The sequence below is a fragment of the Rhodococcus sp. NPDC003382 genome, from assembly GCF_053589135.1.
Genome location: NZ_JBSFRH010000018.1, coordinates 57,052 through 110,893 on the forward strand (window position 1 = coordinate 57,052; position 53,842 = coordinate 110,893).

At 68.8% G+C, this 53,842-nt stretch carries 56 protein-coding genes, 2 tRNA genes and 1 other RNA gene (1 of these 59 cut by a window edge); 28 read left to right on the forward strand and 31 right to left on the reverse strand.

Annotated features, from left to right (window positions below; translation table 11 throughout):
* The 3 genes from ACWDUD_RS14375 to ffs all read right to left on the reverse strand — a co-directional run.
* On the reverse strand, positions 1 to 3 hold the beginning of the coding sequence (locus ACWDUD_RS14375) for a hypothetical protein (protein ID WP_450109727.1). 543 nt of this gene lie to the left of the window's left edge; only the first 3 of its 546 coding nucleotides appear in the window; the start codon lies at positions 1 to 3; its stop codon lies beyond the left edge, outside the window.
* Positions 4 to 277: 274 nt separating this feature from the next.
* Positions 278 to 1,567 (reverse strand): aminotransferase class I/II-fold pyridoxal phosphate-dependent enzyme, encoded by a 1,290-nt coding sequence (locus ACWDUD_RS14380; RefSeq protein ID WP_450109728.1) that lies wholly within the window; start codon positions 1,565 to 1,567, stop codon positions 278 to 280.
* Positions 1,568 to 1,614: 47 nt separating this feature from the next.
* Positions 1,615 to 1,709: signal recognition particle sRNA small type (gene ffs / locus ACWDUD_RS14385), an RNA gene on the reverse strand.
* 117 nt (positions 1,710 to 1,826) lie between these two features.
* Here ffs and ACWDUD_RS14390 point away from each other — a divergent pair.
* A tRNA-Ser gene (locus tag ACWDUD_RS14390) sits at positions 1,827 to 1,914 on the forward strand.
* A gap of 67 nt (positions 1,915 to 1,981) precedes the next feature.
* On the opposite strand, the gene ACWDUD_RS14395 is transcribed toward ACWDUD_RS14390, so the two are convergent.
* The gene (locus ACWDUD_RS14395) at positions 1,982 to 2,377 is read right to left on the reverse strand and encodes a hypothetical protein (protein ID WP_450109729.1); all 396 of its coding nucleotides are present in this window, start codon (positions 2,375 to 2,377) and stop codon (positions 1,982 to 1,984) included.
* 76 nt (positions 2,378 to 2,453) lie between these two features.
* On the opposite strand from ACWDUD_RS14395, the gene ACWDUD_RS14400 reads away from it, so the two are divergent.
* Complete coding sequence (locus ACWDUD_RS14400) at positions 2,454 to 2,990, forward strand: signal peptidase II (RefSeq protein ID WP_450109730.1); 537 nt, start codon at positions 2,454 to 2,456, stop codon at positions 2,988 to 2,990.
* A 34-nt stretch (positions 2,991 to 3,024) separates the two neighbouring features.
* Here ACWDUD_RS14400 and ACWDUD_RS14405 read toward each other — a convergent pair whose 3' ends face one another.
* Positions 3,025 to 3,969, reverse strand: coding sequence for a GmrSD restriction endonuclease domain-containing protein (locus ACWDUD_RS14405; RefSeq protein ID WP_450109731.1), 945 nt, complete (start codon positions 3,967 to 3,969; stop codon positions 3,025 to 3,027).
* A gap of 125 nt (positions 3,970 to 4,094) precedes the next feature.
* Here ACWDUD_RS14405 and ACWDUD_RS14410 point away from each other — a divergent pair, with 125 nt between their 5' ends.
* Positions 4,095 to 4,760, forward strand: coding sequence for a YoaK family protein (locus tag ACWDUD_RS14410; protein ID WP_450109732.1), 666 nt, complete (start codon positions 4,095 to 4,097; stop codon positions 4,758 to 4,760).
* A 9-nt stretch (positions 4,761 to 4,769) separates the two neighbouring features.
* On the opposite strand, the gene ACWDUD_RS14415 is transcribed toward ACWDUD_RS14410, so the two are convergent.
* The 4 genes from ACWDUD_RS14415 to ACWDUD_RS14430 form a co-directional block, all read right to left on the reverse strand.
* Positions 4,770 to 5,324, reverse strand: a complete 555-nt coding sequence (locus tag ACWDUD_RS14415) for a hypothetical protein (protein ID WP_450109733.1) — start codon at positions 5,322 to 5,324, stop codon at positions 4,770 to 4,772.
* Positions 5,321 to 5,905, reverse strand: coding sequence for a hypothetical protein (locus tag ACWDUD_RS14420; protein WP_450109734.1), 585 nt, complete (start codon positions 5,903 to 5,905; stop codon positions 5,321 to 5,323). Before ACWDUD_RS14420 ends, ACWDUD_RS14415 begins: the two co-directional genes overlap by 4 nt.
* A 226-nt stretch (positions 5,906 to 6,131) precedes the next feature.
* Positions 6,132 to 6,665 (reverse strand): COG4315 family predicted lipoprotein, encoded by a 534-nt coding sequence (locus tag ACWDUD_RS14425; RefSeq protein WP_450109735.1) that lies wholly within the window; start codon positions 6,663 to 6,665, stop codon positions 6,132 to 6,134.
* A gap of 248 nt (positions 6,666 to 6,913) precedes the next feature.
* Complete coding sequence (locus ACWDUD_RS14430) at positions 6,914 to 7,489, reverse strand: TetR/AcrR family transcriptional regulator (protein ID WP_420750912.1); 576 nt, start codon at positions 7,487 to 7,489, stop codon at positions 6,914 to 6,916.
* A 100-nt stretch (positions 7,490 to 7,589) separates the two neighbouring features.
* Between ACWDUD_RS14430 and ACWDUD_RS14435 the strand changes: the two genes are divergently transcribed.
* The 10 genes from ACWDUD_RS14435 to ACWDUD_RS14480 all read left to right on the forward strand — a co-directional run bounded on the left by ACWDUD_RS14435 (position 7,590) and on the right by ACWDUD_RS14480 (position 16,846).
* Positions 7,590 to 8,729: an acyl-CoA dehydrogenase family protein gene (locus tag ACWDUD_RS14435; RefSeq protein WP_197253269.1), complete on the forward strand. Its 1,140-nt coding sequence runs from the start codon at positions 7,590 to 7,592 to the stop codon at positions 8,727 to 8,729.
* A gap of 58 nt (positions 8,730 to 8,787) precedes the next feature.
* Entirely contained in the window at positions 8,788 to 9,972 is a 1,185-nt protein-coding gene (locus ACWDUD_RS14440) for an acetyl-CoA C-acetyltransferase (RefSeq protein ID WP_450109736.1), read from the forward strand.
* 66 nt (positions 9,973 to 10,038) lie between these two features.
* Positions 10,039 to 10,800: an SDR family NAD(P)-dependent oxidoreductase gene (locus tag ACWDUD_RS14445; RefSeq protein WP_450109737.1), complete on the forward strand. Its 762-nt coding sequence runs from the start codon at positions 10,039 to 10,041 to the stop codon at positions 10,798 to 10,800.
* Between the two features lie 135 nt (positions 10,801 to 10,935).
* Positions 10,936 to 11,493, forward strand: coding sequence for a TIGR03086 family metal-binding protein (locus ACWDUD_RS14450; protein ID WP_197253263.1), 558 nt, complete (start codon positions 10,936 to 10,938; stop codon positions 11,491 to 11,493).
* A 103-nt stretch (positions 11,494 to 11,596) separates the two neighbouring features.
* Positions 11,597 to 12,172 carry a TetR/AcrR family transcriptional regulator gene (locus ACWDUD_RS14455; protein WP_197253261.1) on the forward strand — a complete coding sequence of 192 codons (576 nt, stop codon included), beginning with the start codon at positions 11,597 to 11,599 and terminating at the stop codon, positions 12,170 to 12,172.
* Positions 12,173 to 12,232: 60 nt separating this feature from the next.
* Complete coding sequence (locus ACWDUD_RS14460; RefSeq protein ID WP_450109738.1) at positions 12,233 to 12,889, forward strand: hypothetical protein; 657 nt, start codon at positions 12,233 to 12,235, stop codon at positions 12,887 to 12,889.
* Between the two features lie 103 nt (positions 12,890 to 12,992).
* Positions 12,993 to 13,952, forward strand: a complete 960-nt coding sequence (gluQRS, locus tag ACWDUD_RS14465) for a tRNA glutamyl-Q(34) synthetase GluQRS (protein ID WP_450109739.1) — start codon at positions 12,993 to 12,995, stop codon at positions 13,950 to 13,952.
* A gap of 76 nt (positions 13,953 to 14,028) precedes the next feature.
* Positions 14,029 to 14,982 carry a hypothetical protein gene (locus tag ACWDUD_RS14470; protein ID WP_450109740.1) on the forward strand — a complete coding sequence of 318 codons (954 nt, stop codon included), beginning with the start codon at positions 14,029 to 14,031 and terminating at the stop codon, positions 14,980 to 14,982.
* 93 nt (positions 14,983 to 15,075) lie between these two features.
* Positions 15,076 to 15,990, forward strand: coding sequence for an RDD family protein (locus tag ACWDUD_RS14475; RefSeq protein WP_450109741.1), 915 nt, complete (start codon positions 15,076 to 15,078; stop codon positions 15,988 to 15,990).
* Positions 15,991 to 16,090: 100 nt separating this feature from the next.
* A complete protein-coding gene (locus tag ACWDUD_RS14480) occupies positions 16,091 to 16,846 on the forward strand; it encodes a queuosine precursor transporter (protein ID WP_197252135.1) in 756 nt (251 codons plus the stop codon).
* Here ACWDUD_RS14480 and tgt read toward each other — a convergent pair whose 3' ends face one another.
* Complete coding sequence (gene tgt, locus ACWDUD_RS14485) at positions 16,847 to 18,088, reverse strand: tRNA guanosine(34) transglycosylase Tgt (protein WP_450109742.1); 1,242 nt, start codon at positions 18,086 to 18,088, stop codon at positions 16,847 to 16,849. It lies immediately after the preceding gene.
* A 102-nt stretch (positions 18,089 to 18,190) separates the two neighbouring features.
* Positions 18,191 to 20,914 carry a cation-translocating P-type ATPase gene (locus ACWDUD_RS14490; RefSeq protein WP_450109743.1) on the reverse strand — a complete coding sequence of 908 codons (2,724 nt, stop codon included), beginning with the start codon at positions 20,912 to 20,914 and terminating at the stop codon, positions 18,191 to 18,193.
* A 112-nt stretch (positions 20,915 to 21,026) separates the two neighbouring features.
* Between ACWDUD_RS14490 and ACWDUD_RS14495 the strand changes: the two genes are divergently transcribed.
* A complete protein-coding gene (locus ACWDUD_RS14495) occupies positions 21,027 to 21,443 on the forward strand; it encodes a pyridoxamine 5'-phosphate oxidase family protein (protein ID WP_450109744.1) in 417 nt (138 codons plus the stop codon).
* A gap of 33 nt (positions 21,444 to 21,476) precedes the next feature.
* A complete protein-coding gene (locus ACWDUD_RS14500; protein ID WP_450109767.1) occupies positions 21,477 to 22,340 on the forward strand; it encodes a cation diffusion facilitator family transporter in 864 nt (287 codons plus the stop codon).
* A 9-nt stretch (positions 22,341 to 22,349) separates the two neighbouring features.
* Here the strand turns inward: ACWDUD_RS14500 and ACWDUD_RS14505 are convergent, their stop codons facing one another.
* The gene (locus ACWDUD_RS14505) at positions 22,350 to 22,952 is read right to left on the reverse strand and encodes a LysE/ArgO family amino acid transporter (RefSeq protein WP_450109768.1); all 603 of its coding nucleotides are present in this window, start codon (positions 22,950 to 22,952) and stop codon (positions 22,350 to 22,352) included.
* Positions 22,953 to 23,024: 72 nt separating this feature from the next.
* On the opposite strand from ACWDUD_RS14505, the gene ACWDUD_RS14510 reads away from it, so the two are divergent.
* Positions 23,025 to 23,954: a LysR family transcriptional regulator ArgP gene (locus tag ACWDUD_RS14510; RefSeq protein ID WP_450109745.1), complete on the forward strand. Its 930-nt coding sequence runs from the start codon at positions 23,025 to 23,027 to the stop codon at positions 23,952 to 23,954.
* Here the strand turns inward: ACWDUD_RS14510 and ACWDUD_RS14515 are convergent.
* Positions 23,943 to 24,416 carry a MarR family winged helix-turn-helix transcriptional regulator gene (locus ACWDUD_RS14515; protein WP_450109746.1) on the reverse strand — a complete coding sequence of 158 codons (474 nt, stop codon included), beginning with the start codon at positions 24,414 to 24,416 and terminating at the stop codon, positions 23,943 to 23,945. The genes ACWDUD_RS14510 and ACWDUD_RS14515 overlap by 12 nt on opposite strands.
* Before the next feature lie 74 nt (positions 24,417 to 24,490).
* On the opposite strand from ACWDUD_RS14515, the gene ACWDUD_RS14520 reads away from it, so the two are divergent.
* Entirely contained in the window at positions 24,491 to 25,765 is a 1,275-nt protein-coding gene (locus tag ACWDUD_RS14520; RefSeq protein ID WP_450109747.1) for a multidrug effflux MFS transporter, read from the forward strand.
* Positions 25,766 to 25,831: 66 nt separating this feature from the next.
* Here the strand turns inward: ACWDUD_RS14520 and ACWDUD_RS14525 are convergent, their stop codons facing one another.
* A complete protein-coding gene (locus tag ACWDUD_RS14525) occupies positions 25,832 to 26,671 on the reverse strand; it encodes a mycofactocin-coupled SDR family oxidoreductase (protein ID WP_197252127.1) in 840 nt (279 codons plus the stop codon).
* 309 nt (positions 26,672 to 26,980) lie between these two features.
* Here ACWDUD_RS14525 and ACWDUD_RS14530 point away from each other — a divergent pair, with 309 nt between their 5' ends.
* Together ACWDUD_RS14530 and ACWDUD_RS14535 are read left to right on the forward strand one after the other, a co-directional pair.
* Positions 26,981 to 27,658 carry a TetR/AcrR family transcriptional regulator gene (locus tag ACWDUD_RS14530; RefSeq protein WP_197252126.1) on the forward strand — a complete coding sequence of 226 codons (678 nt, stop codon included), beginning with the start codon at positions 26,981 to 26,983 and terminating at the stop codon, positions 27,656 to 27,658.
* An 85-nt stretch (positions 27,659 to 27,743) separates the two neighbouring features.
* Positions 27,744 to 28,367: a class I SAM-dependent methyltransferase gene (locus tag ACWDUD_RS14535; protein WP_197252125.1), complete on the forward strand. Its 624-nt coding sequence runs from the start codon at positions 27,744 to 27,746 to the stop codon at positions 28,365 to 28,367.
* A 7-nt stretch (positions 28,368 to 28,374) separates the two neighbouring features.
* Here ACWDUD_RS14535 and ACWDUD_RS14540 read toward each other — a convergent pair whose 3' ends face one another.
* From ACWDUD_RS14540 to ACWDUD_RS14565, 6 genes are all read right to left on the reverse strand, one after another.
* Positions 28,375 to 29,679, reverse strand: coding sequence for an ROK family transcriptional regulator (locus ACWDUD_RS14540; protein ID WP_450109748.1), 1,305 nt, complete (start codon positions 29,677 to 29,679; stop codon positions 28,375 to 28,377).
* A 64-nt stretch (positions 29,680 to 29,743) separates the two neighbouring features.
* Positions 29,744 to 31,642, reverse strand: a complete 1,899-nt coding sequence (locus ACWDUD_RS14545) for an ABC transporter ATP-binding protein (protein ID WP_450109749.1) — start codon at positions 31,640 to 31,642, stop codon at positions 29,744 to 29,746.
* The gene (locus ACWDUD_RS14550) at positions 31,639 to 33,366 is read right to left on the reverse strand and encodes an ABC transporter ATP-binding protein (protein ID WP_248675266.1); all 1,728 of its coding nucleotides are present in this window, start codon (positions 33,364 to 33,366) and stop codon (positions 31,639 to 31,641) included. The genes ACWDUD_RS14545 and ACWDUD_RS14550 overlap by 4 nt, the downstream gene beginning before the upstream one ends.
* 42 nt (positions 33,367 to 33,408) lie before the next feature.
* Positions 33,409 to 35,748 carry an MMPL family transporter gene (locus ACWDUD_RS14555; protein WP_450109750.1) on the reverse strand — a complete coding sequence of 780 codons (2,340 nt, stop codon included), beginning with the start codon at positions 35,746 to 35,748 and terminating at the stop codon, positions 33,409 to 33,411.
* Positions 35,749 to 35,789: 41 nt separating this feature from the next.
* On the reverse strand, positions 35,790 to 36,389 hold the full coding sequence (locus tag ACWDUD_RS14560) for a TetR/AcrR family transcriptional regulator (protein WP_197252103.1): 600 nt from the start codon (positions 36,387 to 36,389) through the stop codon (positions 35,790 to 35,792).
* Between the two features lie 87 nt (positions 36,390 to 36,476).
* Complete coding sequence (locus ACWDUD_RS14565) at positions 36,477 to 36,938, reverse strand: RrF2 family transcriptional regulator (protein WP_450109751.1); 462 nt, start codon at positions 36,936 to 36,938, stop codon at positions 36,477 to 36,479.
* 171 nt (positions 36,939 to 37,109) lie between these two features.
* On the opposite strand from ACWDUD_RS14565, the gene ACWDUD_RS14570 reads away from it, so the two are divergent.
* The gene (locus ACWDUD_RS14570) at positions 37,110 to 38,045 is read left to right on the forward strand and encodes a sterol desaturase family protein (protein WP_450109769.1); all 936 of its coding nucleotides are present in this window, start codon (positions 37,110 to 37,112) and stop codon (positions 38,043 to 38,045) included.
* On the opposite strand, the gene ACWDUD_RS14575 is transcribed toward ACWDUD_RS14570, so the two are convergent.
* Positions 38,026 to 38,712 (reverse strand): YceI family protein, encoded by a 687-nt coding sequence (locus ACWDUD_RS14575; RefSeq protein WP_450109752.1) that lies wholly within the window; start codon positions 38,710 to 38,712, stop codon positions 38,026 to 38,028. The genes ACWDUD_RS14570 and ACWDUD_RS14575 overlap by 20 nt on opposite strands.
* Before the next feature lie 145 nt (positions 38,713 to 38,857).
* Between ACWDUD_RS14575 and ACWDUD_RS14580 the strand changes: the two genes are divergently transcribed.
* On the forward strand, positions 38,858 to 39,328 hold the full coding sequence (locus ACWDUD_RS14580; protein WP_450109753.1) for a VOC family protein: 471 nt from the start codon (positions 38,858 to 38,860) through the stop codon (positions 39,326 to 39,328).
* A gap of 32 nt (positions 39,329 to 39,360) precedes the next feature.
* Here the strand turns inward: ACWDUD_RS14580 and ACWDUD_RS14585 are convergent, their stop codons facing one another.
* From ACWDUD_RS14585 to ACWDUD_RS14600, 4 genes are all read right to left on the reverse strand, one after another.
* A complete protein-coding gene (locus ACWDUD_RS14585) occupies positions 39,361 to 39,576 on the reverse strand; it encodes a hypothetical protein (protein ID WP_450109754.1) in 216 nt (71 codons plus the stop codon).
* A 28-nt stretch (positions 39,577 to 39,604) separates the two neighbouring features.
* A complete protein-coding gene (locus ACWDUD_RS14590) occupies positions 39,605 to 39,919 on the reverse strand; it encodes a hypothetical protein (RefSeq protein ID WP_197252098.1) in 315 nt (104 codons plus the stop codon).
* Between the two features lie 61 nt (positions 39,920 to 39,980).
* A complete protein-coding gene (locus ACWDUD_RS14595) occupies positions 39,981 to 41,480 on the reverse strand; it encodes an amino acid permease (protein ID WP_197252097.1) in 1,500 nt (499 codons plus the stop codon).
* A gap of 56 nt (positions 41,481 to 41,536) precedes the next feature.
* Positions 41,537 to 42,439 carry a universal stress protein gene (locus ACWDUD_RS14600; RefSeq protein ID WP_450109755.1) on the reverse strand — a complete coding sequence of 301 codons (903 nt, stop codon included), beginning with the start codon at positions 42,437 to 42,439 and terminating at the stop codon, positions 41,537 to 41,539.
* Positions 42,440 to 42,674: 235 nt separating this feature from the next.
* On the opposite strand from ACWDUD_RS14600, the gene ACWDUD_RS14605 reads away from it, so the two are divergent.
* From ACWDUD_RS14605 to ACWDUD_RS14615, 3 genes are all read left to right on the forward strand, one after another.
* Positions 42,675 to 44,186, forward strand: a complete 1,512-nt coding sequence (locus ACWDUD_RS14605; RefSeq protein WP_450109756.1) for a DUF222 domain-containing protein — start codon at positions 42,675 to 42,677, stop codon at positions 44,184 to 44,186.
* Positions 44,187 to 44,297: 111 nt separating this feature from the next.
* The gene (locus tag ACWDUD_RS14610) at positions 44,298 to 44,774 is read left to right on the forward strand and encodes a DUF2243 domain-containing protein (RefSeq protein WP_450109757.1); all 477 of its coding nucleotides are present in this window, start codon (positions 44,298 to 44,300) and stop codon (positions 44,772 to 44,774) included.
* 3 nt (positions 44,775 to 44,777) lie between these two features.
* Positions 44,778 to 45,599, forward strand: coding sequence for a cytochrome c oxidase assembly protein (locus ACWDUD_RS14615; protein WP_450109758.1), 822 nt, complete (start codon positions 44,778 to 44,780; stop codon positions 45,597 to 45,599).
* Positions 45,600 to 45,645: 46 nt separating this feature from the next.
* Here ACWDUD_RS14615 and ACWDUD_RS14620 read toward each other — a convergent pair.
* The 3 genes from ACWDUD_RS14620 to ACWDUD_RS14630 all read right to left on the reverse strand — a co-directional run bounded on the left by ACWDUD_RS14620 (position 45,646) and on the right by ACWDUD_RS14630 (position 46,819).
* A tRNA-Ser gene (locus ACWDUD_RS14620) sits at positions 45,646 to 45,736 on the reverse strand.
* A gap of 54 nt (positions 45,737 to 45,790) precedes the next feature.
* Positions 45,791 to 46,258, reverse strand: a complete 468-nt coding sequence (locus ACWDUD_RS14625) for a nucleoside deaminase (protein ID WP_248675246.1) — start codon at positions 46,256 to 46,258, stop codon at positions 45,791 to 45,793.
* Positions 46,259 to 46,819 (reverse strand): tRNA adenosine deaminase-associated protein, encoded by a 561-nt coding sequence (locus ACWDUD_RS14630; RefSeq protein WP_197256317.1) that lies wholly within the window; start codon positions 46,817 to 46,819, stop codon positions 46,259 to 46,261.
* 48 nt (positions 46,820 to 46,867) lie between these two features.
* Between ACWDUD_RS14630 and ACWDUD_RS14635 the strand changes: the two genes are divergently transcribed.
* Both ACWDUD_RS14635 and ACWDUD_RS14640 read left to right on the forward strand, forming a co-directional pair.
* Positions 46,868 to 47,830: a prephenate dehydrogenase gene (locus ACWDUD_RS14635; protein WP_450109759.1), complete on the forward strand. Its 963-nt coding sequence runs from the start codon at positions 46,868 to 46,870 to the stop codon at positions 47,828 to 47,830.
* Positions 47,818 to 49,188, forward strand: a complete 1,371-nt coding sequence (locus tag ACWDUD_RS14640) for an amidase (RefSeq protein WP_450109760.1) — start codon at positions 47,818 to 47,820, stop codon at positions 49,186 to 49,188. Before ACWDUD_RS14635 ends, ACWDUD_RS14640 begins: the two co-directional genes overlap by 13 nt.
* On the opposite strand, the gene ACWDUD_RS14645 is transcribed toward ACWDUD_RS14640, so the two are convergent.
* Positions 49,164 to 49,769 carry a putative glycolipid-binding domain-containing protein gene (locus ACWDUD_RS14645; protein ID WP_197256319.1) on the reverse strand — a complete coding sequence of 202 codons (606 nt, stop codon included), beginning with the start codon at positions 49,767 to 49,769 and terminating at the stop codon, positions 49,164 to 49,166. The genes ACWDUD_RS14640 and ACWDUD_RS14645 overlap by 25 nt on opposite strands.
* Positions 49,770 to 49,842: 73 nt before the next feature.
* Positions 49,843 to 50,880, reverse strand: coding sequence for a hypothetical protein (locus ACWDUD_RS14650; RefSeq protein WP_450109761.1), 1,038 nt, complete (start codon positions 50,878 to 50,880; stop codon positions 49,843 to 49,845).
* 89 nt (positions 50,881 to 50,969) lie between these two features.
* On the opposite strand from ACWDUD_RS14650, the gene ACWDUD_RS14655 reads away from it, so the two are divergent.
* Complete coding sequence (locus ACWDUD_RS14655) at positions 50,970 to 52,121, forward strand: GIY-YIG nuclease family protein (RefSeq protein ID WP_450109762.1); 1,152 nt, start codon at positions 50,970 to 50,972, stop codon at positions 52,119 to 52,121.
* 49 nt (positions 52,122 to 52,170) lie between these two features.
* Here the strand turns inward: ACWDUD_RS14655 and ACWDUD_RS14660 are convergent, their stop codons facing one another.
* Positions 52,171 to 52,779: a hypothetical protein gene (locus ACWDUD_RS14660; protein ID WP_450109763.1), complete on the reverse strand. Its 609-nt coding sequence runs from the start codon at positions 52,777 to 52,779 to the stop codon at positions 52,171 to 52,173.
* A gap of 294 nt (positions 52,780 to 53,073) precedes the next feature.
* On the opposite strand from ACWDUD_RS14660, the gene ACWDUD_RS14665 reads away from it, so the two are divergent.
* Positions 53,074 to 53,763, forward strand: coding sequence for a flavodoxin family protein (locus tag ACWDUD_RS14665; RefSeq protein WP_450109764.1), 690 nt, complete (start codon positions 53,074 to 53,076; stop codon positions 53,761 to 53,763).
* The last annotated feature ends 79 nt before the right edge of the window (positions 53,764 to 53,842 follow it).

Sequence of the window (53,842 nt, forward strand, 5' to 3'; positions counted from 1 at the left end):
CATCACACTCACCACTTCCGAACCCGCCGCGGAACTCGCGGCGACCCTGATCGGGCAGTATGGCATCTCCTGTGGAAAAAGCCCATTCCGGATATTTTCCGAGGTCACAGCCCTGTGTCGGGGAGTTGTCCACGGCCGGTCCACCGTCGGTCCACGGGTTGTCCACAGATTTGTCCACAGCCTGGGCACAACTCGCTCGAAACGGACGGACACCCGGGAAAGCAACCGCCGCCGCACCCGGTTCGGGTGCGACGGCGGAAGGAAGCCGGTGGCTCGCTCAGCCGGCGAGGGCCTTCTCCGTGGCGGCGAGCAGCACGCACGTGGCGACGCCGTCCATGGCCTTGGCCAGTTCGTCGAGCGACGGGAAGCTCGGCGCGAGCCGGATGTTCTTGTCGTCGGGGTCGTTCTTGTAGGGGAACGCCGATCCGGCGCCGGTCAGCGCGATGCCGGCGTCCTTCGCCAGCGCGATGACCCGCTTCGCGGTGCCCTCGACGACGTCGAGGCTGATGAAGTAGCCGCCCTTGGGTTCGGTCCAGGACGCGACCTTCGACGCGCCGAGACGATCCTCGAGGATGCGCAGCACCAGCGCGAACTTCGGCGCGAGGATCTCGCGATGCTTGGCCATGTGGGCACGCACGCCGTCGGCGTCGCCGAAGAACCGCAGGTGCCGCAGCTGGTTGATCTTGTCCGGGCCGATCGTCTTGATGCCCAGGAACTTCTGGTACCAGGCCAGGTTGGCGGCGGACGCCCCGAAGAAGCTGACGCCCGAACCGGCGAAGGTGATCTTCGAGGTCGAGGCGAGCGCGAAGATCCGGTCCGGGTTCCCGGCCTCGGCGGCGAGGCCGAGGATGTCGATGGCCGGCGCGCAGTCCTCGACGAGGGGGTGCACCGCGTAGGCATTGTCCCAGAAGATCCGGAAGTCGGGAGCCGCGGTGGGCATCGACACCAGCGCGCGGGCGACGTCCAGGGAGTAGACGGCACCGGTCGGGTTCGAGTACGTCGGTACCGTCCACATGCCCTTGATCTGTGGATCCGCGGCGACCAGCTCGGCGATGAGGTGGGTGTCCGGACCGTCGTCACGCAGCGGCACCGGGATCATCTCGATGCCGTAGGACTCGGTGATCGCGAAGTGACGGTCGTAGCCGGGGGCCGGGCACAGGAACTTGACGACCGGTTCCTGCGACCACGGACGCGGCGAACCGACGGTGCCGTGCAGCAGCGACGCGACGATCAGGTCGTGCATGATCTCGAGGCTCGCGTTGTTACCGGCGACGAGGTTCTCGACCGGGATGTTCAGCAGCTCGGCGAAGATCGCGCGCAGCTCCGGCAGGCCGGTGAGGCCGCCGTAGTTGCGGCAGTCGGTGCCGCTTCCGTCGCGGTAGTCGCCCTCGCCCGGCAGCGACAGCAGCTCTGCGGAGAGGTCGAGCTGTTCGGGGGACGGCTTGCCGCGGGTCAGGTCCAGCGTGAGCTTCTCGGTCTTCAGCCGGTCGTAATTGGCGGACTGGCGCTCGTGCTCTGCAACGAGTTCCTCATGGCTCATCAACCCGATCTGGGTTTGGACAGGCATGCGGAAGAACCTTTCACCGTGCACGGCGACACGGGCATCGGCGGAGACTAAGGGGACCCCGCGCACCCGGCAGAGCCCGTTGACCCTTGCTGCCTTCCGGCCCTGGGGGAGTTCACAGGATGCGCGCCGCGCGGGATCCATCGGCAAGTGTAGAGGACATGCCACCCAGGCGTGGAATCGCCCCGAGGCGACCCCGAGAAAAGTCACCGCCACCTGCTCGTTTGGCAAGAATCGCGGAGTGTTCGGTATGCTTCCCCACGGAGGATTCGCCTAGTGGCCTATGGCGCTCGCCTGGAACGCGGGTTGGGTTAACGCCCTCAGGGGTTCAAATCCCCTATCCTCCGCCACGGGAAACGCCCGTGACCGGCAGAAATGCAGGTCACGGGCGTTTTCCTTTTCGCGGTGCACCGCGGGTCAGTGCTCTGCTCGCGGCACCAGCCGCAGCCCGCCGGCCGGTGCCGGTGCCGGCACCGAAGCAAGCTGCTCACCGATCTCGCGGGCCGCCTCGATCTGCTCCCTCGTCGCCCGCAGCTGGCGACGGAACACCTCCTGACGGCGGCCGTCCTCGAGGACGAGGGCGATGCACCACAGACCGAGCCACGACGTCCTCGGTGCCCCCTCGGGGGTCGCCTCCGACAGGCGGCGGCCCCGATACCGGTCGAGAAACTGCACCGTCGCCGCGTTCACATCGATGTCGAGGGCGATCGACAGCGCGAGCATCGCGTCGTCGGAGGGCTGCCAGTCCTCGGGCAGAACAGGGTCGTCGACCGGACCGCCGGTGGTCAGGTGAAGGCGCGGCTCAGGCTCCATACAGTCATGGTCGCTTCCTCCGGTCTCCCGACGGGCCCGGACACGCCGGGTCGACCGTCCCACCTCGAGGAACCCGATGCTCGCAATCGTGCCGCGGATCGGGAACGATGACGCCGTGCCGTCGACCTCCCGATTCCTGCCCTGGATCCTCGCGTTGGCAACCGGCGTCGTCGTCGCCGACCAGCTCAGCAAGTGGTGGGCGGAATCGACCGTGTCCCCGGGCGTCTCGACGCCCGTCGTCGGCGAATTCCTCGAGTGGCGGCTCGTCTACAACCCCGGCGCGGCATTCGGGCTCGGCGCCGACTCCACCTGGGTGCTGACCGTGGTCGCGGGCGTCGCGGTCGTCGCCCTCACCGTGCTGGCGGCGCGAACCCTCTCTCCTGCATGGGCGCTCGGCGTCGGCGCGCTGCTCGGCGGCGTCACGAGCCACCTGGGTGATCGCCTGTTCCGCGCGCCCGGGTTCGCTCGCGGGCACGTCGTCGACTTCATCGCCTACAACAAGTGGTTCGTCGGCAATGTCGCCGACATCGCCATCGTCGGCGGCGCGGCCTTCCTGACGGTCCTGACCCTGCTGGGCATGCAGGCACGTCCGGCAGCCGTCTCCGCGGGCTGATCTCGCGGAAACTGCTCTGCCACAGCAGTTCCGGCTACTCGCAGGCAACCCCGTCGCGGTCGCCGTCCATCTCCGGGCGGTAGCCGGGTTGTCCGGCATACAGCGGTGCCGCTCCGGCCGCGCGGGCCGCGGCACAGTTCGCGAAGTACACACCGGTCGACGCCGGGACGGAAGGCTCGGGAGTCTGCGTCGCAACCGGTTCGGATGCCGCGGCTCCGTCGCACTCGGACAGCACCCGCGCGATCGCGTCGTGTTCGGCCTGCGTCACCCACAGCCCGTACGCCGCCTTCACCTGGACCTGCCGTGCCACATAGGTGCACCGGTACGCGCGGTTCGGCGGCAGCCAGGTGGCGGCATCACCGTCGCTCTTCTTCTGGTTCGTCGGGCCGTCGACGGCCTGGAGGTTGCGCGGATCGTTCGCGAAGTCCACGCGGGTCTGCGCGTCGAGTTGCTGCGCGCCCTTCTGCCAGGCGTCCGACAACGCGACGACATGGTCGATCTGCACGGCCTCGGACGTTCCCTGGCCGCGGGTGAACGGGATGGTCGTGCCGGTGTAGGCATCGTGCAGGGTGCCCGACAGGACGACGCAGTCGCGGGTACCCGGCTTGAACTCGATGTCGACGAGGTCGCGGCGCAGGATGTCGTTGCGAGTGTCGCAGCCGTTGTGGCCGCCGTCGACGTCGACGTCGTCGCTCCACGCCTGCCCGAACAGCTCGCGGTCGTAACCACTCTTCGGTGCGCGGCCCTTGATCGGCAGTTGCGCCAGGACCGCCAGCGCCGCCGTCGCCTCGGACGTGGAGGCTCCGCTCGGCTGCGGTTCGGAGTCGGTGGGTGCGGGGGCGGCGGTGACCGGCGCCGATCGGGAGACGGTCGCGGTCGTGGGGTCTGCGGTCACGCCGCATCCCGTAAGGGTTGCAATCGCGGCGACGGCGGCAACGAGCCGGCCGCCCCGGTTGAAGGTCGCCGATCGGCCGGTCACTCGAAATACTCCTGGTCGGGATGGATCCGTGGACTGTCGCCCGACCACACTGCCTCGTTGCACGAGGTAAGCAAAATCGGAGGCGTGGCGCGGCGCACGCCCACCGAATCATTAGCATTTGGGGAGTGGTCGGATACGACAGGAAACTCCAGGGCTTGGCAATCGCCTTGTCCTCCCTCGCGGGATTCGTCGACGCCCTCGGTTTCGTCACGCTCGGCGGGGTGTTCGTCTCCTTCATGAGCGGTAACTCCACCCGCATGTCCGTGGGTATCGCCGACGGACATTGGTCGCAGGCCGCACTCGTCGCGGGGATCCTCGGGTTGTTCGTCGCGGGCGTCGTACTCGGCGGCGTCGTCGCGGAGATCACCGGCCCGGATCGCCGCAGCCGCAAGTTCGCGGTCCTGGCGACGGTGTCCGCCCTGTTGTTCGCCGGCGCGGTCGCGGCGGCGCTCGGCTGGACGCCGGTGGCGATCATCGCGATGACCCTGGCGATGGGCGCCGAGAACAACGTGTTCCGGCGCGACGGCGAAACCAGCGTGGCGCTGACCTACATGACGGGCGCGCTGGTCAAGATCGGCCAGCGCGTCGCCGCGGCGATGTTCGGGGGACCCCGATGGTCCTTCCTGCCGTATCTCGGGCTGTGGGCCGGGCTTGTGGGAGGCGCCGTGCTCGGCGCACTCGCCCACCGCGCCCTCGGTCTGCACGCGCTGTGGATCGCGACGGCGGCCGCAGGGGCGCTCACCGTCGCGGTGAGATACCTCCCCTACAAGCCCGCTACCCGGCCGATGTGAACCGTCCGCTCAGACCGAGAGCAACCGCTGGAAGAAGTCGCGGTAGCGCTTCAACGCGAGCCGGAGATCTTCGGTGGACGCTTCGTCGCCTCGGGCCCACTGCTCCTCGAGCCGCGACCGCGCGTCCGCGAAGCCGCTCGTGAGCCGCTCGACGACATCGGACACCAGACCGTCCGCCTTCCGGACACACTCCCGGGGATCGTCGACGAAACCGGCCTGGACCTCGTCCCAGCGCGACCTGAGTCCCGACAACTCCTCGTGCCCGAAAAGTTCGTCGCGAGACTCCGATTCGGGCGCCGCGGAGGTCCTCTCGGCTTGCGCGGTCGGTGTACCGACATCGCCGGCCGACCCGAGATCACCGGCGGGCGGAGCAGCACTCTCGGTCCTCGCGGCCGTCTCTCCCGTCGACACGGGGGTGTCCGCCGGCACTCCGGTGTCCGTCGGTACTGCGCTTTCCCCGGTCGTCGGGTCGGTGCGGTAGGTCGACGATCCGGCTGCCTCGGTCGATGGTGCTACTCCCCCGGTCGTTTCGGTGCTGCCGGGATGCGGTTCCTGGGTGGTCATGCGCGCGCCTCCTTCGGGTTGCCCTGCTCGTTGTCCCGCGCGAGGAGCGATTCGAAGAGCGTTCGATAGTGCACGAACGCCTCGCGCTGGTCCTCGGTGCGGACAGTGCCGTTCTGCTGCGTCAGGTAGATGCCGTGCGCAGCGCGATAGTTCTCGACGACCGTCGGGTGATCGACCGAGATGTCGGCCGCGCGCCGGTCGAAGTCGTCGACCGGGTAGCCGCGCTCGCGCATGACTTCGGTGACGAGCCGGTCCGCGGCGCCGACCGCACCCGAGGGATCGTCGATGAACGAGGTCTGCACCGTCCGCCAGGTCTCCTGGTATCTCTCGCGTGCTTCGGGCGAGAGCGCCACGATGTCGAGCGCTTCCCGCTTCTTCTCGCGGGCCGCGAGCTCGTTCTCGGCGGCACGTCGTTCGCCGACCTCGTCGACGGTCCGCTCGTACTCGGGCCCGAACCGCTCCTTCAGGTGCTCCGTCCGCGTGCGGCCGCGCGCGGCGCGCGCGGCGACAATCGCGGCGACGACGGCGATCACGGCGATCGCCGCGAGCACCCCGATCAGGATCCATCCCCACACAGGCATCTCGTCGACCTCCTCGTCCCCGAGCGGATACCCGAAAGACGATGGAGGAAACGTGAAGGGTCGACCTCGTTTCGGCACGACGTCCCGCAGGGATCGATCCGACACGGGAACGGTTCGGACGGAACGATTTACGGCTTTACTTGACCGAATCCATTACACGAGTGGGAAATTCGACGCGGGTGAGTCACCGCGCGACCCGAGCCGCGCGGTGACTTCCGGGCCGAGATCAGTTCTGCGTGGTCACCTTCTGGCCGGCGGGGTCGAGAACCCACCACACGCCGCCTTCGCCCTGACCGTCGACCTCACCGGGGGCGGTGTCGTCGACATAGAAGTAGATCGGCCATCCGTTCACCGTGATCTGTTGCCTGCCGTCCGGCGCGGGAATCGTGCCGATCTGCCCGCCGACGCCCTCCACCTGAGGGGTGGTCGTGTCGGTGAGGACCGGTGGCCACTCGTCGAGGCACGGTCCGGTGCACGCGCTCGTGCCGGAGCCGGGAGTGTCCTGGTCGAAGACGTAGACGGTCATCCCGCTGCCGTCGACGATGATGTCGCCCAGTTCGGACCCTGCGACCGCGAGGGCCGCCCCCGCCGCGCCGGCAGGTGGAGGAGAGGCGGCTTCCGTCGTTCGGGTCTCGTCGCTGGTGTGCGTGGTCCCGTGGTCGTAGGCTCCGCTGTCGGTGTCCGTGTCGCCGTTGCCGTCGTCGGAGCAACCGGCCAGCACCAGGACGGCTGCGAACGCCAACGGCGTCGCAGCGCGCACAACTCTTCTCCGCACGAATCTGTTCATAGGAATCGGGTCCTTCTCCCAGTCGGTGCCCGTACCCGCATACCGCGAGGCAGGGCCGGAATCTTCCGGACGTCCCCCCGCCGACCTCGACAAACACTGTTGTGGGTCCGTCCGATTGTCCCACCGGGAAGGGTCGTATCGGGGCGGATCGGGCCGACCGCCCGGAGATTCGCACCGGCGACCGCGCTGTCGGCGGCCGGGTTCCGACCGGACGCTGTGCGTCAGGCGGTGACGCCGGTGGTGAGGATGGAGGCGAGTTCGCGGTAGGCGCTCGCATCGTCGAGCCCGGTGGCGGCACGGACGCGACCCTGCTGGATGCGCACCATCATCGTCGCGGCGAGGTCTGCGGCGAAGGCCGCGTTGACTCCTCGGAAGTCGCCGGTGGCGACGCCCTCGGTGATCAGTTCCTGGACACGGCGGGCCGCGATCCGGGTATTGCGCTCGTACACCTCGCGGGCCGGGGCGAAGGCGTCGAGGTCGTTCATGAACTTCTCCGACGCCGCGGCGAGGGCCTCACCGACGGCCGTGAGGTATGCGGCGATGCGGTCGTGGGATCCCGCGGCGGCGACCTTCGATTCGACCTGTTCGGTCGCCCTTTTGAAGAAGTGCACCGTCGCCGCCGTGACCAGCTGTTCTTTGCTGCCGGCGAGGGTGTAGAGGGTGGACTTGGAACATTGGAGGCGCGCAGCGATCGCATCGAGCGTCAGATGTGCGAAGCCCTCCGCGAGGAACAGCTCCACCAGCCCGTCGAACAGTTCGGTGCGACGAGCGGTGGCGAAGGACGAGCGGGAATCCATACGAGTGATAGTACTGGGGGACTGATTGCAGTACGCTCCTGTCGGCAGTACTGTGAAGCAGAACCCAGTACTACTTTCCGTATTCCCCGAGGAGAATCCTGTGGCCGTCGACCGTCTCTTGCCCACCGACGAGGCCCGTGACCTCATCCAGCTCACCCGCGACGTGGCCGACAAGGTGCTGGCACCGATCGTCGACGAGCACGAGAAGACGGAGACCTATCCCGAGGGCGTCTTCGCCACCCTCGGCGAGGCCGGGCTGCTGAGCCTGCCGTACCCCGAGGAGTGGGGCGGCGGTGGCCAGCCCTACGAGGTGTACCTGCAGGTTCTCGAGGAACTCGCCGCCCGCTGGGCCGCGGTCGCCGTCGCGGTCAGCGTCCACAGCCTCGCCTGCCACCCGTTGATGGCCTTCGGCACCGACGAGCAGAAGCAGAAGTGGCTGCCGGACATGCTCGGCGGCAACACCATCGGCGCCTACAGCCTGTCCGAACCGCAGGCCGGTTCCGACGCGGCCGCACTCGCCTGCAAGGCCACCGCCACCGAGGGCGGGTACCGCATCACCGGCTCGAAGGCGTGGATCACCCACGGCGGCATCGCCGACTTCTACAACCTGTTCGCCCGCACCGGTGAAGGCTCCAAGGGCATCTCGTGCTTCCTCGTCCCCAAGGGCACCGAGGGACTGACCTTCGGCAAGCCCGAGGAGAAGATGGGCCTGCACGCCGTCCCCACCACCTCGGCGCACTACGACGACGCGTTCGTTCCGGAGGAGCGCCGCCTCGGCGCCGAAGGACAGGGTCTGCAGATCGCGTTCAGCGCCCTCGACTCCGGTCGCCTCGGCATCGCCGCCGTCGCGGTCGGGCTCGCGCAGGCCGCGCTCGACGAAGCCGTTGCCTACGCCCAGGAGCGGACGGCGTTCGGCCGCAAGATCATCGACCACCAGGGTCTCGGCTTCCTGCTCGCCGACATGGCCGCCGCGGTCGACTCGGCCCGTGCCACCTACATCGACGCGGCCCGGCGCCGCGACGCGGGCCTGCCGTACTCGCGCAACGCCTCGGTCGCCAAGCTCGTCGCCACCGACGCGGCGATGAAGGTCACCACCGACGCCGTCCAGGTCCTCGGCGGCTACGGCTACACCCGCGACTTCCGCGTCGAGCGGTACATGCGGGAAGCCAAGATCACCCAGATCTTCGAGGGCACCAACCAGATTCAGCGACTGGTCATCAGCCGTCACCTGGCCGGCTGACCCGCCGCCTCTCCCCACTGCCCCACTGCCCTACTGCCCTACTGCCGAAAGCTCACTCATGACCACCTCTGTGATCGTCGCCGGCGCCCGCACCCCCATGGGACGGCTGCTGGGCTCGTTGAAGGACTTCTCCGGCTCGGACCTCGGCGCCGTCGCCATCAAGGGCGCACTCGACAAGGCCCACGTGTCCCCCGACCAGGTCGACTACGTCATCATGGGCCAGGTCCTCACCGCCGGGGCCGGCCAGATCCCCGCCCGCCAGGCCGCCGCCAAGGCCGGCATCCCGATGGACGTCCCGGCCCTGACCATCAACAAGGTCTGCCTGTCCGGACTGACCGCGATCGCGATGGCCGACCAGCTCATCCGCGCAGGCGAATTCGACATCGTCGTCGCCGGTGGGCAGGAATCGATGAGCCAGGCACCGCACCTGCTCGAGAAGAGCCGCACCGGATTCAAGTACGGCGATGTCACGATGCGCGACCACATGGCGCACGACGGGCTCTACGACGTCTTCACCGATCAGGGCATGGGCAACCTCACCGAGTACGCCAACGTCGACGAGCGGGCCGTGTCCCGCGAGGAGCAGGACGAGTTCTCCGCGGCGTCGCATCAGAACGCGGCCCGCGCCTGGAAGGACGGCCTGTTCGACGACGAGGTCGTGCCGGTGCCGATCCCCCAGCGCAAGGGCGACCCCGTCCTGTTCACCGCGGACGAGGGCATCCGCCCGGACACCACCGCCGAATCGCTCGCCAAGCTGCCGCCCGCGTTCCTGAAGGACGGTACGGTCACCGCCGGGTCGGCCTCGCAGATTTCCGACGGTGCCGCCGCCGTCGTCGTGATGAGCAAGGCCAAGGCCGAGGAACTCGGACTGTCCTGGATCGCCGAGATCGGCGCGCACGGCGTGGTGGCCGGCCCCGATTCGACCCTGCAGTCGCAGCCGTCGCGGGCCATCGCAAAGGCCTGCGAGCGTGAGGGTATCGCCCCGACCGATCTCGATCTCGTCGAGATCAACGAGGCATTCGCCGCGGTCGGCATCGCGTCGGCCCGCGAACTCGGCCTCGACCGGACGCGGATCAACGTCAACGGCGGCGCCATCGCGCTCGGCCACCCTCTCGGGATGTCCGGGGCGCGCATCGTGCTGCACCTCGCGCTCGAACTCGGCCGCCGCGGCGGTGGTACCGGTGTCGCCGCGCTCTGCGGTGGCGGCGGTCAGGGCGACGCTCTCATCGTGCGCGTGCCGTGAGCTGAGCGCCCTGTCTCTTCCGGTTGCGAGAACCCCGTGACCGTCCCCCCGACCAGGAGAAATTTCATGAACATCGACGGAGCCGTCGCAATCGTCACCGGTGGTGCCTCGGGCCTCGGCAACGCCACCGCCCGCGCCCTGCACGAACGCGGAGCCCAGGTGGTGCTGATCGATCTGCCGAGCTCGCGCGGTACCGACGCGGCAGCGGCCATCGGTGAGGGCGCGCACTTCGTCGCCGCCGACGTCACCTCCCCCGCCGAGGTCGCCGCAGCCGTCGATTTCGCTGCCGGTCTCGGTGATCTGCGGGTCGCGGTCAACTGCGCGGGTGTCGCCACGCCCGGCAAGGTCCTCGGCCGCAACGGGGCCCTTCCCCTCGAGGAGTTCGAACGCGTCGTCCGCATCAACCTCGTCGGCACGTTCAACGTGATCCGGCTGGCCGCGGAGAAGATCGCCGCGACCGATCCGATCGACGGCGAGCGCGGCGTCATCGTCGACACCGCCTCGGTCGCCGCCTTCGACGGGCAGATCGGTCAGCCCGCCTACGCCGCGTCGAAGGGTGGGGTCGCGGCCCTGACTCTGCCGCTGGCCCGCGAGTTTGCCCGGCATCTCATCCGGGTCGTGACGATCGCGCCCGGAATCTTCGAGACCCCGATGATGGCCGGTCTCCCCGAGGAAGCGCAGCGTTCACTCGGCGAGCAGGTTCCGCATCCCTCGCGTCTCGGTAAGGCCGACGAGTACGCGGCGCTGGCCGCCCACATCATCGACAACCCGATGCTCAACGGCGAGACGATCCGCCTCGACGGCGCCATCCGTATGGCACCGCGCTGACCGCGGTATCCGATCGCGCCGTGCCGGCCACGGACCGTAGGTAGCGGCACCGACAGCTACCCACGGTTCCTCGGCCGGCACGTCGGCGAGCGAGTTACCGCCTCGGATCGCGGGGCTTCGACCACAATCGAGGTCATGACGAACGCAGCGTCCCCCGCCGACCACTACCGCGACCTCGCCGCCAAGTTCACCGCCACCGTCGAAGCGGTCCCCACCGACCGGTGGAGCTCGCCGTCTCCGTGCGACGGCTGGACCGCGCGCGACGTGGTGCAGCACGTCGTCGAGACCCAGCGCGACATCGTCACCAAGGTCGGCCTCGAGCTGCCGTCCGAACCGTCACCGGAAGCGGATCCGGTCGGGGCGTGGATCGCGACCCGCGACGCGATGCAGGAGATCCTCGACGATCCGGCTCGCGGAAACCTCGAGTACGAAGGCTATTTCGGGCGAACGTCCCTCGCCGCGACCGTCGACCGGTTCTACACCTTCGATCTGGTGGTGCACGGGTGGGACCTGGCACGCGCGACGGGCCTCGACGAAACCATCGCCGACGCCGACCTCGATTTCGTCGAGTCCGCGGCGACCGCGATGGGGGAATCGATCCGCATGGCGGGTGTGTGCGGTCCGGCCGTCGACGTGCCCGAGGGCGCCGACCGCACCACCCGGGTCCTCGGGTACCTGGGCCGGCAGGCCTGAGCGTCGCATACCGGCGTCGTGCCTGGTCGCCGTGGTGCCGGTCGGTCTCCGGTAGCGGTACCCATACCGTCGTATGTCCGATTGATGCAGGTACGGTGCATCCATGCGCGCCCGTCCGTACGCCACCACGAACCCCAACCGGCTCGCCGCTGCCCTGCTCCAGGTCGCGGCACGCAGCGGCTTGGACTCGGCGAGCGTGCGCGAGGTCGCGAGTGAGGCCGGGGTCTCCATCGGCGCGGTACAGCATCATTTCCCGACGAAGGACGCGATGCTCGCGTTCGCCTTCCGGGCGCTCGCCGACCGGGTCCTGGCCCGGCTGAGCAGCACCGATCCCGACATCGACCCGTCCCGCACCTTGTTCGCGGCCCTGAGCCAGTTGCTGCCGCTCGACGAACAGCGAGCCAGCGAAGCGCAGGTCATGGCGGCCTTCACGGTCCGCGCGGTCACGTCGCCGCCGCTCGGGGCGATCCGCCACGCGACGCTGTTCACGATGCGCACGGGAGTGTCCGCCGTATTGATCCGGATGGGCATCCCGGAGCCGGAGACACGGGCGACGCTGCTGCTCGCCGCCGTCAACGGTCTCGCTCTCGACGCGATCGCATGCCCAGCGCTGTATCCGCCGGAGTTCCTCACCCACTCCCTGCACACCCAGATTCAGCTGGCCCTCGCCGACGACTGATGCGACCATCATTCGGTCTACCGAGTGAATGATCCCGTCACCCGGAACGAGGGCTCCGCGATGACCGAGGTTTCACCTTCCCCACGCGCGGAACAGCGCTGGACCGCCTCGGCGTTCGTGCTCGTGTCGATGGCCGTGCCGTTCCTGCTTCCCTCGCACTACTCGCCGGGTTACACGTGGTTGCTTCCCGTCATCGAGGGATCGGTTCTCGTCGCGCTCGTCATCGTCGACCCCGGTCGTATCGACCGCCCGGGCAGATGGGTGCGGGCGCTGTCCGTCGCCCTGGTGGTCGTGATCGCGGCGGGGGCGGCGTGGAGTGCGGCGCGGCTGGTGTGGGATCTGCTGCACAGCGCACCGACCGCCACGGTCGCGATCGACCTGCTGCTGTCCGGTGCGCTGGTGTGGATGCAGACCGTCCTGGCATTCGGCTTCCTGTACTGGGAACTCGACGGTGGTGGCGCCGTGAACCGGCACCTGCGGCCCCGGGCCCATCCCGACCTGGCGTTCCCCCAGCAGCTCGAGCCCGAACTCGCGCCCAGCGGGTGGCGGCCCGTCTTCGCCGACTACCTGTTCCTCGCCCTGATCAACGCCACCACGTTCGGTCCCGCCGACGTCCTGCCCCTGGCGCGGTGGGCGAAGCTGACCATGGCCGTGCAGTCCCTGCTGTCGCTGGTGATCCTCGGTCTGGTCGTGGCGAATGCGGTGAACCTCCTCTGACGGTGTTGCGTTGTGGCGGTCCCGACCGCCACAAAGGCACACGGGCGGCGGAGCCGCACTCAGGCACACCGGCGGCGGAGCCGCACCCGGATAGGGTGCAGGAATGTTCTATTCGGAGGCCGAGGCACCGGTGGGAGCCGGGCGGTTCGCGCCGAGTCCCTCCGGCGACCTGCATCTGGGCAACCTTCGGACCGCCGTGCTCGCGTGGTTGTTCGCCCGCAGCACCGGACGCCGGTTCCTGGTGCGCGTCGAGGATCTCGATCGGGTCCGGCCCGGCGCGGAGCACACTCAGCTCGCGGACCTGGCGGCGCTCGGCATCGACTGGGACGCCGAGGTCGTCCACCAGTCGCGGCGGCTTCGACTGTACGAGGAGGCGATCGACCGGCTCACCCGGGCCGGGCTGACCTACGAGTGTTTCTGCACCCGACGCGAGATCCAGCAGGCCACCTCCGCGCCGCACGCGCCGGCCGGTGCCTATCCGGGCACGTGCCGCAGGTTGTCGAGTGCCGAACGGGCCGAGAAGATGGCGTCGGGCCGCCCGCCGGCCGTGCGGTTGCGGGCCGGAACGGACTTCTTCACGGTGCACGACGTGCTGCACGGCGATTTCACCGGAATCGTCGACGATCTCGTGCTGCGACGCGGCGACGGGACCCCCGCCTACAACCTGGCGGTCGTCGTCGACGACGCCGCGCAGGGCATCGATCAGGTCGTGCGCGGCGACGACCTGCTCTCCTCCGCACCCCGTCAGGCGTATCTGGCTGGGCTGCTGGATCTTCCGGCGCCGGTGTACGCGCACGTCCCGCTCGCGCTGAACGCGGAGGGCAAGAGGCTGGCCAAGCGCGACGGCGCCGTGACCCTCGCCGATCAACGCACCCTCGGGCACACTCCCGCGGATGTGCTGGGCCGGATCGCGGTGTCCCTCCGCCTGGCCGACCCCGGGGAGCCGGTGACGCTGCCGCTGCTGCTCGACCGCTGGAACCCGGCGCTGCTACCCCGGCATCCGTGGGTGTTCGAGACCGAGCTCGTGTGGCCCGACGAAGCCGGGATCGCCGGACAAAGTTGATCATGCTGCGCAACGACCGAATCGGACGTAGTGTGCGGAATTGACTTGACGCTCAGCCGCCTCGAGAGGACGAGCTATGACGACCGGCGGTTACGACCCGAACCAGGACCCGTACAGGCAGGGCAACAGCCCCGAGAACCCGGATCCGAAGAATCCGCAGGGTGGCTACCCGCCACCACCGTCCGGCGGTTATCCGCCCCCGCCGGGCAACTACCCACCTCCCGGGAACTACCCTCCGCCCCAGGGCAACTACCCGCCCCCGCCAGGGAGCTACCCCCCGCCGTCAGGGAACTATCCCCCGCAAGGCAATTACCCGCCGCAGGGGAACTACCCCCCGCCCCCGGGTAACTACCCGCCCCCGCCGGGGAACTTCTCGTCGCAGCCTCCCGGCTACTCCCCCGTCCCGACGCAGCTGAGCGTGGGCGACGCCATCTCGTACGGATGGTCGAAGTTCAGCGCGAACGCCGGGGTGTGGATCGGTTTCATGATCGTGGCCCTCGTCATCCAGGGTGTGATCAACCTCATCTTCGGCGGTTTCAACACCGACGGTGACTTCACGCTGTGGCGCGCGATCGGCACGATCGTGAGCGCGATCGTCGGTTACCTCATCCAGGCCGCGTACGTCCGCGGTGCGCTGCACGAGATCGACGGCAACAAGCCTGCGTTCGGCTCGTTCTTCCAGTTCACCAACGTCGCCGCGGTGATCATCGCGGGCGTGCTCGTCGGCCTCGCGACGGTCATCGGGTTCGTGCTCCTGATCATTCCCGGCCTGATCGTCATGTTCCTGACCTGGTGGACGCTGCCGTTCGTCATCGACAAGAACCAGGATGCGATCACCGCGATCAAGTCCAGCATCCAAGCGATCTCCTCCAACGTGGGGACCTTGCTGTTGCTTGCGCTGGCCGTGGTGGGACTCAACATCGTCGGCGCACTGCTGTGCGGGCTGGGTCTGTTCGTCAGTGTTCCGGTGACGCTCATCGCCTCGACCTATGCGTACCGAGTGACCGTTGGGGGTCCTGTGGCACCCTGATCGGGCAGCGTGCGGACATTTCGACCATATCGACGAGTGCTGCACGGGCGATGTACCGTGCAGCATCCGCACGCCCGACGACAAGGGAGAGACATGACCACCGGGGGATATCCGCCTCAGTCCGATCCACACAGTTCGGGGGCATACCCCGCACCTCAGTACGGCGGACCGCAGGCATCCGGGCAACCGGCCGACTACACCACGCACTTCCCGAACCCGATCACCTCGGGCTACGAGCCGCCCCAGCAGAATCCCCCGCAGTACGGTGCCCCGGCGGGCGGACAGCAGTACGGTGCCCCCACCGGTGCGCCGCAGTACGGTGCCCCGCAGTACGGCGGTCCGCAGTACGGCGGTCCGCAGTACGGTGGCCAGTCCTCGACGCCGCAGTACACCGCCCCGCCCGCCGGCCCCCAGTACGGTGCGCCGCAGTACGGCGACCAGCAGGCCCCGCAGTTCGGTAACCAGCAGTACGGTGCCCCGCAGCAGCCCGGCCAGCAGTACGGCGCCCCCCAGTTCGGCGCTCCGCAGTTCGGCGCACCGCAGCCTGCCTCCGGCCCGGGTGCCGGGCAGCCGGGCGAGCTGCTCCCGCGACTGGGCGCGCGCGTCATCGACGCACTGATCGTGGGTGTCCCGTTCGCGATCCTCACCGCGATCGTCGCCATCGCCGACGTCTTCTTCCTGACCGCGGTGGTCGGCCTGCTCTCCGGCGTCGCGATGCTCGGCTACGCGACGTACTTCGAGTCCACGAAGGGCGCGACGGTGGGCAAGAAGGTGCTCGGTCTGTCGGTGACCGGCCCGAACGGCGGACTCCCCACGCTCGAAGAGGCCGCGAAGCGCAACGCCTACCTGGGGCTGCAGGCGCTGACCTGGATTCCGATCCTCGGCTGGCTGTTCAACATCGCCTCGTTCGCCGCATACATCGGCGTCGCAGTCACCATCGAGCAGAGCCCGACCAAGCAGGGCTTCCACGACAAGTTCGCGGGCGGCACGCAGGTCGTCAAGTCCTGATCCGTCCCACCCCGACCGCGGGCCCCGTCCACTCCGGACGGGGCCCGCGGCGTTTTGTCCGTACTTCGCGTTGTCGCGCCGCGAGTGCTTGGATGGCCGGGTGACAGAGCATGCATCGACCCCGAAGAATCCCGCCACCGGCCCGGTCGCCACAACCGATCATGCGGCGTTCGCGCACGTGGCGCGCAGCTACTACCCGGGGATCGTCGCATTGTTCACGACGGTGCTCATCATCTCCAACATCTGCGCGACGAAGGGCGTCGCATTCTTCGGCGACGCCGACGTCGCGGTCGGCTCACTGCAGATCCTGCCGATCCTGACCGACGGCGGTTTCTTCCTGTTCCCGCTCGCCTACATCCTGGGCGACGTCCTGAGCGAGGTGTACGGGTTCGCGGCGACCCGGCGCGCGGTGCTGTTCGGGTTCGGCGCGGTCGCCCTGGCCGCCCTGTGCTTCTGGATCACCGGCCTGCTGCCGCCCGCCGACTTCTACGAGAACCAGGAGGCGTTCGACGCGGTCCTCGGGGTCGTCCCGCGCATCCTGCTCGCCGGTCTCTCCGGTTACCTCGTCGGCCAGTTGCTGAACTCGTACGTGCTGGTGCGGATCAAGGAGCGCACGAAGGAGAAGTACCTGTGGGCCCGGCTGATCGGGTCCACGGTGGTCGGCGAGTTCGCCGACACGCTGATCTTCTGCGCGATCGCCGCGGGTGCGATCGGTATCTCGACGTGGACGGACTTCACCAACTACGTGATCGTCGGATTCCTGTGGAAGACGCTCGTGGAGATCGTCGTCATGCCGATCACGTACCGCGTGATCGCGCACGTGAAGAAACACGAACCGACCTATTCGGCGGTCTGACTACCGGCGGGCACCCGCGTAGAACCGGCCGAGGGTGTCCGCCTTGTACTCGGCGAAATAACCACCCTCGATCGACGCGCGGATCTCGTCGACGAGCCGCACGGTGAACCGCTCGTTGTGGATCGTGCACAACGTCGACGCCAGCATCTCCTTCGCCTTGAACAGGTGATGGATGTAGGCGCGCGTGTAGTTCGCGCACGTGTAGCAGTCGCAGTTCTCGTCGATGGGCGTGAAGTCCCGCCGGAAGCGGCTGGTGTTGATGTTGAACCGGCCGTCCGGATGGTAGATGGCCGCGTTGCGGGCGACCCGGGACGGATTCACGCAGTCGAAGGTGTCGGCTCCGTGTTCGATCGCGACGAACATGTCGTCGGGTTCGCTGATGCCGAGCATGTGGCGGGGTTTGTGGGCGGGCAGTTCCTCGGTGCACCAGCGCACGATGGTGCCGAGGTTCTGCTTCTCGAGCGCCCCGCCGATGCCGTATCCGTCGAATCCGCGCCCGGACTCGCCGACGATCGATTCGAGGCCGCGGCACGCCTGCCGCCGCAGATCCTCGTACTGCGCCCCCTGCACCACACCGAACAACGCCTGGTACGGACGGTGAGCGCGTTCGGCGGTGAGCTTCTCGTGCTCGGAGATGCAGCGCACCGCCCACGCCTGCGTCCGCGCGAGCGACTCCTCCTGGTAGCGCCGCGTGTTCATCAGAGTGGTCAGCTCGTCGAACGCGAACATGATGTCGGCGCCGAGCTGATGCTGGATCCGCATCGAGACCTCGGGGGTGAACCGGTGTCGGGAGCCGTCGAGGTGCGACTTGAAGGTGACGCCGTCGTCGTCGACGTGCGCGAGCCGTTCCTTGCCCTTGGCGATGACGTCGTCGGACTGCACGCCGACCGCCTCCATCGCCAGCACCTTCTTGAATCCGACGCCGAGGGACATCACCTGGAATCCGCCGCTGTCGGTGAACGTCGGGCCGTCCCAGTTCATGAACTTGCCGAGCCCGCCGGCCTCGTCGACGATCTCCGGTCCCGGCTGCAGGTACAGGTGATACGCGTTGGCGAGCAGGGCCTGCGCCCCGAGGTCCTTCATCGACTCGGGCAGCACCGCCTTGACCGTCGCCTTGGTGCCGACACCGACGAACGCCGGCGTGCGGATGTCGCCGTGCGGGGTGTGGATGGTGCCGGTGCGGCCCAGACCGTTGTCCAGCCGGGCGCCGACGGTGAAGAACGGGTCGGGCGGAGTCGGCACTGCGGAGTCGGTACTGCGTGGGGCGTTCACCCGACGATTGTGCCAGGTTACCGTTCACCGGACCTCGACCGGCCGGTGCGTGAGCGGCCGTTTCCGTGATCGCTACGGCTCGACGTCCCTGCTGCTGCGGCGTCGTGCCACGCCTCGCGCGACGGCCTTGCCGACCTCGTCGACCCACAGGACGACCGAACCCACCGCCACGGCCAGCGCCCACTGCGGCAGCGTCAGGGACGTGGTGTCGAAGAATCCCTGCAGCACCCCGGCCTGCACCACGCAGACCTGCAGCACGATCACGGCGGCGATCGCGATCCACACGCTGTGGTTGGTGAACGTCTGCAACGAGAAGACCGATCCCAGGTTCGACCGCACGTTGAACAGGTTGAACACCTGGAAGAACACGAACGTCGTGAACGCGAGGGTCGTCGCGAACAGCGGGTCGCCGGCGCTGTCCGGGAAGAGATCGGGAGCGAAGTACAGCACCGCGATCGTGCCGGCGGCCATCACGACACCCAGCCCCAGGATCCGCCGGACCCGGGCCGCGTTCAGCAGTGCCTCGTGGGCCGCTCGTGGCGGGCGTTTCATCGTGCCCGGCTCGGCCGGGTCGACGCCGAGCGACAGGGCCGGCGGCCCGTCCATGATGATGTTCACCCACAGGATCTGCAGCGCGGTGAACGGTGCGCCCCCGGCCAGCCCCAGCGCCCCGGCCGCGAGGAAGATCAGCACGAATCCCCACGCGGTGGTGAGCTGGAACTTCACGAACTTGACGATGTTGTCGTAGATTCCCCGGCCCTCGGCGACCGCGGCGACGATGGTCGCGAAGTTGTCGTCCGTGAGGATCATGTTCGCGGCGCCCTTGGACACGTCGGTACCGGTGATCCCCATGGCCACGCCGATGTCGGCCTGCTCGAGGGCGGGTGCGTCGTTCACCCCGTCGCCGGTCATCGCGACGATCTCCCCGCGGGCCTGCAGGGCCTTGACCACCCGGATCTTGTGCTCGGGTGCCACCCGGGCCAGCACCCCGAACTCCGCCGCGCGGTCCTGCAGGGCTGCGTCGTCGAGCCGGTCGAGATCCGCGCCGCTCGCGGCGCTGCCGGGGATGCCCAGTTGCCGCGCGATCGCCGTGGCCGTCACCAGGTGGTCGCCGGTGATCATGTGCACGACGATTCCGGCGCCGTGCGCGACCTCGATGGCGTGCTTGGCCTCCGGCCGCGGCGGATCGACGATCCCGACGACCGCGTACACGGTCAGTTCGTCCACGCACCGTTGCAGGGCGTCGGCGTCGCCGCGGGGCACCGCGTCCAGGTCGCGGCCCGCGATCATGAGGGTGCGCAGGCCCTCGCCGGCGAGGCCGTCGATCGCGGCCCTGATCCGGTGGTGGTCGGCCTCGTCGAGCGGCATCGGGCCGCCGGCGCCGAGCATCGTCGTGGCCCGGTCGAGCAGCACACCGGGCGCGCCCTTCACGAAGACCCGGTAGCCGCCCTCGGGAACCGCGTGGAAGGTGGCCATGTACTTGTAGGCCGAGTCGAACGGCACCTCGGCGAGCCGCGGCAACGCACCCCGCGCCCCGTCGACGTCGATGCCGCCCTTCTCCGCCAGCACGACCAGCGCGCCCTCGGTGGGATCGCCGACCAGGACGCCGTCGTGGACGGCCGCGTCGTTGCACAGCGCCATGCCCAGCAGCGCCGCCGTCATGTCCGGTGCGGGCAGGCCGTCGCCGACCAGGATCTTGCCGTCGGTGCCGTAGCCGCTGCCGGTCACCCGGAAACTGCGGCCGCGCACGAGCAACCGCTGCACCGTCATCTCGTTGAGGGTCAGCGTGCCCGTCTTGTCGGTGGCGATGTGGGTGGTGCTGCCGAGGGTCTCGACCGCGGACAGTTGCTTGACGATCGCGCCGCGCGCGGCGAGCCGGGACGCACCCATGGCGAGGGTGAAGGCGACCACGGCGGTCAGGCCTTCGGGGATCGTGGCGACCGCGAGGGAGACGGCGGTCAGGAGCAGATCCGACCAGGACTGGCCGCGCAGCAGGCCCAGCACGAAGACGAGGGTGACGGTGACCAGCGCGACGATCGTCAGCGTTCCGGCGAGCTGGCCGATGCGGCGTTGCAGCGGGGTCTGTTCCACCCCCGCGGTGCCGAGGAGGGTGGCGATCGCCCCCATCTCGGTGTGCATGCCGGTGGCGGTGACGATCATCTCGGCACGCCCGCGGGTGACCTGCGTGTTCATGAACAGCATGTCGGTGCGGTCCCCGAGGGGCGCGGCCGGCTCCGCGACGGGGTCGATCTCCTTGTCGACGGGATGCGATTCGCCGGTGAGCGCGGCCTCGGCGACCTGCAGGCGCACGGCGGTGACGAGCCGTCCGTCTGCGGGGACGGTGTCGCCGGCCTCGAGCAGCACGACGTCCCCGGGGACCAGGTCGGCGCGCGGCAGGTCCGCTTCCCGTCCGTCGCGGCGGACCTGCGCAGTCGAGACGGACATCTGCCGCAGTGCCTGCAGGCTGTTCTCGGCGCGGGCCTCCTGCACGTAGTTGAGGACCGTGTTCAATGCGATGACCGCGAAGATCACGACCGGGGTTTCCCATTCGCGGGAGACGGTCGCGCTGACCACTGCGGCGATCACCAGCACGAGGGTCATCCGGTCGGCGAGCAGCGCGGCCACCTTGCGCCACACCGGAACTCGCGGCGCCTCGGCGAGCAGATTGGGTCCGTGTTCGGTGCGTCGCCGTTCGACCTCGACGGCGGACAGCCCTGTCCCGGGGTCGACCCCGAGCGCTGCGGCGACCTCGACGGGCGACCGGGTGTGCCACGGCGATTCGACGACGTCGGTCATGGGCTCCCACGCTATCGGTGGATCGCCCGGCGTGCCCGGCGTTCCACTGCACGGCCACGCTGTTCGTGATGTGCTGGACGGGCAGGTACATCGTCGAAGGATCGGAGGAGCCATGAGCGAGCCGTCGGATGCGGACGCGGTCACCGTTCTGGAGGAAGACGAGTGCTGGGAGCTGCTGCGAACCGAGAAGGTGGGCCGGCTCGTGGTGACCGCGGACGGCCGTCCGGACATCTTTCCGGTGAACTATGTCGTCGGCGACCGGAAGGTGTACTTCCGGTCCGGGGAAGGCAGCAAACTGTCGGAGCTGGCGGTGCACGCGGAGGTCGCGTTCGAGGCCGATGTCGTCGGCGAGCGCACCGCGTGGAGCGTCGTCGTTCACGGGAGGGCACGAATCCTCACGCATTTCAACGAGATTCAGGCGGTGGAGGAACTCGGTCCGACGCCCTGGGTATCGACACCGAAGTACAACTTCGTGGAGATCACCGCGACCGAGATCACCGGTCGTCGTTTCGCGCTCGTCGAGCACTGACCGGTGACCGAACCCGGGCAGCACCGCCTGCTCATGCGGTGCATGCTCCTGTCGGTGGCGACCGCCCTGACCACGATGGCGCTCAAGGCCGGGGCGGCGTGGATCACCGGGTCGGTGGGTCTGCTGTCCGACGCACTCGAGTCGGGCGTCAACCTGGTGGCCGCGGTGGTGGGGGTCTTCGCGTTGCGGGCCGCGGCGAAACCCCCGGACGAGAATCACGATTTCGGGCACGGCAAGGCCGAATATCTTTCCGCCGCAGTGGAAGGCGCGATGATCTTCGCGGCGGCCGCGGCGATCGTGTGGACGTCGGTGCAGCGGCTGCTGCAGCCCCAGCCACTGACCGAGCTGGGGCTGGGCCTGTTCCTGTCGGCGGGGTCGTCGGTTCTCAATCTCGCGGTGGGATTACTGCTGTTGCGGGTGGGACGCCGCCACCGGTCGATCACGCTGGTCGCCGACGGCAAACACCTGCTCACCGATGTGTGGACGTCGGTGGGGGTTCTCGTCGGCATCGGCCTGGTCGCCCTGTTCGGCTGGTACGTCCTCGATCCGATCGTGGCGTTGCTCGTCGGCCTGAACATCCTGCGTATCGGCTACGGACTGGTGCGCGAATCCGTTGTCGGATTGCTCGACGCGGCGCTGCCCGCCGACGACGTCGCGCAGGTGCAGCAGGTGCTCGATCGATACCGCGACGAGTCGGTGACGATCCTGCCGCCCCGCACCCGGGCCTCGGGCCGGCAGCGTTTCGTGTATCTCACGGTGCGCGTGCCCGGCGACTGGACGGTGCGGGCGGGACACGATCTGCTCGACCGGGTCGAGGACGATGTGCGCTCGGCCCTGCCGGGAACCACGGTGTTCACCCACCTGGAACCCATCGGCAAGGTCGCGCGGCGTCGCTGAACCTGCAGGTCAGTTCCCGACCGCGAGACCCACGCCCAGGCTCACCATGAGCACCGCGACGGCGCCGTCGAGGATCCGCCAGGCGCCGGGTCGCGCGAACCACGCCCGCAGATACCGCGCGCCGTAGCCGAGCGCACCGAACCACACGATGCTCGCGGCGACGGCGCCGGCACCGAACCACCACTTGCCCGGGTTGCCGTGGGTGTTGGCGACCGATCCGAGCATCAGGACGGTGTCGAGGTAGACGTGCGGGTTGAGCCAGGTCAGCGCGAGACAGGTCGCGAGTGCGGCACCGACGGTGATCGCCCCGCCCGGTGCCGCGCTCAACGCGGACGGTCGCAGGGCGCGCCGGGCCGCGAGCAGACCGTACGAGACGAGGAAGATCACACCGCCCCAACGGATCACCTCGAGCGTGCCGGGGGCTCGATCGAGGACGGTCGCGATCCCGGCGATACCGGCGGCGATGAGCACCGCGTCGGACAGGGCACACACGACGATCACCGGCAGCACGTGCCGGCGCGCGATGGCCAGGCGCAGGACGAACGCGTTCTGGGCTCCGATCGCGACGATCAGCGAGAGTCCGGTGAGGAAACCGGCGAGGACGAGGTTCACGACGACCACGTTAGGAAAGGTCACGAGATAAGAACAGTTGATTTTCCTTAAGGAACATTAGAGTTTCTTCATATGGATCTGGACTTCGCTCAACTACGCACGTTCGCCGCGGTGCTGGACGAGGGCACCTTCGACGGCGCCGCCGCGGTCCTGCGGATCACCCCGTCCGCCGTGAGCCAGCGCATCAAGGCCCTCGAACAGCAGGTCGGGCAGGTGCTGGTGCGCCGGACCCGACCGGTGACCGCGACCGGGCCCGGGGAGGCGATCATGCGGCTGGCCCGCCAGGTGGCCCGGCTCGAGCAGGACACCGCGGAGGCGCTCGGCCTCACCGCGAGCGCGGACAACTACGTGACCGTCCCGCTCGTGGTCAACGCCGACTCGATGTCCACCTGGATGCTGCGGGCGCTGGCCCGGATGCCGCAGCACCACCGCGCGTTGTTCGAACTGCTGCGCGAGGACGAGTTCCATTCCACCTCGCTGCTGCGGGACGGCACGGCGATGGCGGCGGTCACGTCGGTACCCGATCCGGTGCAGGGCTGCACGTCCGAAAACCTCGGCGCCATGCGGTATCACGCGATGGCGAGCGTCGACTTCGCGGCGCACTGGTTTCCCGACGGGATGACCACGGCCGCGTTGCGCGAGGCGCCGATGCTCACCTTCGACCGCAAGGACGACCTGCAGAACCGCTTCCTCCGGCGACACACCCGCAGCCGGTTCGACCCGCCGCGCAACTACGTGCCGGGTGCGCGCGAGTTCGTCGACGCCGCGCGCCTGGGGCTCGGCTGGGGCATGCTGCCCGAACCGATGCTCGATTTCGCGCTCGGCGACGATGTGCTCGACTTCGCACTCGACGACGCCGATCTGGTCAGGCTCGCCCCGGACGAGCCGTTCGACGTGCCGCTGTACTGGCAGCGCTGGCGGTTGGAATCGCCCGTTCTGGACGCACTCACCGAGGTGGTGCGGCGCACGGCCCGGGAGGTGCTGCGCCCGTCAGTCTCCTGACATCGAACCCAGCCGGGCGAGCAGCGGGGCCGCCTCGAGAAGTTTGGCCGCCTCGTCCTCGCTCATCCCGTCGAGGAGCCGGCGGACGCCGTCGAACCACATGTCGTCGATCCGGCTGTTGTTGCGCTCGGCGAGGGGTGTCTGGTGCAGCCGGTGCGAGCGGCCGTCGTGGGGGTCGACCTGCCGTTCGACGAGGCCGCGGTCGACGAGGCGGCGGACCGTGGTGCTGACGTTGCTGCTCTGCAGGCCCAGATAGCGGGCGACCTCGGACACGGTGCTGCCGGGGCGTTCGGCCAGCATCCGGAGCACTTCGATCTCCGACTGGGGAAGCAGGGACAATCCCGCCTCCTTCTCCCCGAAACGACGCAGTGCCCAGACCAGCGAGCGGGCGGTCCGGGCCAGGCGCCGGACGTCCTCGTCGGAGGGGGTGGTGCCGTCGGCGGCGGGGGGATCGTTGGACACGCCCGCAGTCTAGTCGCTATTTTAGATATAATTTTAGATCTACTTCTAGATACATCCCCACTCGAAGGGTCGTCTTGAACCAGCACTCCCAGCACGCGGGCACCGCCGTGGCCGAGCCCGCCGACGCCTCCGCCGCTTCCCCGGTCTCGGCCCCGGACACCCCGCACTTCCCCGCGAAGCTCGTCGCCACGCTGGCGCTGCTCGCGGCGGTCGCCCCGCTCGCGATCGACATGTATCTGCCGGCGTTCCCCGAGATGGCCGACGAGTTCGGCACCAGTGCGTCGGCCGTGCAGCTCACCCTCACGACGTTCCTCATCGGCCTGGCCCTCGGCCAGCTCGTGTTCGGGCCGCTCTCGGACCGGTTCGGTCGCCGGCCGCTGCTGCTCGTCGGCACCCTGGTGTGTGCGGTGTTCAGCGCCGCCTCGGCCCTCGCCCCCACCGTCGAACTGCTCGCCGCGTCACGCTTCCTGCAGGGCTTCGCCGGTGCGGCCGGCATCGTGCTCGGCCGCGCGGTGATCTCCGATCGCGCGCACGGCCCGGCCGCGGCCAAGCTGTTCGGGCTGCTCGTCGTGGTCAACGCCGTCGCCCCCGTCGTCGCCCCGCTGGTCGGGGGCACGGTCGTCACCAATGTCGGCTGGCGCGCCGTGTTCTGGGTGCTGGCCGGGCTGTCGCTGCTGATGTTCGCGTGTGTCCTGGCGCTGGTGCCGGAAACCCATCCGAAGGAACGCCGCTCCACCGGTGGTGCGGCCGCGATGCTGGGTGACGCCCGTGCTCTCCTCCGCAACCGCCGGTACGTCGGATACACCCTGGCGTACGCCTTCGCGTTCGGCGTGATGTTCGCCTACATCTCGGCGTCACCGTTCGTGCTGCAGAACGTCCACGGTCTCTCGACCGGCTGGTACACAGTCTCGTTCACGGCCAACGCGATCGGCCTGGTGATCTTCAGCGTGGTCAACGGCGCGGTCGCGGGCCGGTTCGGCGAGCGCGCGACGCTGCGCATCGGACTGACGTTGCTCGCCGTGTTCTCCGTCGTCATGCTGGTCGACGCGCTGGCCGGTCCGGTCCTGTGGATCACGCTGGTCACGCTGTGGTTGACGATGGGCAGCCTCGGCCTGGTCATCGCGAATGCCACCACCCTGGCGCTCGGCGAGGCGCAGCGCGCCGCGGGCACCGGCTCGGCCATTCTCGGCGCCCTGCAGTTCCTGCTCGCCGCGGCGATCTCGCCGCTCGTCGGCATCGGCGGCGAGGAAACCGCTCTGCCCATGGGGATCGCGATGGTGCTCAGCGCCGCGATCGCCCTGGGTGCGCTCACGCTGACCGGATCGCGCTCGGCCGATCGCACCGCATAACCGCGCGGCCGCACACCCGGCCCGACCGATTTCGTATCGGTCGGGCCGGGTTGCGTTGCGCCCGTGCTACTTCAGCATGCTGCCGGCATCTACCGTCAGCGGCAGGCCCGTCACGTAGCGGGACTCGTCGGACGCCAGGAACAGCACCGCGTTGCTGATGTCGACCGGATCGACCCAGCCGACCGGCAGCACGTGCATCAGCTTCGCCACCACCTCCATGTCCTCGGGACCCGGGTTCTCGAGGTCGGGACGGAACATCTTCATGGTGCCCTCGTTCATGAACATCGGCGTCGAGACGTTCGTCGGGTGCACCGAGTTGACCCGGATCGAGTGCTGGCCGAGTTCGACCGCGAACGTGCGCATCAGACCGACCACACCGTGCTTGGCGGCGATGTAGTGCCCCGTGTGCGGGTACGCCTTGAGCCCGCCCACCGAGCTGGTCAACACGATCGAGCCGCCACGGCCACCCGAGATCAGGTGCGGCACACCGGCCTTCACGGCCTTCCAGACGCCCGACAGGTTGACGCCGATCATGTCGTCCCAGTCGCTCTCACTGGTCTCGTGGAGCGTCTCGCCGCCGTTGCCGATGCCGGCGTTGGCGACGATGATGTCGAGCCTGCCGAGCTGTTCGACGGCGCCGTCCAGCGTCTCCTTCACGGCCTCGTAGTCACGCACATCGACCTGGGCCGTCACGATGCGCCGATCGAGGTTCTTCACCAGTGCGGCCGTCTCGGCCAGGTCCTCCGGAGTGGACGGCGGGATCGGGCTGCCCTCCGTGATCGGTCCGCAGATGTCGATCGCGATGATGTCGGCGCCCTCTTCGGCCAACCGCACCGCGTGGCTGCGCCCCTGACCTCGCGCCGCACCCGTGATGAACGCGACCTTCCCCTCGACCCGTCCGGCCATGGTTTCCTCCCTGCTCTCGACGATGTGCGTATCAGTCCGAATTCGGTTGCTCAGCTGTCCGTTCCGGAACGGTCCCTACGTTCCGCACCCGAGGCCGAGCACGCCGGAAGAAGGCTGCCGTCGAGACGTCGAACACGAGGCCACCCCCTCGGACGTGCGGTTCGCGCGGTGCGGCGAAGTGAGAAAAACTGATCGATCGATCAGGCTGATACAGTGGCCACATGCTTGCATGAGGCGTAGATCACAGTCAAGACCCGAGCGGGTTCATCGCTGCGATCATGCGTCCGACGTGGACCGGAGGTGTTCCGAGTGGGTAGACCACAGGTGAGCGAGGGCAAGGAACCCGGGGCGCGCGAGCGACTGCTCGAGGCGACCGCTCAGATCATGGAGGAGGAAGGCTACGCCGCGGCGACGTCGCGGCGCGTGGCCACGCGGGCCGGTGTGAAGCCGGCGCTGGTGTACTACTACTTCCCCACCATGGACGACCTGTTCCTCGCGGTGCTGCGCTCCGGCGCGGAGACCGTGCTCGAACGTCAGCGCCGGGCACTGTCCGAGGAGGATCCGCTGCGGGCGCTGTGGCGGATCGCCTCCGACACCCGCATGACCCGGCTGCACACCGAATTCATGGCCCTGGCGAACCACCGCAAGGCGATCGGCGCGGAACTGAAGGCGTACGCCGAGCGGGTCCGCGACATCGAGACGACCGCGCTGACCGTCGCGCTGCGCTCGCACGGCGTCGACCTCGACGAGTTTCCGCCCGTCGTGATCGCGATGTTCCTCACCGGTCTCGCCCGCACCATCGTCAACGAGGCGGCCATCGACGTCACGCGCGGACACGACGAGGCCCATCGGTTCATGGAGCGCTACATGGGACGGTTCGAGTCGCTGACCGCCCTCGCCGGACGTACCCGGGCCGCGGACGACACCGACGAACCCCCGAAGATCGAACCCGACGAATCGCCCGGGCCGGTGCCGGATCCGGACTGATCACCCCTTGCCGATCCGGCAAGGGAACTTGCCCTTCCGTCGGGGCGTCACGCACAGTCGGGGCAGTACACGGAAGGACGCCATCATGCCCGACGCATTCGACAGGGAGTTCTGGGAGGACCGCTACCGGGGTCGCTCCACGATCCACCGTCATCCCAATCCCCAGCTCGTCGCCGAGGTCGCGGACCTGCCGCCCGGCCGGGCACTGGACGCCGGATGCGGCGAGGGCGGCGACGCCCTGTGGCTCGCCGCGCGGGGCTGGCACGTGACCGCGGTGGACATCGCCGAGACCGCTCTGGACCGCGCGCGTGCGCACGCCGCCACCGCCGGGGCCGACGTCGCGAACCGGATCGAGTGGGTGCGCGCGGATCTGAGCGAATGGACACCGCCGCGCGGCGGCTACGATCTCGTCTCCTCCCACTACGTGCACGCGCCCGGACCGCGCGAGGAGCTCCTGCGGCGACTGGCCGGCGCGGTCGCGCCGGGGGGAACGCTGCTCGTCGTCGGCCACGACCATCCCGTCCACCCGCACCCCGGAGATCACACGGCACCGGAATCACGGGTCACCACAAGCGAACTCGCGGCCGGTCTGAAACCGGACCTGTGGGAGGGCGTGGTCGCCGAGTCGCGGACCCACACGGTGAACGGACACGACGGACAGGAGTTCGTCATGCACGACGCGGTGCTCCGCGCCGTCCGACGCCCCTGACGCAGGCTCAGCCGCAGAAGCGGTCGGCGGCGGGGTCGTAGGACGGGCGCGCCGCCCGGCGGCCCAGTGTCGCGACCGGGTCGGTGTACACGGCGGACAGCGACGCACCGAGCGCGCCGGCGTCGCCGATCCCTTCACCGAACGACGAGAAGGTGAGCGGCAGAGCGGGCAGCGCGCTCGCCCGCGCATAGCTGCGGGCGAGGACCTGCCGACCGGGACGGTAGGCCTCGAGCCCCCGCCCTCCGACCGCGACGACGTCGGGGTTGACGATGTCCCGCATCACCGCGACCGCCCGACCGATCGTCTCGGCTCGCGAATCGAGAAGCGCAGCAGCAGCTTTCGATCCGGATTCGGCGGCGGCATACAGTTCGCCGATACCGCGGGACGCGGCTTCCCAGCCGAGCACGCCGTCGCGGACCGCGGCGTCGAGCAACGTCCGGTCGGCCACGGTCACCTCGAGGCATCCGACCCGGCCGCACGGGCACGGCACGTCCGAACCCGTCGCGAGGTGACCGATCGTGCCAGGGCCGCGACCCGGTGCGGGGATGCGTCCGTCGACGATCCATGCGGCACCGAACGGTTCGTCGACGTGCAGATAGAGATAGCTCGACGGGCTGGGGCGGCCGGCGAGTTCCAGTGCCCACAGTTCCGTTTCGGCCATCGCGTCGACGTGCGGGGTGACCGTCACCGGCACGGGTATCGCGGCGGCCCACGCCGCGTCCGGCACGTCGTCCCAACCGAATCGGCGTGCGCCACCGGCACGGCGCTCGGCGCGGCCGTCCCCGACCACCCCGACCCACAACGCACACCGGGTCGGGTAGGAGAGACGATAACGGTGCAGCGCCGACGCGACGACGGGCAGCGCCGCGTGCGCGGTGGCCGGGGCGTCGAATTCGAGGCAGTCGAGCACCTGCCCGCGAAGATTACCTGCGACACAACGCATTTCGTTCCCGGCGACGTGGACGCCGACGGTGAAGTACGCGTCGGTGTTCAGGTCGAGCGGAATCTGCGGCCGGCCCACCATCCCGCCGGCGGCCAGCTCGGGACGGTCGCGCAGCAGTGAGCGGCCGAGGAGTTCACCGACGATACGGTTGACGGCGGACAACGAGAAGCCGGTGTGCCGCGACAGTTCGCTGCGGGTCGCGGGACCGACCCTGCGCAGCACCCGCAACACCTGCCCCGCGGGTGTGACCGCGCCGGACGCGGGGTTGCCCGCACGCGGCACGGGCGCGAACGAACGCGCGGTCTGGGTCCGCGTCGCGGTCGACGACGTGGCGCGTGCGGCGATCCGGAGTTTCGACGCGTCTGCCATGCCGTCATTGTCGGCGCGGCAGCGCTGTTACTGAACGCTTACGCTCAGCGAGCGCAAAAGGGGATCAGTCCACCAATGCACGGAACTGCGCGTCGTACAACCGGGTGTAGGCACCGCCCGCGCGGAGCAGGTCCTCGTGCGTGCCCTGCTCGACGATGCGCCCGTCCTCCATCACCACGATCCGGTCGGCGTCGCGGATCGTCGAGAGCCGGTGGGCGATGACGAAACTCGTGCGGTCGTCGCGCAGCCGCGCGGTGGCCTGCTGCACGAGCAGTTCGGTGCGGGTGTCGACGGAACTGGTGGCCTCGTCGAGGATCAGGATGGACGGCTTGGCCACGAAGGCCCGCGCGATCGTGATGAGCTGACGTTCACCGGCGCTGAGGCTGCCCGATTCCTCGTCGATGATCGTGTCGTAACCGTCGGGCAGGGCACGCACGAAGCGGTCCACGTAGCTCATGCGGGCCGCGGACAGGATCTGGTTCTCGGTGGCATGCGGGTTGCCGTAGGCGATGTTCTCCCGGATGGTGCCGCCGAACAGCCAGGTGTCCTGCAGCACGATGCCGATCCGCGACCGCAGCTCGGCCCGCGACATCGAGGTGATGTCGACACCGTCGACGAGGATGCGGCCGGAATTCAGCTCGTAGAACCGCAGGATCAGGTTGATCAGCGTGGTCTTTCCGGCGCCGGTCGGGCCGACGATCGCGACCATCTGGCCCGGTTCGGCCCGCAACGACAGGTGCTCGATGAGCGGACGCTCCGGATCGTACGAGAACGACACGTCGTCGAATTCGACGCTGCCGTGCCGGCCCCAGGGCAACGTCGGCGCCGGGGACTCGGGCTCCTGTTCGGGCTCGTCGAGGAGCGCGAACACCCGTTCCGCGGACGCGGCGGCGGACTGCAGCAGGTTCACCATCGCACCGATCTGGGCGAGCGGCTGGGCCAGCTGGCGCGAGTACTGGATCAGCGCCTGCACCTCGCCGAGGGTGATGGTGCCCGACGCCACGCGCAGGCCGCCGAGCACGGCGACACCCACGTAGCTGAGGTTGCCGAGGAAGGTCACCAGCGGCATCACGGTGCCGGACACGAACTGGGCACGGTAGGCGGACCGGAACAGCTCGTCGTTGGTTTCGGCGAAGCTGCGCTCGACGTCGGCGGTGCGCCCGTACGCGGTGACGATCTCGTGGCCGGTGAACACCTCTTCGATCTGGCCGTTGAGTTTGCCGGTCGCTTCCCACTGCGCCGCGAAGTGTTTGCGGGACCGGCGCGCGACCAGGGCCGTCGCGACGACGGACGCGGGCACCATGAACAGCGCCACGAGCGCGAGCAGCGGCGAGATCCACAGCATCATCACGACGAGGCCGATCAGGGTCAGCACGGCCAGCACGAGCTGGCTGATCGATTCCTGCATGCCCGTCGACACGTTGTCGATGTCGTTGCTGACGCGGCTGAGCAGGTCGCCGCGCGAGTGGGTGTCGAAGTAGCGCAGCGGCAGGTTGTGGATCTTGCGTTCGACCCGCGACCGCAGGTCCCGCACCACCCGCTGGACGATCTCGTTCAGGCCGTACGCGGCCACCCAGATCAGCGCCGACGACAGCAGGTACAGCGCCAGGACGACGAAGAGGATCCGGCCGAGGGCACCGAAGTCGATGCCCTCCCCGGGCACGGCGGCGGTCCCGGACACCATGTCGGCGAACTGGTCGTTGCCTTCGCTGCGCAGCTGCGCGACGGCCTCGTCCTTCGTGAGCCCGGCCGGCAGCTGCAGGCCGATGACGCCGTCGAAGATGACGTCGGTGGCGCGCCCGAGCAGCAGCGGCGCGACCGCCTGCGCGATCACGCCGAGGAGCACCATCAGCAGCACGCCGTAGACGATGAAACGCTGCGGGTGCAGCAGCCCGAGGATCCGCTTGATCGACGCGAGTCCGTTCTGCGGCTGGGCCGGGAGGGTCGGGGTCTGGGTGCTCATACGGCGGCCATCCGCTGGGACTCGACGATCTCGATGTACTCCCGGCAGTACGACAGCAGCTCGATGTGGGTGCCGGACCCGACGACCGCTCCGTCGTCGAGCACGATGATCCGGTCGGCGTCCTGCACGGTCGACACCCGCTGGGCGACGATCAGGACGCATGCGTCGCGGGTCTCGGGCACCAGGGCCTCCCGGAGTCGGGCATCGGTGGCGGGGTCGAGCGCGGAGAACGCGTCGTCGAACAGGTAGATCGAGGGCCGGCGGACCAGTGCGCGGGCGATGGCGAGGCGCTGCCGCTGCCCGCCGGAGACGGTGGTGCCGCCCTGCGCGACGACCGTCTCGAGCCGCTCGGGCAGGGCCGCCACGAAGTCCGCGGCCTGCGCGACCTCGAGGGCGTGCCACAGTTCGTCGTCGGTGGCGTCGGGCCGCCCGTACCGGAGGTTCTCGGCGATCGTGCCGGAGAACAGGTACGCCTTCTGCGGCACCACGCCGATCTCGCGGCGCAACGCCGCCGGGTCGATGTTCCGGACGTCGATTCCGCCGACCTCGATCGAACCGGCGGTGACGTCGATCAGCCGCGGGATCAGGCGCATGAGGGTGGTCTTGCCGGACCCCGTGCCGCCGATGATCGCCGTGGTGGTGCCGGGTTCTGCCCGGAACGCGATGTCGTGCAGCACGGGCGCGTCGGCGCCCGGGTAGGAGAAACCGACGCCCTTCAACTCGACGGCGACCGGGCGCGGCAGTGCCGTCACGGCGTTCTCCGCGCACGACACCGACGGCTCGGTGCCGAGGACCTCGAGGATGCGGTCGGCGCAGACGGCCGCGCGCGGCGCCATCAGCGCCACGAACGAGGCCATGAGCACGGCCATGAGGATCTGGGTGACGTAGGTGATCAGCGCGGTCAGCGACCCGACCTCCATCGCGCCGCTGTCGATGCGCTGCCCGCCGAACCACAACACGGCGACGGTGCTGGCGTTCGCGATGAGGATGACGGCCGGGAACAGCACCGCGTTGATCCGCCCGACGCGCAGCGCCGTCATGGTGAGGTCGAGGTTCGCCGCGTCGAAGCGGGCGCCCTCGGAGTCCTCGCGGACGAACGCGCGAACCACACGGATGCCGGTGATCTGTTCGCGCAGCACCCGGTTGACGTTGTCGATCTTGGTCTGCATGATCCGGAACGACGGCAGCATCATCGCCATCAGACCCAGGATCGTGAGGATGAGGACGGGGACCGCCACAGCCACGACCACCGAGGTTCCCCGGTCCTCGCGCAGCGCCATGACGATGGCGCCGATCCCCATGATGGGAGCGATGACGACGATGGTGCAGGTCATCATGACGAGCATCTGGATCTGCTGCACGTCGTTGGTGTTGCGGGTGATCAGCGACGCCGCCCCGAACTTGCCGTGCTCGCGGGCGGAGAACTGCCCGACACGGTGGACCAGCGACAGCCGGATGTCGCGTCCCACGGCCATCGCGGTCCGGGCCGCGAAGTAGACGGCGCCGATCGCGCAGGCCACCTCGAACGCCGCGATCACCAGCATGATCGCGCCGGTGCGCATGATGTAGCCGATGTCGCCGCGGGCCACACCGTTGTCGATGATGTCCGCGTTGAGGCTGGGCAGGATCAGCATCGCCACCGTGGACACCAGTTGCAGCACGACGACTGCAACCAGTGCACCACCGTGAGGCGCGAGGAAACGCCGAAGAAGCCTGACCAACATGGGCATCAACCTACCTGGGCGGACACGTCACGCCGTGATCGTTCACGCGTGGACCGTGTCCCGCTCGGACGCCGCGGCCAGTTCGCGGGTGAGCTTCTCGCCCTCGACGTCCACGTTCGGCAGGATCCGGTCCAGCCACTTGGGCAGCCACCAGGCCTTGTCGCCGAGCAGCGCCATGACGGCCGGGATGATGACCATGCGCACCACGAACGCGTCGAAGAACACCGCGGCGGCAAGCGCGAAGCCGATGGACTTGATGAACGCGTTGGGTTCGGCGATGAAGGCCGCGAAGACCGAGATCATGATGATCGCCGCGGCGCTCACCACCCGGGCGCCGTGCCGGAAACCGGTCCGGACGGCTTCCTTCGCGGTCGCGCCGTGCACGTAGTCCTCGCGCATGCGGGTGACCAGGAAGACCTGGTAGTCCATCGCCAGGCCGAACACCACGCCGATCAGGAAGATCGGCATGAAGCTGACCAGCGGCTGCGGGTTCGAGATCAGACCGCCCCAGCCTTCCTGGAAGATCGCGACGGTCGCACCGAAGGTCGCCAGGACGCTGAGCAGGAAGCCGAGCGTCGCGGTGAGCGGCACCAGGATCGACCGGAAGACGAGCATCAGCAGGATGAACGCGAGTCCGACCACGACGGCGAGGTACGGGACGAGGGCGCTCTGCAGGGTCTCGGAGACATCGCCTTCTAGGGCGGTCTGTCCGGTGATGCCGTAGGAGATGCCGGTGCGGGCCTCGAGATCCGCCTCGCCGGCGCGCAGGTCGGCGACGAGATCCATGGTGGCGGCCTCGCTGGGGCCGGACTTCGGCGTGACCATGATCTGCGCGGTATCGCCGGCCTCGTTCACGGCGACGATCTGCGCGTTGACCACCTCGTCGTGCTCATACAGGTCCTGCACGACCGCACCGAACGCGGCGGGCGCCGACATGTTCGCCTCGCGTGCATCGGCGACGACGAGCAGCGGGCCGTTGCGGCCGGGCCCGAACGCCTCGTCGACGAGGTCGTAGGCCTGGCGGGAGCTGGTCTGCGGATCGCCGGTGGCCTCGGTGGGCAGCGCGAGGCGCAGGTTCAGTGCCGGGACGGCAGCGATACCGAGGATCAGGATCCCGGCGACGAGCGGAATCAGCGGCTTGCGGGTGACCCAGCCGATGTAGCGGTGGGCGGCACCCGGCTTGTCGGTGTCCGCTTCCGGATCGTTCGCCTTCACCCCGGGGACGCGTCCCGCGAATGCCTTGTTGCCGAACAGGCCCAGGATCGCCGGCAGCAGGGTGATGGCGATGAGCACGGCGATGAACACGGTGAACGCTGCGGCGTAGCCCATGGCGGACAGGAACGGGATACCGACGACGCTGAGCGCGACCAGGGCCACGATCACGGTGAGGCCGGCGAACACCACGGCGGATCCCGCGGTGCCGACCGCGCGTCCGGCCGCTTCGGCGCGGTCGGCGGTGACGGTGATCTCGTGGCGGAACCGGGAGACGATGAACAGCGAGTAGTCGATGGCGACGGCCAGGCCGATCATGATGGCCAGCGTGGGGGTCATCGAGCTCAGGTCGGCGAAGCCGGTGGCGATGGTGATGCCGAGGCTGCCGATGCCGACGCCGATGATCGCGGAGATCAGCGGCAGACCGGCGGCGACGAGCGAACCGAACGTCAGGGCGAGGACGACCGCGGCGACGCCCATGCCGATGAGCTCGGTGAGTCCACCGGGCATTTCGGCTTCGGCCGCGGCGGTGCCGCTGACCTGCACGTTCAGGCCGGCAGACCGGCCGATGTCGGCGGCAGCGGCGATCCGGTCCGTCAGCGCGGCGTCGACGTCGGTGATGCTGCCCTGGAACGGGACGGTGACGTACCCGACGGTGCGATCGGGGCTGAGCGGCGACAGCGCGGCGGCGTCCGCGAGCGCGGCTTCCTCGGTGCCGCCCTGTTGCCGGGCCGCGGCCTTCATCTGCTCGACGAGGCCCGCGTTCGCGGTGACCGGGTCGACGAGGAGCGCGGGCTGCTGCTCGGGGGTTGCGGCGACCGGGTCGACCTTGGCACCGGGTGCGACGCGGTCGATCCCGCGGACCGCGGCGAGCACGTCGTTCATCGCCGCCATGTTCTGCGGCTCGTCGAGGGTCTGCCCGTCCGGCGCGGCGAACACGTAACGCGCGCTGAGCGCGTTCATCGGGTCGCCGGCGTTCGGGAAACGCTCGGCCATCAGGTCCTGCGTCTGCTGCGCCGGGGTGCCCGGGATGGAGAACGAGTCGGTGGTGGGTCCGGACAGGGTCGCCGCACCCACGCCGAACAGGACGAGGATCGCGATCCAGAGGGACAGGACCGTGCCTTTCCGCCGGTAGGCGAATCTGCCGATCCGATACAGGTAGGTAGCCACAAGGCGCCTTTCTTCGGATGTGTCGCAGGCGGAAAAGCCGACTACGAGATTCCTTGCCGCAATTGCGCGAACGCGGCGCGGATGAGGTCTTCGGGGGATTGCGCGCCGGAGGTTCCGGCGATCCACAGATCGATGGCCGCACGGATCGCGGCCGCTGCGCAGTAGTTGAGCAGCACGGGGTAGATGTCGGTGCCGGAGTCGTGTCCGCTGCGTTCGGCGATCGCCTCGACCAGCAGCGGTCCCGTCCGCGTCTGCAGCTCGATGCTGCGCGAGACGAGAGACGGGCTCTGCTCGACGAGTTCGAACATCGCGCACAGCTCGTCGAAGTCGTCGATCTCGGCAACGACCTCCAGTGCCGCCGCCTCGATCGCATCCCACACGTGTTCGTCCGACGGCCGATCGCGCAGCCGCTGGAGCCAGTTCTGCAGCAGAGCGTCGAGGTGCTCGAGGACCGCTTCCTCTTTGCTGGCGAAATAGTTGTGGAAGGTGCGCGTGGAGACGCCGGCTTCGGCGGCGATGGCGTCGGCGGTGACGGCCTCGATGCCCCGAGCCCGGGCGAGACGGGCTGCGGCGGCGCCGAGGGCAGCCCTGGTGGCAGCCTTCTTGCGGTCGCGCAGTCCGAGTTCGGTCACGTCATCCAACGTACAGAACTTGCAGAACTCTGTAACTTTGCAGACTTGTGCAGTTTTATGTGGTTGCCCACACTCGCCGGGCAGCCATGCGGTAGATCACACCTCGCGGCGGGTCCACGCTCCCGGATCGGCGATGAGCTCGGAGACGAAGCCGGGCAGGTCGTCGTCGACGATGTCGGCGAGCGTGACCTCCTCGAGGACCGCGCGCAGGTTCACCCGGAGCGCGATCCACACATCCCGCAGCCTCTCCGCCGGGCCCGTGTACACGACGTCCTCGGGTCGCTCCCCCCGCACCGACGCCAGCGGGCCCTCGACCGTGCGGATGATGTCCGCGACGGAGATCTCGTCGGCCGGCCGCGCGAGCCAGTAGCCGCCTTCCGGTCCGCGGCGACTGCGCACCAGACCGCCGCGCCGCAGATCCGCCAGCACCGCTTCGAGGAACTTGTGCGGGATGTGCTGCGCCTTCGCCAGCCCCTCGGCCTTGGCCGGGGCGTCGCCCGCGGCCGCCAGCTCGAGCAACGTGCGCACGGCGTAATCCACCCTCGCGGTGATGTGCACTGCCGCCCCTCCTCGCCGTTCCCCTCGCGGACGCCACTGGATTTCCTATCCGACCAGGGGGAAAGTATGCCAGGACCGGACGGTCGGGGTCGCGGCCCCGGAACCACCCGGAGTGACCCCTGACACATTTCGGTAGATTGAATGCCTGTCCGCACGACACCGGAGGGCGACATGTGGGAGACCGTGGTCCACTCGTGGGGTTCGCTGCTCGAGCCGCTACAGGATCCGGTGGCGCTCGCGATCCCGGCGTTCCTGCTGTTCCTGATCCTCGAGTGGACCGCCGCCCGCACCCTCGAACACGTCGAACCCGGCGCGGACGGCAGGACCCGCCCGCCGCGCGGCGGCTACGAGTTCCGTGACGCGCGCGCGAGCCTGTCGATGGGACTGGTGTCCATCGCGACCAGCGCGGTGTGGAAGGTCGTCGCGCTCGTCGGCTACGCGGCGATCTGGGTGTACGTGGCGCCGTGGCACCTGCCCGCCGACGCCTGGTACACGTGGGTGATCCTGCTCGTCGGCGTCGACCTGCTGTTCTACTGGTACCACCGCATCGCGCACCGGGTCCGCATCGTCTGGGCCACCCATCAGGCGCATCACTCGAGCGAGTACTTCAACTTCGCGACCGCGCTGCGTCAGAAGTGGAACAACAGCGGCGAGATCCTCATGTGGATCCCGTTGCCGCTGTTCGGCATTCCCCCGTGGATGGTGTTCGTCGGGTTCTCGGTCAACCTCGTCTACCAGTTCTTCGTCCACACCGAGCGGGTCGGGACGCTCCCCCGGCCGATCGAGTTCGTGTTCAACACACCGTCGCACCACCGGGTGCACCACGGGTGCGATCCCGAATACCTGGACCGCAACTACGCGGGCATGTTCATCGTGTGGGACCGCATGTTCGGCACGTTCCGGCCCGAAACCCACCGGCCCACCTACGGGCTCACCAAGCCGGTGGGCACCTACAACATCTGGGATCTGCAGACCCACGAGTACCGGGCGATCGCGCGGGACTGGCGGTCCGCGTCGTCGTGGCGCGACAAGCTCGGCTACGTGTTCGGGCCGCCCGGTTGGGTACCGGCCGACCGGTCCGCGGCGGTCAGTTCTTCGCGAAGCTGACCAGGAAGTCGACGCTGCCGCGGTCGTCGACGGTGACGAATCCGAGGCTCGGGGCCTCCACCCCGAAGTCCGACCAGACCACCGGGACACTGCCCGAGGCCACGAGGTCGGCGCCCGAGCGCAGCACCTCGACGTCCACGGTCACCGGCAGCGACCGCTCCTTCAGGGTGAGCGTCCCGGCGACCGGCAGCGTCGCGGTCGTCCCGTCGGTCGGCACTCCCGACAGGTCCACCGGTTCGGCGAGGACGAACGTGGCGGTCGGATAGGTGTCGGTGTTCATGACCCGGCCCCGGAACTGGCCGTCGCGCTGCGAACTGTCGGTGGTGATCCCGGCGACCTGCACGGTCACCTCCGCGGCGGTGAGCTTGTCGGCCTCGATCGTCGCGGACCCGGTGACCTGGTCGGTGCTGCCGACGACGGTGACGTCGGCGCCGCGCAGAATCTCGTGCACGGTGTACCCGGCGGCCGTGCGATTGACCTCCGAGCCGGGCGTGATCGTCCAGGCACCCTCGAGGTCGCCGGTCGCGGCCTCCGCGCCGGACGTCGACACCGCCGCGGCGGGCGCGTCGTCCTCCGCGATGAACGTCCCGTACACCCACGGAGCGACGAAGAAACCGAGCAGCACGATCACGACGACCGCCGCGAGGGACCACCAGAGTTTGCGCATGGCCACGACCCTAATTGCGGTGTCGGCGGTTCGCAGGTTCCGCGCGCGCGGTGTCACCTTCCGGATTTTCGGGCCGTGTCGAGATCCCGGCCGCGGCTCCGTCCCAGAATCGAACCGGCGAAACAACTTCGGAGGATGGTTCCCCATGACACACGTACGACAGACACACGTACGACAGGCACACGTACGACGTTTCGACCACGTCGGCATCACCGTCTCGGACCTGGACGCGGCGACGGCATTCTTCGTGAAACTGGGATTCGAGGTGGAGGGCACCGGATCCGTGGAGGGCGAGTTCCCGGAGACCGTCTGCGGCCTTCCCGGCACGCACTGCAACATCGTGATGCTGCGGCCGCCGGACGGCGGGTGCCGGCTCGAGCTCTCGGCCTTCGTCACGCCCGACCACGTGCCCGGATCTCCGACGGCGATGCCCAACGAACTCGGGCTGCGCAACGTGTCCTTCGAGGTCGGTGACCTGCAGGCGGCCCTCGACGCGATGGCCGCGGACGGGTACGGACTCGTCGGCGGCATTGGCACGTACGAGAACAGCGTGCGCATGGCCTACGTGCGGGGACCCGACGGGATCATCGTGTCCCTGTTCGAGCAGCTCCGCTGACGTTCGAGCAGCTCGGCTGACGTGTAGGTGGGTTACTTGGGGGTGCCGGACCGGATGATGCGTTCGAGCGACCGGTACAGCTCGTCGACGTCGTGGACGTTCTCAACGTCCGGGGGCACGTCGATGAGGAGCACCGACTGACCGGGACCCGCGATCGGGCCACCGGTCCCGGAGCCTTCCTCGCTGTCGATGTGGTGGGCGGTCCCGATCACCTGGCCGTCGGGACCGACGATGACGGTGAGCTTCATGGCGGTTCCGTTCTCGTGTCGTGTCGTCTCATGTCGTGTCACGGACCGGAATGTCGTCGAGCAGGACGATTTCCAGCCGGAACGCCACGGTGATGTTGCTGTCGTTCCGGATCTTGAACTCGTAGAACACTTCCGACGGATGCAGCTCGTTCGGGCCGGCCCGGCACTTGGCGATGTCGTAGGTCACCAGCACGACACGCTGGGGCGGGACGTCCTTCGGATCCGCGATGAAGAGGACGGGCCCGCGATCGGCGTCGGGTTCGCCGTGCCAGTTCCACGACCAGCACTGCACGGCCCCCGCCCCGATGGTGAAACCCCGGTCGATTCTCAGACGCTGCGGCATCGTGGCCTCCGGTCGGATGCTCGGGAATATTCGATTCGCACCTTCGCCCTGCCCGTTCCGGTCAAGGCGAGGACGTCGGTGATCCGTCCGCGTTCTGTCTCGCGAGAACCGAATGATTCCGGCTGTAGGTGAAGTAGACGACGACGCCGATGACCATCCACACCACGAACCGCAGCCACGTCTCCACCGACAGGTTGATCATCAGCCACACGCACGCGAGCACCGAGAGGATCGGCACCACGGGCACGAAGGGAACCCGGAATCCGCGTTCGAGGTCCGGACGCATGCGCCGCAGCAGGATTACGCCGATCGAGACCAGGACGAACGCGAACAGCGTGCCGATGTTCACCATCTCCTCGAGGGTGCCCAGCGGAATCAGGCCGGCAAGGATCGCGACGACCACCGTCACGACGACGGTCGTGCGGACCGGGGTGCCGTGGCGGCCGGTGTGCGAGAGACGTCGGGGCATGAGGCCGTCGCGGGCCATCGCGAAGAGCACGCGCGTCTGCCCCAGCATGAGCACCATGACGACGGTGGTCAGGCCGGCGAGAGCGCCGATGGAGATGAGGTTCTTCGCCCAGTCCATGCCGTTGAGCGCGAACGCCGTCGCCAGGGTCGACTCGTCCCCGGCGAGTTCGGTGTAGTTCACCATGCCGGTGAGGACGAGACTGACCGCGACGTACAGGACGGTGACGATCGCGAGCGAGCCGAGGATGCCGATCGGCACCGCCTTCTGCGGGTTCCGGGTCTCCTCCGCGGTCGTCGCGACGACGTCGAACCCGATGAACGCGAAGAAGACCAGGCTGGCCGCGGCGAGCAGGCCGTACCACCCGAACGTGCTGCCGCCGGCGCCGGTGAAGAACGAGAACAGCGACTGGTGCAGACCCTCACCGGTGTCGCCCGCCTCCGACGGCGGAATGAACGGCGAGTAGTTGTCCGCCTGGATGTAGAACGCGCCGAGGACGACGACGAAGATCACGACCGCGATCTTGATGGAGGTGATCACCAGCGACACCCGCGACGACAGTTTCGTGCCGGTCGCGATGAGCACGCCGATGACGACGGTGATGAGGACGGCGCCCCAGTCCACCTTCACCGACCCGAGCATGAAGGACGACGACAGTCCGCCGATCACCTCACCGAGATACAGCGACCAGCCCTTGGCGACGACCGCCGCGGCCAGCGCGAACTCGAGGATGAGGTCCCAGCCGATGATCCACGCGATGAACTCGCCGAACGTCGCGAACGAGTACGTGTAGGCGCTACCGGCGACCGGCACCGTCGACGCGAACTCGGCGTAGCACAGGGCGGCGAGGGCGCACGCGATCGCGGCGAACACGAAGGCGAGGGACACCGACGGGCCCGCGACATTACCGGCGGTCCGGGCCGTCAAGGTGAAGATACCGGCACCGATGACAACGGCAACACCGAAGACGATCAGATCCCACGCGGTGAGGTCTTTTCGGAGCTTCGAATCCGGTTCGTCGGTGTCGCGAATGGACTGCTCGACCGATTTGGTGCGGAAGAGTCCGCTCCTGCGTGCGCCGCCGACCTGAGTCATGGCAACTCCTCTCCTTGGAGGAAGGTACCGCTGCGGCTACCCCTGCGAGTGGAAACTCATACAGCCGATTTCGAGCTCGATCCGCCGTCCGGCATCACCAGGACATCCGTGCCGGCAAAGCGCAGTACGTGCTGGGCGACGCTGCCGAGCATCGCGTATTCGAGTGCGGAACGCTCCCCGGTCCCGACGACGATCAGCTCGGCGCGGTACTCGTCGGCGATTTCCGGGATTCTCGTGGCGGCATGACCGGATTCGATGCGGCTGTCGGCAGGTTCGGGGATCAGCGTCGAGGCGAAGTCGTCGAGGTGGGAGCGGGCCTGCTCGGTGCTCACGTGCCGCAGCTGCGCCAATCCCACGTCGTCGGCGCCGTGCATTCGCATCAGCTGTTCGCCCATGACGACCGACACGTGCACGAGGATGTGGTCGGCGTCGGGTGTCCATGCTGCCGCGACGCGGGCGGCCGCTGTGGATGCGGGAGTGGTGTCCACGGCCAGGAGAACGGTCCGGTAGGGGCCGTCGGACGGATTCCGGACCACCAGCACCGGCGTGGCGCTGGTTCCGACGAGTCGTTCGGCGGTGCTTCCCAGCAACGCGATGGGAAACCGCCCACCGTGCGCGCCGACGACCAGGAGGTCGGCGTCGCACTCACCGGCGACGGCGCCGACGACGGAGACGATGTCACCGGCCCGGACCACGCCGTCGACCTGCGTGTCCCCGACCGCTGTGTCATTGACCGGTGTGTCATTGACCGCTGTGTCGCCGACGCATCGGTGCAGATGCTCCGCCAGGAGTGCATTCGCCCGCCGCAGCTTTTCCGGAGCGGCCGAGGCCGGCACATACACCGCGGTGAGCTGTGCGTGATGCTCGCGGGCGAGCTGCGCGGCGCGGCGGACCGCGTGCGTCGCACCGTCGGACAGGTCGGTGGCGACCAGGATGTGCCGAAGGGATGACGTCTCCATAGCTTCTACAGCCCCCCTCACGTCCGGCGTGGATGCGACGAATTGCCCACTTCTCCGCTTCGGCGACGAAGAAGACCGTCAGTCCGACGCCGAGCACCTTCGCCCACTCCACCGGAGTGAGGCCCGAGGATCCGAACAACACATTTACCAAATGGCGCTGCGGTTAGCACTCCACCGCGGCGCCGCAGCCTCAGCTTCCCCGCTACTTGTCGGACCCCCTCGATATAGTTCGAACATGCTTTCGATGGGGGTGCGAGAAGGCGAGGTCGGGGCGCGGCTGTCCGCCCTCGACGAGGCTGTCGACGGCCTGCTCGAAGACAACCTCACCGGCTTGTCGAACGACGAGCTGGTCGAGTTCTTCCAGCGCTTCGAAACCGTCCTGCGCAAGGCCACTGCCGTCGGGCACCGGGCGATCGTCGAGGCCGTCGAACGACGGGTCCCGGAGGACCTCGGGTGCCGCTCGATCAACGACTTCCTCATCGGCATGCTGCGGATCTCCGCCGCGGACGCGGCCCGGCGGGTCAAGGGCGCGAAGAAGGTCGGCACCTGGCATTCCCTCGACGGCGAGGACCTGGAACCGGAACTGCCCGCCACCGCTGCCGCGGCGCGCTCTGGCGCGATCGGACCGGATCATGTCGCGGCCGTGGCGAAGGTGATGCGGAAGGTGCCGCACGGGGTCGGGTTCGACGAGATCACCGTCGCCGAGCAGATCCTCGCGGACGCGGCCTGCTCGGTGACGCCCGAGGAAGTCGCCAAGATCGGGGCGCATCTGCTCGCGTACCTGAATCCGGACGGGGACGTGCCCGACGAGAAGGAACGCAAGCGGCGCCGCGGTCTGCGGATCGGCAAACAAGGCGTCGACCTCATGACGCCGATCTCCGGGCTCCTCGATCCCGAGACCCGGGCGCTGCTCGAACCGGTGCTGGCGAAACTCGCCCGGCCCGGCATGAACAACCCGGACGACCCCGAATCACCCTCCGGTGACGTCGAATCCGAGACCCTCGACCGCGACGCGCTCGCGAAGGCCGCGGCCCGCGACACCCGCACCGCGGTGCAGCGTAACCACGACGCGTTGAAAGTCGCCCTGCGGCAGATGTTGTCGGCGGGTGTGCTCGGCAGCCACCGAGGATTGCCGGTGACCGCGATCCTGACCATGACCGTCAAACAGCTCGAGGAAGAGTCCGGCGTCGTGACCACCGCCTCCGGTGGGTTGGTGCCGATCCGGGACGCGCTGCGGATGGCCGAGACCGCGCATCCGGTGCTGGCGGTCTTCGATCACCACGGGCGGCCCCTGCACCTCGGTCGCGCGAAACGACTCGCCTCGGCCGATCAACGGCTGGCGTTGATCGCCGCCTCCGGTGGCTGCACCCGCCCCGGCTGCGACGCCCCCGCGACACTCACCGCGGTGCACCACATCAGAGAGTGGAGGGACGGTGGAGCCACCGACATCACCAACGAGGACCTGGCCTGCGACGCGTGTCATGCTTTTGTGCACGACGGGCCCGGTGGCTGGGAAACACGCGTCGCGTCGGCCGACTCCGAGCACCCGGGGCGTACCGAATGGATCCCGCCGCCGCACATCGATCCCGAGCAGAGACCGCGGGTCAATCACCGCCATCACCTCGGTGATCTGTTGTCGGCGGCGTTGGCGCACTACCGGGCCCGCCGCGAGACCGAGCTGCGCGAGCACCGGCGTCGATGGATGCGGGAACCGGTTGCGGATGCTAGCGGTGGCGAGGTTCCGTAACGGATCGCCGGCTCAACGAATCAACCCGTACGGACAATCCCGACTCGTTTCGGAACGACCCGTGTGGGTACCGACTCTCCTACGGCATGAACGGAAGGCGAGTGAATCCGCATGGACTCCCAGGCACGTCGCCCTACACAGCACGGCCGCAACATCGTCGCCGGGATTCTGCTCGGACTCGGTACCGTGGCGTTCCTCGACGAGGCGGTCTTCCACCAGCTGCTGCACTGGCACCACTTCTACGACAAGTCCACCTCCGATGCGGGACTTGTCTCGGACGGGCTCTTCCACGCGTTCAGCTGGTTCGCGACCGTCGCAGCCCTGATGCTGGTCTTCGGGCTGGCGCGCGACGGCACCTTCCGAGTTTCGGCCTTCGCCGCCGGCTGGCTGACCGGAGCCGGGTTCTTCCAGCTCTACGACGGCCTGTTCCAACACAAGGTGCTGGGTCTCCACCAGATCCGCTACGACGTGAACCTGACGCCCTACGACCTCGTATGGAACATCGTCGCCGCCCTTCTCCTGGCCGCCGGCATCGCGTTGTGGGTCGTGACTGCACGACGCACCCGCCGGGCCGACGTCCACCCCTGACGAATGAACCAGCACCAGCACCAAGCGGGCAGCGCACTCCTCGGTCCGGGCGAGTGGGTCACCGTCCTGCTGGTTGTCGGCGCGGTCGCCGCCTATCTGCTCGCCGTCCGCCGACTGCGGCGCCGCGAGGTCTGCTGGCCGGTGAAACGGACGTCGGCGTGGGTTGCCGGATGGGCCTCGGTGGGCGTGGCACTCGTCGGTCCCATCGCCGATCGCGCCCACGACGACTTCGTCGCCCACATGGCCGCGCATGTCCTTCTGGGCATGCTCGGTCCACTGCTCCTCGTGCTGGCGGCACCGGTCACCCTTGCTCTGCGACTACTCCCCGTTCCCGCGGCCCGGCTCCTGGCACGGGCGTTGGCATCGCCCCCGTTCGCGGTACCGACCAACCCGTTCGTCGCCGGCGTACTCGACATCGGCGGGCTGTGGGTGCTCTACCGCACCGGCCTGTACGCGGCGACGCACACCGAACCGGCACTCCATGTCCTGGTGCACGCGCACGTCCTGGCCGCCGGGTATCTCTTCACCTTCGCCGTGCTGGGTGGACCGGATCCCGCCCCGCACCGCGCCTCACCACCGTGGCGCGCCGGGGCGCTCGTACTGGCGATCGCAGCGCACAACATCCTCGCGAAGGTCATCTATGCCGATCCACCCGACGGTGTGCCCGTCGAACAGGCTCGCGCGGGTGCCGAACTGATGTACTACGTCGGGGCACCGGTGGAGATCGCGCTGCTCGTATTGGTGTGCCGCCCCTGGCTCCTGCCGCGTACCCGTGCGCGAGACAGTGCCCGATCTGTGCCCGAAGCCGATTCCCTCCCGCACTGACGGGACGAAAAAAGTCCCCCACCTGCGTGAGCAAGTGAGGGACTCTTGGCGGTGGCGGAGGGATTTGAACCCTCGGACGGGGGTTACCCGTCACACGCTTTCGAGGCGTGCTCCTTAGGCCGCTCGGACACGCCACCGCTAAAAGACTTTACCGGATCGCGTCGCTGAGTTGAAATCGGCTGGTCAGAGCCCTAGGCAAGGTCTCGGTGGGTGCGGAAGAAGTCCTCGAGGACCCCCGCGCATTCGGCCTCGAGAACACCACCGCGCACCGCGGGCCGATGTGTGAGGCGACGGTCGCGCACCACGTCCCACAGCGACCCGACCGCGCCGGTCTTCGGTTCCCACGCCCCGAACACGACCCGGCCGACCCGGGCGAGCACGATCGCGCCCGCGCACATCGTGCACGGCTCGAGCGTCACGGCCAGGGTCGCGCCCTCGAGCCGCCACCCGTCGCCGTACACACGCGCGGCCTCCCGCAACGCGAGAATCTCGGCGTGGGCGGTCGGATCACCGGTCGCCTCCCGCGAGTTCGCCGCCCGCGCCAGCTCGGTGCCGTCGGCCGCGAAGACCACCGCACCCACCGGGACGTCCCCGGCGGATGCCGTTTTCGCGGCCTCGAGCGCGACCCGGATCAGTTCCTCGTCGTCCCGCAGACCCATCTACTTCTGCAGCTTGTCCAAGGTGGAGGACAACACGTCGTCGAACCCGCAGCGCTGCGCGATCTCCTCGATCTGCTCGTCCGGATACAGCTCCGTCTCCGACAGGATCACCGCCAGGACCGGCTCGGGCAGACCCATGTCGGCGAGGATCGCCAGGTCCCCCTCTTCCCACGGCTCGACCTCGTCCAGCTCGTCCGGGTCGATGTCGGGAATCTCGATGTTGAGTGCCTCGAGCACGTCGGCGGCGATGTCGTAGTCCACCGCCATCGTCGCGTCGGACAACAGCAACTGCGTCCCCGCCGGAGCCGGACGCACAATCACGAAGAACTCGTCGTCCACGTTGAGCAGACCGAAGACCGCGCCGGAGCTCCGCAGCTCACGCAGCTCCGTCTCCGCCGTCGCCAAACTCGTCAACGCAGCAGAAGTCAGGGCCCGGCACTTCCACCGGCCTTCCTCCCGCGTGACAGCGACGGCGAAGCCGTCCAGGTCCTCCGACGAAGCACCGGATGCCCCGGATGTTGTCACCGAAGGGCTCTTGTCCCCTACACGCTGTGCAGCCATGCGCGCAACGGTAGTCGGCCCGGTCCCGTGAATGAAGTCCGATGGCGAATGTGCCAACCTGATGCGGTGTCCAGTGCAGTTTCCGCCCCGCCCGTCTGCGTGCTCGGCCTCGGCCTGATCGGCGGTTCGCTGCTGCGTGCCGCCGTCGCCGCGGGCCGCGAAGCCTGGGGATACAACCGTTCGTCCGGTGCCGTCGACGCCGCGATCGCCGACGGCTTCGACGCCTCCACCGACCTGCCCACGGTGCTGCGCCGCGCGGCCGCTTCCGACGCGCTGGTCGTCGTCGCGGTGCCGATGCCTGTGGTCGACTCGGTACTCGCCGCGGTCGCCGAGCACGCCCCGAACGTCGCCCTGACCGACGTGGTGAGCGTGAAGTCCGCGGTCGCCGCGGCGGTCTCGGCACGGGGACTGTCCGCACGCTTCGTCGGCGGGCATCCCATGGCCGGGACCGCCGAATCCGGATGGGACGCCGGTACCGCCGATCTCTTCCGCGACGCCGTGTGGGTGGTGACCGTCGACGACGGAGCCGACGCCGACGTATGGCAACAGGTCGCCGGACTCGCCCTCGACTGCGGTTCGGTGGTCGTGCCCGCCGAGTCCGGGGAACACGACGCGGCGGTCGCGCGGATCTCGCATCTGCCGCACATCCTCGCCGAAGCCCTCGCCCTCGCCGGGGCCGGTGGCGGCGACCTCGCGCTGGCGCTGGCGGCCGGTTCCTTCCGCGACGGCACGCGCATCGCCGGGACCGCACCCGCGCTCGTCGACGCGATGTGCGAGGGCAACGCGACCGCCCTGCTCGCGGCGCTCGACGAAACCCTCGAGGTGCTGCGCACCGCCCGCGAGCAGCTCGCCGACGGCCGCACCGGCGACCTCACGTCCGCGGGCCACGCGGCCCGGCTGCGCTACGAGCAGCGCGAACGCAAGCCCATCACCGGGATCGTTCCCGGCGACGAAAACTGGATCGAGCAGCTGCGCGACGCCGGGCGTCGCGGCGGGGTGTGGACGTCGTGAATCTGCGCGACACCGCGTCGGCCCTGGCCAAGCGCGACCTCACCGCGACCGACCACGTCCGGCAGGTCCTCACCGAACTCGACGCCCTCGACGGCACGCCCTGGGGCAACATCGTCGCCGCCCGCAACGACGCGGCCGCGCTCGAATCCGCGGCCCGCGCCGACGCGGAGCTCGACGCCGGCAGCTGGATCGGCCCGCTGCACGGCGTCGCCGTCGCGATCAAGGACAACATCGACGTCGCGGGAATGCCGACACGCTGCGGCAGCGCCGTCCTCGCCGACGCACCCCCGGCCCGTCGGGACGCCCGGATCGTCGAGCAACTGCGGGAAGCCGGGGCGATCGTCGTCGCCAAGACGCACCTGCACGAGTTCGCATACGGCCCCACCGGTCTGGTCAACGCGGACGGTCCGGCCTCGCACCCGCACGATCCGGCGCTGATCAGCGGCGGTTCGTCGTCGGGCTCGGCGGTGCTGGTCGGCAGGGGCATCGTGCCGCTCGCGCTCGGCACCGACACCGGGTGCAGTGTCCGCACACCCGCTGCGCTGTGCGGGATCGTCGGGCTCAAGCCGAGCAGCGGCGCTCTGCCGTTGGACGGCGTGTTCCCGCTGTCCACCACGTTCGACCACATCGGCCTGCTCACCGGCGACGTCCTCGACGCCGGGCTGGCGTGGGGTGCGCTGCCCGGGGTCGCGCACCTGCGCACCCCGGTGTCGGGACTGCGCGTGGGCGTACTGCGCGGCGGCATCTGGGACATCGACGACGCCGAGGTCGCCGCGGCGCTCGACACCGCCTGCCGCACCCTCCGCGATCTCGGCGCCGAGGTCGTGGAGACGACACTGCCCGAGACGGACGAGATGCTCGCGGCGTATCCGATCGTCACCGGATCCGAGGCGTACGAAACGCATCAACGGTGGTTCGAGGACGGCCCCGGCAGGTATTGCCCGCCGACGGCGGCGCTTCTGGCCGCGCAGGCCGACCGGCCCGCCTCCGAATACCTGCGGGCGCTGCGCGCGGCCGAACGCCTGCGCGGCGAGGTGCTGCGGCGACTGCGCCGAACCGAACGACTCGACGCCCTGCTCACCGTCACCACCGGGGTGCGGTCGGCGCCGGTGGACAGCGACCCCGCCGAGCTGCGTGCTCCCCTGCTGCAGCGCTGCATCCCGTTCAACGTGCTCGGGGTCCCTGCACTGTCCGTACCGGCCCCGGACGGCCACGATCACCCCGTCGGCCTGCAGGTCGTCGGACTGACGAGCGGGCCCGGCGGACACGGCAGCCATCCCGGCGAGTCCACGGCGCTCGCGCTCGCCCTGGCCGTCGAGGGCACACCGGACGATCAGATGCGTTCGGCGAGCCCGTGATAGTCGACGACGAAACCGTCCGCGTCGACCGTGACGGTCGAACTCGATACAGGTGACATGACGTGGATGCCGTCGGCGGCGCTGCTGTAGATGAGCGTCGCCTCCTCGACGCTGAGATCGAGCAGGTTCACGTACACGACGGGAACCTCGAGATCGTCCGCGCCGGACTGCAATGCGTACCGCCGGATCGGCAGCGCATTGAAGAACGGGCTGAGGATCACGTCGACGTCGAGTGCACCACCGAACGCAGACCGCTGATGCTGCGTCCCGTTGTCGACCATCCAGATTCCCTCACCGGACCGGCTGATCGACATGTGCTTCTCACCCGAGGCCAGCGTCGTGCGCACCGACAACCTGCGGGTGACACCGTTCTCGTCGGTCACGAGGTCGTAGGACGCACTGAAGGCCGGATGCTCGGCGCACGCACCCCCGACGATACGGCCGGACGACTTGATGCGACTACCGCTCAACTGCACACGGACCGATTCCATACGCGGCGCATCGACCGCCCGCCACGTCAGAATCGCGGGCCAGGTCGATGCGCTGCTCGCCGCAGTGCTCGCGGCATCAGGGGCTGGCATGCTCACGGTGTCTACCGTAAGCGACGAACGGCACGTAAGTGGCCTCGGCGCTCGATTCGAAACCACTCCCTGTTCACACGGCCGGAACAATCGGTTCGTCACGGTCCCGGCCGGCGAGCCGATTCGAGAACACGGCCAGGGCCGCGGCACCCACGGCAACATTGAGCAGGGCCCCGAACTCCGCGACCGCGAAGTCGACGACCTCGACGAACAGCACCGTGATCAGGGCCGCCGCGCTGAAGACCCGCAACGCCCACCCGCGGCGCCCCCACAGCCCGGTCAACCCCACCACGCACAGCAGCGTCGTCACCGTGACCCCCACGAACTGGAACCACACCGTGAGGTCGCGGTCGCTGCCGTTCAGATCGTCGGCGAGGGTGACCACCGCGTGGACGAGCATCAGCCCGGAGAAGACTGTCAGTGTCACCGCCGCGGCCCACGTGCCACGATCCCCGCGCAGGGCGGGCGGCACCATCCGTTTCACGCCGGCACCGACCCGCGACCGACGGTCGTCGCGGTCGCGGCAGCGGGCCAGCAACCGCTCGATCTCGTCGGCCGCTTCCGGGTCCGCGCCACCTGCCCGCGCGGACCTCAACTGCGCGGTCGCGCGGGCCCGCTCGGCGGATGTGAGCCCGCGCATCACCCCGTCCACCGCGGTCGAGGCGGCGTTCGCCAGATCCTCCCGGGCCGTGACCGGCCGGAACCCGTGGATCGCACGGTTGGCGAGCAGCAGAAGCAGCACCACGACGTACATGATCGCGACGGAGGGCCGGTAGAAGTAGTCGTTCGTCTTGGTGAGGAACTTGCCGATCTCGTCGAGGAACAACCCGAAGCCGATGCCTCCGGCGACGATCCCGAACGCGTGCGGGGTGCGCCCGAGATAGGTGAGCAGCCCGCACAATGCCACGACCATCAGCAACCCGCCCCACAGCGAATGCGCGATGTGCAGGGTCGCGCCCCCGACCTGCGGATACCCCGTCAGATGCAGGTACAGACGCACCAGCAGGATCGTCGTGACGGCAACGATCACCAAACCTTCGATGCGCGACGAGGCGCTCGCGTCACGCAGCAACCGCGACGCGGACCTGCCGCGGAGTCGGACCCCGTCCATGATCGACGAGCGTAGCCGCGACACGGGACGATCGAGGACGATGCGCGCGGTGCGGGGTCTGGGGCCGTTGTCTGGCCTAGAGTCGCCTCATGCGCACCGTGTGGACAGTTCCTCCGAACATCGCCCAGACGCTTCTGGAATCGCCCGAGATCCAGATGTTTCTGACCAGCAACGAGCTGCCCGAGACGGCGGACGACCCTCGGCAGCGGCTCACGGAGTTCACCCACGCACTCGGTGCCCTCAGCCGCAACATCGGACGCACCTTCGGTTCCGTCGACGCCGCGAACCGGGAGCTGTTCGGAGGTTCCGCAGGAACCGTCCCGGTGGCGCTGCGGCTGACCGTCCTGCGGGCGATCGTCACCGAGGTCGACGACCGCACCCCGACTCCCGATCCGCTGCCGGCCACCGTCGTCGATCAGCTCGGCGCCTACGTGTACGCGCTGTTCGACCCTCGGGACCGCACCGTGCTGCACATCGGCAGCGGTCGCGGAAACCGCATCTTCGCGCTCACCTGGGCGGCGCTCGGTGAGACGCACAAGCTCACCGCTGCGGGCGAGAGCGCACCCCAGAGCACCCCCGAGATCGACGCGGCGCTGCGCCGCGTCCGTGGCGTGTACGACTCGGGATACGCGGTGGAGCATTTCGTCGTCGCCGACCATCTGCTTCCCGCCGCGGACGGCGATCACGCCGCCGGCGCAACCGCGCAGGCGGTGGTCGCCGCGCTGGGTCTGCTCGAATCGCATCGCGGTGAATTCGTACTGACGAACCTTGCCGGGACCACCGGCGACTCGGAGGCGGATCGGGTTGCGCGACCGATCGCCGAACTCGTCCGCCAGTACTCGGCGAAGGCTGCACCGGAGTTGCCGACGCCGTGCGTCGTCCTGCGGATCACGGAGGCGAAATCGGCATCGCCGGAGCAGGTCCGGGATCTCGCCGATCGGCCGTGGCCGGCCGGCACCGCAGCACGCCGTGTCGACGGACTGCCGATACTCGTGGTCGCCGACAACATCGTCCGCGGCGCATACCGAGCGACGGGCTGGGAAGCCGCCTCGCGCACCGAGGAGAACGGCGGCACGATCCTGTATCGCTTCCTCGGGGAGTCCGATCCGGAACTCGAGAAGATGTTCGTCGACACCCGGGTGACCCCGGATCGGTTGGGTCTCAAGCGCTGGCCGTCGCACGGATGGGCTCCGCGTCTGACGAAGGCGATGCCGCGCCCCACTCCCCGGCCGCGTCCCTGAAACCCTTCGGCCCGAGCGTGCAATCGCCGCTCGGGCCGAAGTCCATCCGTCACCTACCGGCGGACGTCAGGATCGGCGCGTGCAGGTCGTAGTAGTGCACGTCGCCCAGCAACCGCATCTCCTCCTCGAACAACGGCCGCAGATCGTCGGGAATCTCGATCCGCTCGTGTGCGCGGGCCTCTTCCTCGGACGAGAAGTACACGGTTTCGACGTAGCCGTCGTCGCCGTACGCCGCGAGCGTCCCACCGAGGATCTCCGGGCGCAGTTCGTGCACCCGATCGGCCCCTTCCGCGAGCACCTCCCGCATCCGCGGCAGGTCGTCGCAATGGCCCTCCATCACCTGCACGAAACCTGCCTCGTCCGATCCGCCGCCCATCCACGTGTCGACGTCCCGGCAATCGTGGACCGTGATCGGGCCGTCGAAGCACCGCTCGACCTCTGCCCACCACTCACCCTGTTCCGGGCGCTCGCTGTTGCGGCGGGCCATCTCCTCGGACTCGAATCGCACGACGGAGACCCAGGTACCGTCGTCACTGAAACCCGAAGTGCTGCCCAAGTATCCGTGTGCCTCCGGTCGAAATTCGCGGGTCCACCGTTCCATGCAGTCCAGTAGCGCGTCCCGATCACGCACCGCGCCCTGCCACACCTGAATGAACATCACAACTGCCTCACCGAGCTGTTCTCGATGGCCTGGCAGCAACCGTCCACCACCGGCATCGCCGGCGGCCGGCAGCCTCGGCCACCGCAGATTCCATGATTCGCCTGCGGGGGCCGGCAGACAACCGTCCTGCTGTCCGACGTTCGTTGCTCTTCGAACTTCGAAATACCTCGAAAATATTGTGCTGCAATAGAGCTTGACCGCAGCCGCCGACGGCCGAGACACCAGCGCGGTGCCGGCAGCGCGCCGCTGACTTCCCGTCGCGCGGTTGACTCCGGCTGGACGGGAGTTGCCATGACCGACGCGCAACCACGCTACGACGACTTGCGTGCCCTCTACCTCAACTGCACTCTCAAACGCTCACCCGAAGTGAGCAACACCCAGGGGCTGATCGATGTCAGCACCGCCATCATGAACGTCCAAGGAGTCTCGGTCGAAGTGATCCGACCCGTCGACCACGACATCGCCACCGGGGTGTGGCCCGACATGACCGAACACGGCTGGGCAAGCGACGAGTGGCCACAGATCTTCGAGAAGGTGCTCGCCGCCGACATCCTCGTGCTCGCCGGTCCGATCTGGTTGGGCGACAACAGCTCGATCACCAAGCAGGTGATCGAGCGGCTCTACGGCGGCTCCCACCTGCTCAACGACGCCGGACAATATCTGTACTACGGACGGGTCGGCGGTTGCCTGATCACCGGCAACGAAGACGGCGTCAAACATTGCGCCAGCAACATTCTGTACTCCCTGCAGCACATCGGATACACCATCCCGCCGCAGGCCGACGCCGGCTGGATCGGGGAGGCCGGCCCGGGTCCGTCCTATCTGGATCCAGGCTCAGGCGGGCCGGAGAACGACTTCACCAACCGCAACACGACATTCATGACGTGGAATCTGCTGCACCTGGCGCGGCTGCTCAAGGACACCGGCGGCATTCCGGCGCATGGAAACCAGCGCTCTGGCTGGGATGATGGCGCTCATTGATCCTGCTCAGTCCTGCTCACCGAAAGTGCTCACCCGTGTGGCTCCGCCGATGAGGGCGGGTCTCCTTCGATGCTGGTGG

What these genes read in the sequence shown, in the direction of transcription:
- ACWDUD_RS14380 (WP_450109728.1), bottom strand. Translation starts at nt 1,567, where the DNA reads ATGCCTGTCCAAACCCAGATCGGGTTGATGAGCCATGAGGAACTCGTT.
- ACWDUD_RS14395 (WP_450109729.1), bottom strand. Translation starts at nt 2,377, where the DNA reads ATGGAGCCTGAGCCGCGCCTTCACCTGACCACCGGCGGTCCGGTCGAC.
- ACWDUD_RS14400 (WP_450109730.1), top strand. Translation starts at nt 2,454, where the DNA reads ATGCTCGCAATCGTGCCGCGGATCGGGAACGATGACGCCGTGCCGTCG.
- ACWDUD_RS14415 (WP_450109733.1), bottom strand. Translation starts at nt 5,324, where the DNA reads ATGACCACCCAGGAACCGCATCCCGGCAGCACCGAAACGACCGGGGGA.
- ACWDUD_RS14420 (WP_450109734.1), bottom strand. Translation starts at nt 5,905, where the DNA reads ATGCCTGTGTGGGGATGGATCCTGATCGGGGTGCTCGCGGCGATCGCC.
- ACWDUD_RS14430 (WP_420750912.1), bottom strand. Translation starts at nt 7,489, where the DNA reads ATGGATTCCCGCTCGTCCTTCGCCACCGCTCGTCGCACCGAACTGTTC.
- ACWDUD_RS14440 (WP_450109736.1), top strand. Translation starts at nt 8,788, where the DNA reads ATGACCACCTCTGTGATCGTCGCCGGCGCCCGCACCCCCATGGGACGG.
- ACWDUD_RS14445 (WP_450109737.1), top strand. Translation starts at nt 10,039, where the DNA reads ATGAACATCGACGGAGCCGTCGCAATCGTCACCGGTGGTGCCTCGGGC.
- ACWDUD_RS14450 (WP_197253263.1), top strand. Translation starts at nt 10,936, where the DNA reads ATGACGAACGCAGCGTCCCCCGCCGACCACTACCGCGACCTCGCCGCC.
- ACWDUD_RS14455 (WP_197253261.1), top strand. Translation starts at nt 11,597, where the DNA reads ATGCGCGCCCGTCCGTACGCCACCACGAACCCCAACCGGCTCGCCGCT.
- ACWDUD_RS14460 (WP_450109738.1), top strand. Translation starts at nt 12,233, where the DNA reads ATGACCGAGGTTTCACCTTCCCCACGCGCGGAACAGCGCTGGACCGCC.
- gluQRS (WP_450109739.1), top strand. Translation starts at nt 12,993, where the DNA reads ATGTTCTATTCGGAGGCCGAGGCACCGGTGGGAGCCGGGCGGTTCGCG.
- ACWDUD_RS14470 (WP_450109740.1), top strand. Translation starts at nt 14,029, where the DNA reads ATGACGACCGGCGGTTACGACCCGAACCAGGACCCGTACAGGCAGGGC.
- ACWDUD_RS14475 (WP_450109741.1), top strand. Translation starts at nt 15,076, where the DNA reads ATGACCACCGGGGGATATCCGCCTCAGTCCGATCCACACAGTTCGGGG.
- ACWDUD_RS14490 (WP_450109743.1), bottom strand. Translation starts at nt 20,914, where the DNA reads ATGACCGACGTCGTCGAATCGCCGTGGCACACCCGGTCGCCCGTCGAG.
- ACWDUD_RS14495 (WP_450109744.1), top strand. Translation starts at nt 21,027, where the DNA reads ATGAGCGAGCCGTCGGATGCGGACGCGGTCACCGTTCTGGAGGAAGAC.
- ACWDUD_RS14500 (WP_450109767.1), top strand. Translation starts at nt 21,477, where the DNA reads ATGCGGTGCATGCTCCTGTCGGTGGCGACCGCCCTGACCACGATGGCG.
- ACWDUD_RS14510 (WP_450109745.1), top strand. Translation starts at nt 23,025, where the DNA reads ATGGATCTGGACTTCGCTCAACTACGCACGTTCGCCGCGGTGCTGGAC.
- ACWDUD_RS14525 (WP_197252127.1), bottom strand. Translation starts at nt 26,671, where the DNA reads ATGGCCGGACGGGTCGAGGGGAAGGTCGCGTTCATCACGGGTGCGGCG.
- ACWDUD_RS14535 (WP_197252125.1), top strand. Translation starts at nt 27,744, where the DNA reads ATGCCCGACGCATTCGACAGGGAGTTCTGGGAGGACCGCTACCGGGGT.
- ACWDUD_RS14540 (WP_450109748.1), bottom strand. Translation starts at nt 29,679, where the DNA reads ATGGCAGACGCGTCGAAACTCCGGATCGCCGCACGCGCCACGTCGTCG.
- ACWDUD_RS14545 (WP_450109749.1), bottom strand. Translation starts at nt 31,642, where the DNA reads ATGAGCACCCAGACCCCGACCCTCCCGGCCCAGCCGCAGAACGGACTC.
- ACWDUD_RS14550 (WP_248675266.1), bottom strand. Translation starts at nt 33,366, where the DNA reads ATGTTGGTCAGGCTTCTTCGGCGTTTCCTCGCGCCTCACGGTGGTGCA.
- ACWDUD_RS14570 (WP_450109769.1), top strand. Translation starts at nt 37,110, where the DNA reads ATGTGGGAGACCGTGGTCCACTCGTGGGGTTCGCTGCTCGAGCCGCTA.
- ACWDUD_RS14575 (WP_450109752.1), bottom strand. Translation starts at nt 38,712, where the DNA reads ATGCGCAAACTCTGGTGGTCCCTCGCGGCGGTCGTCGTGATCGTGCTG.
- ACWDUD_RS14580 (WP_450109753.1), top strand. Translation starts at nt 38,858, where the DNA reads ATGACACACGTACGACAGACACACGTACGACAGGCACACGTACGACGT.
- ACWDUD_RS14585 (WP_450109754.1), bottom strand. Translation starts at nt 39,576, where the DNA reads ATGAAGCTCACCGTCATCGTCGGTCCCGACGGCCAGGTGATCGGGACC.
- ACWDUD_RS14590 (WP_197252098.1), bottom strand. Translation starts at nt 39,919, where the DNA reads ATGCCGCAGCGTCTGAGAATCGACCGGGGTTTCACCATCGGGGCGGGG.
- ACWDUD_RS14595 (WP_197252097.1), bottom strand. Translation starts at nt 41,480, where the DNA reads ATGACTCAGGTCGGCGGCGCACGCAGGAGCGGACTCTTCCGCACCAAA.
- ACWDUD_RS14600 (WP_450109755.1), bottom strand. Translation starts at nt 42,439, where the DNA reads ATGGAGACGTCATCCCTTCGGCACATCCTGGTCGCCACCGACCTGTCC.
- ACWDUD_RS14605 (WP_450109756.1), top strand. Translation starts at nt 42,675, where the DNA reads ATGCTTTCGATGGGGGTGCGAGAAGGCGAGGTCGGGGCGCGGCTGTCC.
- ACWDUD_RS14610 (WP_450109757.1), top strand. Translation starts at nt 44,298, where the DNA reads ATGGACTCCCAGGCACGTCGCCCTACACAGCACGGCCGCAACATCGTC.
- ACWDUD_RS14615 (WP_450109758.1), top strand. Translation starts at nt 44,778, where the DNA reads ATGAACCAGCACCAGCACCAAGCGGGCAGCGCACTCCTCGGTCCGGGC.
- ACWDUD_RS14625 (WP_248675246.1), bottom strand. Translation starts at nt 46,258, where the DNA reads ATGGGTCTGCGGGACGACGAGGAACTGATCCGGGTCGCGCTCGAGGCC.
- ACWDUD_RS14630 (WP_197256317.1), bottom strand. Translation starts at nt 46,819, where the DNA reads ATGGCTGCACAGCGTGTAGGGGACAAGAGCCCTTCGGTGACAACATCC.
- ACWDUD_RS14635 (WP_450109759.1), top strand. Translation starts at nt 46,868, where the DNA reads ATGTGCCAACCTGATGCGGTGTCCAGTGCAGTTTCCGCCCCGCCCGTC.
- ACWDUD_RS14645 (WP_197256319.1), bottom strand. Translation starts at nt 49,769, where the DNA reads ATGCCAGCCCCTGATGCCGCGAGCACTGCGGCGAGCAGCGCATCGACC.
- ACWDUD_RS14650 (WP_450109761.1), bottom strand. Translation starts at nt 50,880, where the DNA reads ATGGACGGGGTCCGACTCCGCGGCAGGTCCGCGTCGCGGTTGCTGCGT.
- ACWDUD_RS14655 (WP_450109762.1), top strand. Translation starts at nt 50,970, where the DNA reads ATGCGCACCGTGTGGACAGTTCCTCCGAACATCGCCCAGACGCTTCTG.
- ACWDUD_RS14660 (WP_450109763.1), bottom strand. Translation starts at nt 52,779, where the DNA reads ATGTTCATTCAGGTGTGGCAGGGCGCGGTGCGTGATCGGGACGCGCTA.
- ACWDUD_RS14665 (WP_450109764.1), top strand. Translation starts at nt 53,074, where the DNA reads ATGACCGACGCGCAACCACGCTACGACGACTTGCGTGCCCTCTACCTC.